We start from the raw sequence: 57,671 nt of genomic DNA, 5'->3' as shown, positions 1-57,671 counted from the left end.
GGACTGCCACAGCACCCAGCGCGCCACCGTCGGCCAGGTCAGTTCGGCGGCCTTGGAACCCACCACAAGACCGAAATGGCCTGCCCGCAGCAGATACTCGAAGACCTTGGCATCGGGTGCGGCACGGCGGATCCCCCGCACCGCCGCCGGCTGCCCGATGTCATCGACCTCGCCGACGAATGCCAGCACCGGGCAGGTGATGTCGGTGAGCGTGACCAGTTGCCCGTTGATGGCGAAACCACCGGTCATCATCCGGTTGTGGGCGATGAACTGCTTGAGCAGCTCGGAGATCGCCGGACCCGACCAGGCGATCCAGCCCTCGGACTCCAGGAAGCGCCGCTGCGCCTCACGGGGCAGCAGGGCCTCCCGGTCGTGCAGCTGGCGCAGGAAATCCATCCGGGCCTTCGCCGTCTTGAGCGGGTCCATCATCTGGAAGCCCAGGCGGGCCTGCCATCCCGAGATGTCCAGCCGGTTGAAGACGTGGTCGGCCATGAAACCGGCCACGCCGGAGGCCAGGTTGGGCGGTAGTCCCATCGGCAGTGCGGCCAGGGTGTCCACCGGCGAACCGAACGCGATGATGCTGGCGATGTTCTTCGAATGCCGGTATGCCCCGGTCTGATAGGCGAACATTCCGCCCTGGGAGTAGCCGGCCAGGTGCACGTCGCGTCCGGTGGTCTCGGCGACGGTGTCGATGGCCTGGCTCAGGCCGACGATGTGGTCGGCCAGGTTGCGGCGCATGCCGCCTTCGATCTGGTCCGGCGAGCCGAAGTCGATCACCCACGGATCCACCCCGGCGTCGTGCAGGATGCCGACCGCGCCCTCATCGAGGGTGACGTCCCACATGTTTGCCGACATCATCATCGGGTGCACCAGCAGCACCGGCGGTCCGGGCTGCGGCTGTCCCGGCCGGCTGTCCGGCGGGAAGTACCGCCGCAGCTTGTACATCGGGGTGCTCTCGACGATCTGGAACGGTGACGGCACGGTCCCGGTCTCCAGGCCGCCCCAGCGCAGCACCTCCAGGCCGTTCTGTGCGGTGGCCATCAGCCACTCGACCGGCCGGGTGATGGCCGACAAGTTCAGATCCACCGCTGCTCCCCTACTTCGCGCACGATCCCGGAATGACGTGCACATTCTGGCACATCAGGGCCATACGTCCGGCTGGTTCACCATTCGCCAAGGGGCAGGCAGTACCGTTCCAGCGGTGGCACACCTGCTCGGAGCCGAGGCTCTTCACCTGCGGTACGCCACCGGTGTGGTGTTGGACTCAGTCACGCTCGGGGTCAACGACGGCGCCCGGATCGGGATCGTCGGCCGCAACGGCGACGGCAAATCGTCGCTGCTGCGACTGCTGGCCGGCGCCGCGACCCCGGATTCGGGCCGCGTCACCCGGCGCAGCGGTTTGCGGGTCGGGCTGCTGGACCAGGCCGACACCCTCGACCCCGACAGCACGCTGGGGACGTCGCTGGTCGGTGATCAGGCCGACCATGAATGGGCGTCCAGCCCGCGAATCCGTGACGTGGTCGACGGCCTGGTCTCCGACATCGCCTGGGACGCAACCATCTCCGGGCTGTCGGGAGGTCAGCGCCGACGAGTGCAATTGGCGGCCTTGCTGATCGGCGAATGGGACGTGATCTGCCTCGACGAGCCGACCAACCACCTCGACGTGGAGGGCATCACCTGGCTGGCGCGGCACCTTCAGCAGCGCTGGGCCCGCAGTTCCGGCGGCCTGCTGGTGGTCACCCACGACCGGTGGTTCCTCGACGAGGTGGCCACCACCACCTGGGAGGTGCACGACCGGATCGTGGAGCCGTTCCAGGGCGGCTACGCGGCTTATGTGCTGCAGCGGGTGGAGCGCGACCGGATGGCCGCGGCCAGTGAGGCCAGGCGCCAGAACCTGTTGCGCAAAGAGCTGGCCTGGCTGCGCCGGGGAGCGCCGGCCCGCACCTCCAAACCGAAGTTCCGCATCGAGGCGGCCAATGCGCTGATCGCCGACGTCCCGCCGCTGCGCAACGACGTCGAGCTGATGAAGCTGGCGACCGCGCGGCTGGGCAAGGACGTCATCGACCTGCTCGATGTGTCGGTCTCGTTCGACGGCAAGCCGGTGCTGCGCGACGTGGAATGGCGGATCGGCCCCGGCGAGCGCACCGGAATCGTCGGCGCCAACGGTGCCGGGAAATCCACTCTGCTCGGTCTGATCGCCGGCACGGTGGTGCCCGACAGCGGCCGGGTTAAACGCGGCAAGACGGTGCGACTGGGCATGTTGGACCAGCAGTCGGCGGAGCTGGCGACGCTGGCCGAAGACCGGGTGGCCGACGTGCTGGGCCGGCTGCGCAACGACTACCAGGTCGACGGCAAGGAGATGACGCCCGCCCAGCTGTTGGAGCGACTCGGGTTCGGCAGCGCTCAGCTGTCGGCGCGGGTGGGCGAACTCTCCGGCGGCCAGCAGCGGCGATTGCAGTTGATGCTGACCCTGCTCGCCGAACCGAACGTGCTGGTGCTCGACGAGCCCACCAACGACGTCGACACCGACATGCTGACCGCCACCGAGGACCTGCTGGACTCCTGGCCGGGCACCTTGATCGTGGTCTCCCACGACCGGTATCTGCTGGAGCGGGTCACCGACAATCAATACGCGATTCTCGATGGGCAGCTGCGGCACCTGCCGGGCGGTGTCGACGAATATCTGCAGCTGGCCGCCGACGCGCGTCGGGCGCCGGCGTCGCGGCCCGCAGCTGCGGCCGCCGAGGGGCCGGGACCGCTGTCGGGAGCGGAACTGCGTGCGGCACAGAAGGATCTGGCCGCCGTCGATCGCCGGCTGGCGCGGCTGGCCGAGCAGATCGAGGCCAAGCATCATGAGCTGGCCGACTTCGACCAGTCCGATCATGTGGGCCTGGCCGGGCTCACCCGGGAGCTGAGGGCGCTGGAGGCCGAGGTGGCCGAGCAGGAGGGCCGTTGGTTGGAACTCTCGGAGCTCCTTGACTAACCCCGAATAGCCGTTTTCGGCGACAGGTGTGGCTTTCGTCGCGTCAGCGCCGCTCAAAGTGCTGGTAGTCCACCGGCGACTTCCAGTTGCCGCCCCAGCGCCACCCGGCGTCGGTGAAGGCGCGGACCGCGGCGTCACCGGCATGCAGCAGGCCCGGCTCGATCCGACGGCGATCCAGGTAGACCCCGGCGTTGCGCGGCTCGAACTTGCCGTGGTCGACCGACGGATTCAGCAGCGGGTTGACGTCGATGGCACGGCCGTAGGCGTGTAGCGCCCAGTTGCCCGAGCCCGGGATGCGCCGGCAGTTGAACGCCGAGGTGTTGTTGTCCTCCATCGACAGCTCGTCGTCGCCGCCCCGATAGTGGGCCACCGGTTGCATCCGCTCGATCGGGAACTCCAGCCGGTAGAGCCGGTCGAATACGGCGATGACCTGCGGAACCAACTCCTGGTTCACGATCAACTCACCGCGGTGCGGCCGGTCGTCGAAGCCGAGATAGGTCAGCGTGACGCGCCGCAGCTGCGCGGGGGTGACCGGGCAGTCGCGGTGCCAGGTCGGGCCGAGCTCGGCGGCCGTGACGGCTGCGACGCTGGCCGGCTCGGGCGCGGCATTGCGGGGCGAGGATGCCGCCGGCGCCGGGGTGGGTTCCGGCGGTGCGCCACCGGTGCACTGTGCCAGCAGCCCGCAGAGCGCGATCGCCGTCACCAGGCGCCCCGCGGTCGAGATGTTTCGGCTGCCGTTGATCCATTCACGCTAGCGCAGCGCCGGATCTGCTACTGTCGCGGCTTAGGTAAGGCATGCCTAATTTAAATCGACTCACTGGAGACCCCGTGGCACCCCTCCTCGACTCGTTACCCCTCGTCAGCACCCTGCGCGAGGCGCTGCTGCTGTCCGCAACCGTCGGCGAGATCGAACAGCTGACACCGACCATGCGCCGCATCCGGTTCACCGGTCCACGACTGCGAGGCCTGACCTGGACGCCGGGTCAGCATGTCCGCCTGCAGGTCGCCGGTCTGCTCGATTCGGTGCTGCGGCTGCATCCCCACGACGCCCTGCGCACCTATTCCATCTACGACGCGGATCCCGGCGCCGGAACGCTCGACATCGTGATGTGCCACCACGGTTACGACCGGGACGCCGTGACGCCGGCCCGGCGGTGGGCGACCGCCGCGTCGCTCGGGGACCACGTCGATTTCACCCGGCCGCAGGGCAACTTCGTCGTACGCCAGGACGCTGCCTACCACGTGTTCGCCGGCGATGAGACGGCATCGGTCGCCTTCGCCGCGATGCTGCGATCGCTGCAGCCCGACGCGAAGGTGTACGGCGTCATCGAGGCGGCGACCGAAGCCGATCACCTTCCGCTCCCGCGGCCCGTGACCCGCCTCGAGCGCGGTGACTCCTCGGCGGCGAACTCCCCCGTTCTCGCCGACGCCCTGCGCAACCTCGACCTTCCCGACCACCCCGGCATCGCCTACCTCGCCGGTGAGGCCCGCACCATCCAAACCCTGCGAAAGATTCTGATCACCGAACGCGGCTGGGATAGACGCCGCATCCGCACCAAACCGTTCTGGACTCCCGGCCGTACCGGCATGGAGTGAACCAGGGACCATGACCACACCCATCTGGATGGCCTTGCCCCCCGAGGTGCACTCCACCCTGCTCAGCAGCGGGGTGGGCGCCGGAACACTGCTGGCCGCTGCCGATGCTTGGGCGGCACTGAGCAGCGAATACACCACGGCTGCAGCCGAACTCACGACAATCTTGGGTACCGTGCAGGCCGGCGCGTGGGAGGGGCAAGCCGCGGCGCGCTACCTCGCCGCGCACGCGCCGTACCTGGCCTGGCTGATGCAGGCCGGGGCGAACAGCGCCAGCGCGGCCGCCCAGCTCCAGACCGCGGCCGGCTCCTATACCGCGGCGCTGGCCGCCATGCCGACCGTCGCCGAACTGGCCGCCAACCGCGCGACGCTGGGCATGTTGGTGGCGACGAACTTCTTCGGTATCAACGCGATCCCGATCGCGGTCACCGAGGCGGACTACATCCGGATGTGGCTGCAGGCCGCCTCCACCATGAGCATCTACCAGGCTGTCTCCGCGGTGACAGTGGCATCAACACCACAGACGGCGCCGGCGCCGCCTGTCCTCGAGCCGGGCGTCGGTGAGGCGGGGTCCGCCGCCTTCACCGACCCCATCGAGGAATGGCTGTCGTGGTCCGAGCACTTCAGCAGCATGTACCGCATGCTCAAACAGGTACTCGCCGATCCGCTCGGCACCCTGGTTCAGGTCATCACGGATTTTGCGGCCGACCCCGCGGCGGCCGTTGCCACCTGGATGCCGTTGTTCTACCTGTTCGCCTACGCGGCAACCTTCGCCGTCTTGGGAACGCCGATCTACGCCGCGATCATGGGGCCGGCAGCAGCGTCGTCGGCGATCCCGATCGCATTGGGATTGTCCGGGCTCGCCAATCTGGCCCAGGTGCCCGCCGCGGAGGTACCGCCCGTGGTCACGCCGCAGAATCTGCCGGCCGCGGTCGCGGTTCCGACTCCCCCGGCGTCCGCGCTGTCCAGCCCTCCCGCTCCTGCTCCGGCGCCCGCCAGCACGGCCCCCGCACCGGCAGCGCCGGTACCGAATCCGCCTCCGGCTACCGGCGCCCCGCCGCTGTATTACGCGGTTGCCGGCGGCGGCCCCGGCGTGGGCTTCGGCCCGCCCATGCAGCAGCGGGCCGCGGAAGCCTCACGTCGTCCCAGGAGCGCGAGTGAAGCCGCAGGCGCCGCGGCGGTGGCGGCGTCCGGCAGAAAGTCCAGGACGCGCAGACGCCGCGGAGCTGGCGTCAAGGAACGCGGCTACCGTTACGAATTCCTCACCGCCGACGACGAGGCGCCCGCTGCGCCGCACCCGGAACAACAGACCCGGGTCAGCGCGTCGGGCAGCGTCGCGCTCGGATCGACCGGCGCTGCGGCGCGGTCTGGGCTGGCGGACCCGGCCGGACTCACTACGCTGGCGGAAGACGCATTCGGCAACGGGGCCACCACCCCGATGATGCCGGGAAGCTGGACCACCGAGAGCACCCGCGAAGAAGGGAACGGATCACAGCATGCCGCTGAAGGCCCCGGTTGACCCCGATGCCGTCCGATCGTTGTCCACCGCCATGCGGGAGGGATCGCAAGCGGCGCACGACGCCGCCGAGGCCTCGCCGTTTGTGTCAGAACTGATGGGCGGCAAGGTCAACGAACAGGGCTACGTCGACTACCTGTTGCGGTTGCGGATGGTCTACGCCGCGCTGGAGGCCGCGATGCGGGCGAACCGCGAAGACGCACTGGTCGCATCGGTGTACGACCCTGCGCTCGAACGGCTGGCAGCGATCGAGGCCGACCTGGAGTTCTGGGCCGGCGGGCCCGTCGCGGAGGTCGATTCGCCTGCCGCCCAGGCGTACTGCGACCGGATCGCCGGCGCCTCGACCAGCGCCTTGCTGGCCCACCACTACACGCGCTACCTGGGGGACCTCTCCGGCGGGCAGGCGATCGGACGCGTATTGGACCGCACGTTCGAGCTCGGCGGTGCCGGCCTGTCGTTCTATGAGTTCCCGGTGCGCGCCAAGCCGTACAAGGACGCCTACCGCGCCCGCCTCGACGACCTCGGGCTGGAGCCCGACGAAATCGCTCGCGTGGTCGATGAGGTCAGGTTCGCGTTCGGACTGAACCAGGACTTGTTCGACGAACTGGCCCACAACCTGGCGTCGTACTACCGCTGATCTCCGGCGGTTCGACGGCGCGCCTGGCTGACGGCTTCGCGGATCGCGTCCAGCTGCTCGGCCACCCGCACCGGCGCGGTTCCGCCGCGGGCGTCACGGGATGCCACCGACCCCTCGACCGTCAGCACCTCACGCACCTGCGGGGTGAGGTCCGGGCCGATGGCCGCCAGCTCGGCGTCAGTCAGCTCGTCCAGGCCGACGCCGCGTTGCTCGGCGGCCTTCACCGCCGCACCGGCCGCCTCGTGGGCGATGCGGAACGGAACTCCTTGGCGCACCAGCCATTCGGCGATATCGGTGGCCAGGGTGTAGCCGGCCGGCGCCAGCGCGGCCATCCGCTCGGTGTCGAACCGCAGGGTGCCGACCAGGCCGGCCATTGCGGGCAACAGCAGCTCCAGCTGCGCCGCCGAGTCGAACACCGGCTCCTTGTCCTCCTGCAGGTCCCGGTTGTAGGCCAGCGGCTGAGCCTTGAGCGTCGCCAGCAGGCCGGTCAGGTTGCCGATCAACCGGCCGGACTTCCCGCGGGCCAGCTCGGCGATGTCGGGGTTCTTCTTCTGCGGCATGATCGAGCTGCCGGTCGACCAGGAGTCGTGCAGCACGGCGTAGCCGAATTCCGTTGAACTCCACAAGATGATGTCTTCGGCCAGCCGGGACAGGTCGACGGCGATCATCGCGAACACGAACGCGGCCTCAGCGGCGAAGTCGCGGGCGGCGGTGGCGTCGATCGAGTTGTCCGCGGCGGCGGCGAAGCCGAGTTCGGCGGCGATGGCGTCCGGGTTCAGGCCCAGCGACGAGCCGGCCAGTGCACCCGACCCGTACGGCGAGACCGCGGCGCGGGCGTCGAAGTCGATGATCCGGTCCACGTCGCGCAACAGCGGGTGGGCGTGCGCCAGCAGGTGGTGGGCCAACAGCACCGGCTGCGCCGACTGCAGGTGCGTCTTGCCGGGCATGATCGCACTCGGGTGGGCGCCCGCCTGGTGGGCCAGCGCCTCGACCACATCGAGCACCCCGGCGGCCACCCGGCGCACCGCGTCACGCAGCCACATCCGAAACAGCGTGGCCACCTGATCGTTTCGCGAGCGTCCGGCGCGCAGCCGGCCGCCCAGATCGGGCCCGACCCGGTCGATCAGGCCACGTTCCAGCGCGCCGTGCACGTCCTCATCGGTGACCAGCGGCCCGAAGCTGCCGTCGGCGACGTCTTCGCCGAGGCTGTCCAGGCCGGCCAGCAGGCCGTCACGCTGGTCGTCGGTGAGCAGCCCGGCGCCGTAGAGCACCTTCGCGTGCGCCTTGGACGCGGCCACGTCGTAGGGCGCCAGCACCCAGTCGAAGTGGGTGGATTTGCTCAGCGCCGCCAGCGCGTCGGACGGTCCTTCGGCGAACCGTCCGCCCCACAGCGATCCCTCGTTGGTGCTCACCGCTCACCCCCGCCGAGTGTGAATTCCACGACGCCGCACCGGCGTGTCGCGTCGTGAGATTCACACTCGCGGTGGGGTGACGCCGCGAGCGTCACGAGCCCAGGTCCCGGCGGGCGGAGATCTTCGAGCTCAACCCGTGGATCTGGACGAAGCCGCGCGCCGCGGTCTGGTCGAAGGTGTCGCCCTCGTCGTAGGTGGCCAGGTTGAAGTCGTACAGCGACTCCGCGCTGCGCCGGCCGTTGATGATGATGCTGCCGCCGTGTAGCACCAGGCGGATGTCACCGGAGACGTGCTGCTGGGTGTCCTCGACGAACACCTCCAGCGAGCGCTTGAGCGGGCTGAACCACAGGCCGTCGTAGGTGAGCTCGCCCCACTTGCGGTCCACGCCGCGCTTGTAGCGGCCCAGCTCGCGTTCCAGGGTGACGTGCTCGAGCTCGGTGTGCGCGGTGATCAGCACCATCGCACCGGGCGCCTCGTAGATCTCGCGGCTCTTGATGCCCACCAGCCGGTCCTCGACCACGTCGAGCCGTCCCACGCCCTGCGCACCGGCACGGGCGTTGAGCTCCTGGATGATCTCCAGCACGCTGAGCGGGCGACCGTCGATCGCCACCGGGCGGCCCTTGTCGAAGCTGATGATCAGCTCGTCGGGGGCGTTGAAGTTGACCGTCGGGTCCTCGGTGTAGTCGTAGACGTCCTTGGTCGGGGCGTTCCACAGGTCTTCGAGGAACCCGGTCTCCACCGCACGGCCCCACACGTTCTGGTCGACCGAGAACGGCGAGCGCTTGGTGACGTTGATCGGGATGGCGTTCTCCTCGGCGAACGCGATGGCCTTCTCCCGGGTCCAGGCGTAGTCGCGGACCGGGGCGATGACGTTCAGTTCGGGCGCCAGCGAGGCGAAGCCGACCTCGAAGCGAACCTGGTCGTTGCCCTTGCCGGTGCAGCCGTGCGCGACGATGGTGCCGCCGTGGCTACGCGCGGCATCCACCAGGTGCTTGACGATCAGCGGCCGGCTGATGGCCGAGACCAGCGGGTAGCGGTCCATGTAGAGCGCGTTGGCCTTGATGGTCGGCAGGCAGTACTCGTCGGCGAACTCGTTGCGGGCGTCGACCACGACGGCCTCCACCGCACCGCAGTCCAGGGCCCGCTGGCGCACCACTTCCATGTCCTCGCCGCCCTGGCCGAGGTCGATGGCGACGGCGACCACTTCGCGGCCGGTCTCCTTGCCGATCCAGCTGATCGCCACCGAAGTGTCCAGGCCGCCGGAATACGCCAGGATGACGCGTTCGGACATTCGAGTTCTCCTTGCTTTGTGTTGCTGTGCGCTTGTGGGTGTTACTGCAGGTCGTTGAGGGTGGCGGCGAGCTCGGCGCCGGTCATCGGCTCGCGGGCCGCCACGAAGATGGTGTCATCCCCGGCGATGGTGCCGACGACGTACGGTAGCGCGGCCCGATCTATGGCGCTGGCCAGGTAGTCCGCCGCTCCGGGCGGGGTGCGCAGCACGGCCAGATTTCCGGTGGCGTCGGTGGACACCAGCAGCTCCCCCAGCAGCCGGCATAACCGGTCGGTGCCGCCGGAGACGGCGCGCACCGGGCTGCCATCTTCGGGCACCACGTACACCCCGGCTCCCCCGTCGACACCGCGCAGTTTCACCGCACCCAGCTCTTCGAGATCGCGCGACAGGGTGGCCTGGGTGACCTCGATGCCGTCGGCGGCCAGGATGCTGGCCAGCTCGGTCTGGCTGCGCACCGCAGCAGAGGACAGCACCTCGACGATGCGGGCCTGGCGGCCCACCCGGGTGACGGTGCTGTCGGCTCGGCTCATCGTGACCGTTCCAGCAACCACACCAACAGCGCCTTCTGCGCGTGCAACCGGTTCTCGGCTTCGTCCCACACCGCGCTGCGCGGCCCGTCGATCACCGAGTCGGTGATCTCGTCGCCGCGGTGCGCCGGAAGGCAGTGCAGCACCGTGACTTCCGAATCCGCGAGGCCGACGAGTTCGTCGTTGATCTGGAACGGCCGAAACGGCGCCACCCGGTCCAGGCCGTCGTCCTCCTGGCCCATCGAGGTCCAGGTGTCGGTGACCAGGACGTCGGCGCCGGCGGCGGCCCTGGCCGCATCGGTGGTGAGCGTGACCGAGGCGCCGGTGTCGGCGCCGCGCTGCTTGGCGGCCGCAACGACGGCAGGGTCGGGGGTGAAGCCCTCCGGGGCGGCGACGGTGACGTGCACCCCGGCGGTCACCCCGCCGAGCATCAGCGAGTGCGCCATGTTGTTGGCGCCGTCGCCGAGATAGGTCAGCTTGAGCCCCTTGAGCGCACCCTTGCGTTCGGCGATGGTCTGCAGGTCGGCCATCACCTGGCAGGGGTGGAACTCATCGGAGAGCGCGTTGACGATCGGGACCGTGGCCGTGGAGGCCATCGCGGTCAGCCGGTTCTGGGCGAACGTGCGCCACACGATGGCGTCGACATAGCGAGACAGCACCTGCCCGGTGTCTTCCAAGGTCTCGTCGCGGCCCAGCTGGGTGGACCGGCCGTCGACGACGACGGCGTGCCCGCCGAGTTGGGCGATGCCCATCTCGAAGGAGAACCGGGTGCGGGTGGAGTTCTTGTCGAAGATCACCGCGACACCCCGCGGGCCCTCCAGCGGCCGGCGGCTGAACGGTTCGGCTTTGAGTTCGGCTGCCAGCGAAAGGATCTCGGCCTGCTCGGCCGGGGTGACGTCGTCGTCGCGCAGGAAGTGGCGGATCATGACGCAGCCTCCTGGGCGGTGTCGAGGATGCCCGGCAGGGTGGTGATGAAGCTGCCGATCTGCTCTTCGGTGACGATCAGCGGCGGCGCCAACCGGACCACGCCCGCCGCGGCGGCGTTGACCAGGAAACCGGCCTCGCGGGCGGCCAGTTCGACGGCCTTGGCCTTGGGCTCGGTGAGCACCACCCCCTGCAGCAGGCCCTTGCCCCGGACGTGGTCGACCAGCGGATGGCCCAGTTCCTCGATGCCGTGGCTCAGCGTCTTGCCCAACGTGGCGGCCCGGGCGATCAGGTCGCCGTCGGCCAGCGCCCGCAGCACCGCCAGCGCGGCCGCGGTGCACACCGGGTTGCCGCCGAAGGTGCTGCCGTGCAAGCCCGGGGTCAACAGGTCACCGGCCGCACCGACCGCCAGGCAGGCGCCGATCGGCAGCCCGCCGCCCAGGCCCTTGGCCAGCGTGATGATGTCCGGGGTGATGCCGTCGTGCTGGTGGGCGTAAAAGGCGCCGGTGCGCCCGATCCCGGTCTGCACTTCGTCGAGCACCAGCAGGGCGCCGTGGGCGGCGGTGATGCCGCGGGCCTCGGCCAGGTAGCCGGCCGGCGGGGTGACGACGCCGCCCTCCCCCATGATCGGCTCCAGGAACACCGCGGCGGTGGCCGAATCGACCGCCGCGGCCAGTGCCTTGGTGTCGCCGTAGGGCACGTGGGTGATCTCGCCGGGCAGCGGCTCGAACGGCGCCTGCTTGTCGGGCTGTCCGGTCAGCGCCAGCGACCCCATGGTCCGGCCGTGGAAGGCCCCTTGGGCGGCAACGATCTTGGTCTTGCCGGTTAGTCGGGTCATCTTGAACGCGACCTCGTTGGCCTCGGTCCCCGAGTTGCAGAAGAACACCCGCGCCGGCGCGCCGAGATGGTCGACCAGGCCCTCGGCCAACGCGATGCCCGGCTCGGTCGCATACAGGTTGGAGGTGTGGCCCAACGTGTTCAGCTGGGTGGTGACTGCCTCGATCACCGCCGGGTGGCGATGGCCGAGCACGTTGACCGCGATGCCGCCGAGCAGATCGACGTAGCTCTTACCGGCCTCGTCGGTCAGCACCGCGCCCTCGCCGCTGACCAGTGCCAGCGGCGGGGTGCCGTAGTTGTTCATCATCACCGCTTGCCAGCGGTCTTGGAGTGTCACGGGTTTACCACCTTGGTTCCGGTGCCGGCGTGAGTGAAAAGCTCGACCAGCACGCAATGTTCGACGCGGCCGTCGATGATGTGGGCGCTGGGAACCCCACCGCGGACGGCGCGCAGGCAGGCTTCGACTTTGGGGATCATGCCGGATTCCAGGCTCGGCAGCAGTTGCTCCAGGGTCGCGGTGTCGATCTCACTGACCAGCGAATCGCGGTTGGGCCAGTCGGTGTAGAGGCCGTCGACGTCGGTGAGCATCAACAGCTTCTCCGCCTGCAGCGCTTCGGCCAGGGCGGCCGCGGCGGTGTCGGCGTTGATGTTGTGCACCACCCCGTCGGGGTCGGGCGCCAGGGTGGAGACCACCGGAATCCGGCCTGCGGCAATCAGGTCCAGCACCGCGGCGGTGTTGACCTGGTCGACGTCGCCCACCAGCCCGATGTCGGTGGCGACCCCGTCGACGTTCACGCTGCGCCGCACCGCGGTGAACAGCGCGGCGTCCTCTCCGGTGATGCCTACCGCATACGGGCCGTGGGCGTTGATCAGGCCGACGAGTTCGCGACCGACCTGGCCGAACAGCACCATGCGCGCCACGTCGAGCACTTCGGGTGTGGTGACCCGGAATCCGCCCTTGAAGTCACCTTCGATGCCGAGCTTCTTCAGCATGGCGCTGATCTGCGGCCCACCGCCGTGCACCACCACCGGGTGGATGCCACAGTTGCGCAGGAAGGCCATGTCGGCGGCGAACGCGTGCTTGAGGGTGTCGTCGGTCATGGCGTTGCCGCCGTATTTGACGACGACGATCTTGGAGTGCAGCTGCTTGAGCCACGGCAAGGCTTCGGCCAATACCTGCGCTTTGACGGCGGTGGTGAGTTCGGTCATGAGCTGTACGCCGAGTTCTCTTCGACGTAGGCGTGCGACAGGTCGGTGGTCCGCACCATGGCCTGCCCGCTGCCGAGGTTGAGTTCCACCGTCACGTGGATGTCTGCTCCGGACAGGTCGACTTCCCGGGCACCGGGCATCGGCGTGCCGCCGGAGAACACCGGGGAGCCGTTGAACGACACCGTGATCCGGTCCGGGTCGATGGTGAACGGCACCATCCCCACGGCGGCCAGCACCCGGCCCCAGTTGGGGTCCGAGCCGAACAGCGCGGTCTTGACCAGGCTGTCGCGGGCCACGATCCGCGCGGCGATCAGGGCGTCGGCGTCGCTGCCTGCGCCGCTGACGGTGATCGACACCCGCTTGGTAACGCCCTCGGCGTCGGCCTGCAGCTGGGCGCACAGGTCGTCGCAGACCGCCAACACCGCGGCGTCGAGCTCGTCCTGGCTGGGTGTGATCTCGCTGGCTCCCGACGACAGCAGCAGCACCGTGTCGTTGGTGGAGCAGCTGCCGTCGATGTCGAGCCGGTCGAACGTCACCGCGGTGGCCCGGCGCAGGGCGCTGTCCAGCGCCGCCGCGTCGGCCTTGGCGTCGGTGGTCAGCACCACCAGCATGGTGGCCAGCGACGGCGCCAGCATGCCGGCACCCTTGGCCATGCCGCCCACGGTCCAGTCACCCTTATGGTGCAGCGCAACCTGTTTGGGGACCGTGTCGGTGGTCATGATGGCGCGGGCGGCTTCGTCTCCGCCGACCAGGCCGCCGGCCATGGCCTGCACCACATCGGTGACACCGGTCAGCAGTTTGTCCATCGGCAGCCGGTCACCGATCAGACCGGTGGAACAGACCGCCACCTCGGCCGCCCCGGTCTCGGTGCCCCACTCCGACAGTGCCGCCGCGACCGCTTCGGCGGTGGTGTGGGTGTCCTGGAACCCGCCCGGGCCGGTGCAGGCGTTGGCACCGCCGGAGTTCAGGATCACCGCCCGCAGCCGGCCGGCCTTGAGCACCTGCCGGCTCCACTGCACCGGCGCGGCCTTGACCTGGTTGCTGGTGAACACCCCGGCCGCGGCGTAGTCCGGGCCCTCGTTGAACACCAGCGCCAGGTCCGGATTTCCGGAAGCCTTGATGCCGGCAGCGATTCCGGCCGCCCGGAAGCCTCCGGGTGCGGTGACGCCCTGTTCGCGCACCAGCCGAACGTTGTCACTCACGGCGCCACTCCTACGACGGAAAGTCCTTCGGTCTCCGGCCAGCCCAGCGCCAGGTTCATCGCCTGTACAGCAGCGCCGCCGGTGCCCTTGACCAGGTTGTCGATCGCCGCGATCGCGATGAACGTCGAGGCGTCCTCGTCGACGGCGACCGCGAGGTGGGCGGCGTTGCTGCCTATCACCGATCCGGTCTTGGGCAGCTGGCCTTCGGGCAGCAGGTGCACGAACGGCTCGTCGTGGTAGGCCTTTTCGTAGACCGCCCGCAGTTCGGACAGCGACGCGGTGGTCTTGGCGGTGCAGGTGGCCAGGATGCCCCGGGATGTCGGGATCAGCACCGGGACGAATGCGACGCTGACGTCGCGATGGGTGACCGCGCGCAGCCCTTGGCTGATCTCCGGGGTGTGCCGGTGGGCGCCGCCGATGTTGTAGGCCCGCGCCGATCCGATGACCTCCGAGCCCAGCAGGTCGACCTTGGCGGCCTTGCCGGCACCGGAGGTGCCGCTGACGGCGACCACGGTGACGTCGGGTTCCACCAGTCCGGCGGCGACGGCCGGGAACAGCGCCAGCAGCGCCGCGGTCGGGTAGCAGCCCGGCACCGCGATCCGCCGGGCGTTGATGAGTTTGTCGCGGCCGCCGGGCAGCTCCGGCAGGCCGTAGGGCCAGGTGCCAGCGTGCGCCGAGCCGTAGAAGCGTGCCCAGTCGGTCGGGTCGCCCAGCCGGAAGTCCGCTCCGCAGTCGACCACCAGGGTGTCGTCGTCGAGCTGTTCGGCCAGTACCGCCGAATGTCCGTGCGGCAGACCGAGGAACACCACGTCGTGTCCGGACAGGGTGTCGACCTCGGTCGGTTCCAGGACGCGGTCGGCCAGTGGCACCAGATGCGGGTGTTGTTCGCCCAGGGTGCTGCCGGCGTTGCCGGCGGCGGTCAGCGCGCCGATGCTGAGCCGGCCGTCGGCGTAGGCGGGGTGCCCGAGCAGCAGCCGCAGGATCTCCCCGCCGGCGTAGCCGCTGGCACCGGCCACCGCCACTTTGATCGCTTTGGTCACTGGACGATTCTGCATGACTATGCGTGTAGATGCAAACTAATTACATCTGCTCCCGCGAGCGTGCGTGTTTGCCCCGCAACCTGCGGCGTGTCGCGTACAACTACGCACCGTCGCCGCCCGGCGATTGACGGTAGCCGACCGTCAGATCGACCCGGCATCGCGGTAGGCCTCCAACAGGCGCAGCCAGATCTCGCTGATCGTCGGGAAGCACGGCACGGCATGCCACAGCCGGCTGATCGGCACCCGGCCGGCGACGGCGATAGTGGCCGAATGCAGCAATTCGGCCACGCCGGGGCCGACGAACGCCACACCGAGCAGGACCAATTCGTCGGCGTCGACCACCATGCGTGCCCGCCCGCGGTAGCCGTCGGCATGCAGCTTGGCGCCCGTCACCGCGTCACCGATCTCCACGTCCACCACCTGCACCCGGTGGCCGGCCCGCTCGGCCTGCTGGGCGGTGAGCCCGACCGCGGCCGCTTCGGGGTCGGTGAAGAAGACCTGCGGCACCGCGTGGTGGTCGGCGGTGGCGGCGTGCACGCCCCACGGCGCGGTGTCCAGCGGTGTCCCGGCGGCCCGGGCTCCGATGGCGGCGCCGGCCACGCGCGCCTGATATTTGCCCTCATGGGTCAGCAACGCCCGGTGATTGGCGTCGCCGCACGCGTACAGCCATCCCTCGTCGACGGCGCGCACCCGCAGGGTGTCGTCGACCTCCAGCCAGTCGCCGGGGGTCAATCCCACGGTTTCCAGCCCGATGTCACCGGTGAGCGGGGTGCGCCCCGTCGCGAACAGCACCTCGTCGACCTCGAGCTCACTGCCGTCGGTCAGCTCCAAACGCACCGGACCGTCGCCCGCACGCGCCAGCTTGGCGACCGAGACACCCGTGCGCACATCGACACCCGCGTCGGCCAGCCCGCGAGCGACGTATTCGCCCACAAACGGCTCCATGCGTGGCAACAACCCCGAGCCGCGCACCAGCAGGGTCACCGCCGAGCCCAATCCCTGCCAGGCGGTGGCCATTTCGACACCCACGCCGCCGGCCCCGACCACGGCGAGGCGGCCGGGCACCGACGCGGCCTCGGTGGCTTCGCGATTGGTCCAGGGGCGGGCTTCGGCCATGCCGGGCAGATCCGGCAGGGCCGCGCGGGTTCCGGTGCAGACCACGACCGCGTGCCGGGCGGTCAGCATCACGTCGCCGCCGTCAGTAGCGACGACCACCCGTCGTGGCCCGTCCAGGCGGCCGTGGCCGCGTACCAGCGTCGCGCCGATCCCCTCGATCCAGTCGGCCTGCCCCGAGTCGTCCCAGTCCCCCACGTAGTAATTGCGGCGCCCGAAGACCGCGCCGGCGTCGATCGGCGAGCTGACGGCTTCGCGGGCGCCGTCGACCCGACGGGCGTCGTCTAGGGCGAGCACCGGCCGCAGCAGGGCCTTGCTGGGCACGCAGGCCCAATACGAACACTCACCGCCGGCCAGTTCGCGTTCCACGATCGCCACACTCAACCCGGCGGCGCGGACTCGGTCGGCGACGTTCTCCCCGACCGGTCCGGCGCCGAGGACGACGACGTCGTAGGTTTCGGGCTCGTGCATCGAGTCGACCCCCTCGAGGTTCATGCCTGCTGGCGCGTGGCGCCTCTCAGCATGCCCGAGCAGCGGCCGCTGTCAGCACAGATTCGAGCAGGATGTCCGCCGTGACGTGAGCGCGGTCAGGGGTTGTTGGCGCCGGCCGACCCGGCAGCACCAACGCTGCCGTCGAACCCGCCGTTGCCGCCGCGACCCCCGTTGCCGCCGATGCCGCCCACGCCGGTGCCATCCTCACCACCGGTGCCGCCGGCACCTCCGACGCCACCGACGCCGGTTCCGTTGGCACCGGGCGCGCCGCCGTCACCGCCGACACCGCCGTCACCGCCGCGCGAGACAGCGTCAGTGCTGGACCCCGTGTCCATCTCGACTTGGCCCAGACCTCCGGCGCCGCCGGCGCCACCAACCGCGGTGCCCACGCCTGGGGCGCCTGAATCACCACCATTTCCGCCGGTCGCACTGCCGCCGGTAATGGTGTAGAAGCTAGCCCCGTCGCCCTCGACCTTGCCGATTCCGCCGGCGCCACCGTGAGCTCCGCCGCTACCAGTCCCGCCGTTACCGCCGGTCGCGGTACCACTGCTGATATAGCCGGAGCCGGTGCCGAGTGCCTGTACCGCACCGGCGCCGCCGTCGCCACCCACGCTGCCGGCCCCGTTTGCGGCGCCCCCGTCGCCGCCGCTTCCGTCACCGCTGGTAGAGCAGTCGCAGTAAGTCGCCACCCCGCCAAGGCCGCCGTTCCCACCGTGGCCGCCGTTGCTGGCGGCCCCGCCGTTACCGCCGGTGCCGGTGCCGGTCGCGGAACCGGGCGCTTGGCTGACCTGGACCGTCCCCCCGCCCCCGTTGCCGCCGATGCTGCCGACGCCGGTGGCGGTGCCACCGTTGCCGCCGACAGAGTCACCAGTGGTGGTACCGCCCGTGGTCAGCAACGCCGCGTTCGCGGCCACGCCCCCGTCGCCGCCGGTGCCGCCGTCACTGCCCGCGCCGCCGTTACCGCCGGTCACCGTACCGCTGGCTGTGCCCGCGCTGTCGGCCAGCATGGCGGCCACGCCGCCGGCGCCGCCGACCCCGCTTCCGATGGCGGCACCGCCCGCCCCTCCGGTCGCAACGCTCAAGGCGCCGCCGGCGACACTGCCGGCTCCGTCAGCGGAAATCAGAGCCCAACCACCGTGTCCACCGGTGCCGCCGGCCGCGGTGGCCGACCCCGCACCGCCCACAGCGCCGTTCCCGCCGATCGCGGTACCACCGGCATTCCCTCCGCCGGTGCTGTAGATGGCGGCACCACCGCCACCGCCGCCACCACCCCCGCCGTAGCCGGGCCCGCCGGTGCCGCCGGCCTCGCCCGCACCACCGGCGCCTCCGACTCCGCCCTGCCCGGGGCCGCCGACGCCCGGCACCCCGTCGATGTACCTGGCGCCGTCACCGCCGGCCCCGCCGTCACCGCCGCCGCCGGCCACCCCGCCGGCCAGCATGCTCAGACCTCCGGTGCCACCGGTACCGCCGTTGCCACCGGTCTGTGCGGCCAGGAACTGGGCCAGCCCCAACGGCTCTTCGCGCAACCCGGCGCCGACGCCACCGTCGCCCCCGGCGCCGCCGGTGCCGCCGACCAGTCCGCTGCCGCCGGCACCGCCGTCGCCGCCGTCGCCGGCCAGGATGTAGGCACCGCTGACGCCCGCGCCGCCCTCGCCACCGTCACCGCCGTTGCCCAGAGTTCCGTCGCTGCCGCGACCGCCCTGCTGGCCCACCAGGCTGCCGGTACCGCCGGCGCCGCCGACGCCGACGCTGCTACCGGCGTTCCCGCCGTCGCCGCCGTTTCCGCCGCTGCCGCGGGTGGCGGCGTCACCGATCGCCCCACTGCCGCCACGGCCACCGTCACCGCTGTTGCCACCGGCACCGCCCCCGCCGCCGTTGGCAAACATTCCCGCGGCGTTGCCGCCCTGACCGCCCGCGCCGCCGGCCCCGCCGACCCCGCCGACCCCGCCGACACCGCCGCCCAGCGCCCACTGCCCCGCCGCGCCGGCCAGCCCGACACCACCGTCTCCACCGGCCCCGCCGACACCGCCCAGGCCGAACATCCAGCCGGGCGCGGCACCGCCGTCACCGCCCGCACCACCAGCCCCGCCGGCGATCCCAGCCCCGCCGTCACCGCCCGCACCTCCGGAACCGGCCACCAGGCCACCGGAGCCGCCGTCACCACCGGCCAAACCAGCCGCACCCGCACCGCCGGCCCCACCATTGCCGAACCAGCCCAGCGCATCACCGCCGTCGCCACCGGCCACACCCTGCCCGGTGCCGTCAAAACCCGCTCCGCCGTCGCCGAACCACAATCCGCCGGCCCCGCCGTCGGGATTCTCCAGCGTCCCGTCGACCCCGTTACCGATCAGGTACTGCCCGAACAGCTGGTTGACGAAATCGTCGACCTGGGTCCCGAACGGGCTGGCGATCCACTGCTGCAGACCGGCGTGCAACGGCTCATAGATCCACTGGTCGACGAACGCCGTCGCATTCCAGTCTCCGGCTGCCGCCGGTTCCGCCGATACCTCACCGAACCCGGACAGCACCCCAGCCCACGCCGAAGGTTCTATCGACCCGCCGACGTCCGCGGGCACATCTTGAATCCACGCTGCGGGATCGAACAGATCCTCGAATCCGAAGTCGGCCTGCGCCGCCGGCGCCGCACTCAACGGCATCGTCCCGAACGCCAGGAATGCTGCCACCGTGCTCGTGGCCCCCACCACCCGCTGCCGGTTGCCCCGGCCGTGACGCTGATCAACCATGGCGCACCCCCATCTCCCCAACGTCCGGTGACTCCGAACGTCTCAGGAAACAGTCAACGAAGTGCAAACGCAGCGCACATCATCCAAACGGATGATCTTCAGGTGAACGGCCTCCGCGTCGCGGTCGGCCGAAGGAGCCGCGACCCCACCTCGCTGATCGTCGGGGAGCACCGCACGGCGCAGAAAGCGCGCGGGACATTACCCCCGCAGTACCGCGCCGACGGCTTCGGCGGCACGCGCGACGGCGGCGTCGCGGGCCGAGCTGGCCTCGTCCTCGGTCAGCGTGCGATCGGCGGCCCGGAAGCGCAGCGCGAACGCCAGCGACTTGCGGCCCTCGCCGACCTGCGGGCCGGTGTAGACGTCGAACAGCGCGATGTCCTCCAGCAGTTCACCGGCACCCTCGCGCACCGCGTCGGCCACCGATTGGGCGGTCACCTTCTCATCTACCACCAAGGCCAGGTCCTGGAACACCGCCGGGAACGGCGACACCCGGGGGGCCGGCAGCGCCGTGGTTACCGGGATGGCGTCCAGGTTCAGCTCGACCGCACAGGTTCCCTTGGGCAGGCCGGCGCGTTCGATGACCGCCGGGTGCAGCTGGCCGGCATGGCCGATCGGGGTTTCCCCGACCAGCACCTCTGCGCAGCGGCCCGGATGCCACGGCAGGTAGGCCCCGGAACGCAGCGTGACCTCGACGCCACTGGCACGGGCGATCGCCCGTGCCGCCTCGATGGCGTCGGCGGCTTCGACGGGCCGGCCCGGGCCCCACGGTCCGCGGGGTTCGGCCAGGCCGGTCAGCGCGACCGCGATGTGCTGCGGCTGGCGCGGCAGGGCGGCGTCGATCCCGGCGATCTCGGCGTCGGTCGGGCGCCGGTCAGACGTGACGGCCGGGAACTCGGCCGGGCCGGCCGACTGCACCACCTGGGCGATCGCGAACAGTGCGACATCACCCATGCCCCGGGAAACATTGCGGCCCAAGGCTTCCAACAAGCTGGGCAGCAGAGTGCTGGCCAGCGCAGGCCGGTCGGCCTCCAGCGGGTTGAGCACCGACACCGTGGCTCGGCGCGGGTCGTCGTCGGCCAGACCCCAGGTGTCGAACACCCCGGCGGGCAAGAACGGCGTGGTGAGCACTTCGACGTAGCCGGCCAGGGCCAGCGACTTGCCGATCGCCCGGCGCCGGCGCTGGGTGGCGGTCAGGCCACGCCCGGCCGGTGCGGCGGGCAGCACCGACGGGATGGACTCCAACCCCTGAAGCCGCAGCACCTCCTCGACCAGGTCGGCAGGCTGGCGCAGGTCCGGGCGCCAGCTCGGTGGGGTGACGGTCAAGCGGGGACCGTCGACCGACACCTCGCAGCCGATCTGGGTCAGCCGCCGAACGGTTGTGCCCTCGGGGTAGTTCACCCCCGCGGTGCGATCCGGCAGGTCGGCGGCGATCTCGATGGGAGCCTGACTCCAGTCCTGCACGGGCGGGTCGCCGCGCCAGTCGGTGAGACCGGTACCGATGACTCCCCCGGCGATCTCGGCCAGCAGCGTCGCGCAGCGGTCCAACACGGCCACCGAGATGGCCGGGTCCACGGAGCGCTCGTAGCGCCGGGCGGCCTCGCTGGGCAGGTGCAGCCGCCGCGCGGTCCGCGACACCGCGGCGGGGTCCCAGATCGCGGCCTCCAGCAGCACATCGGTTGAGTCATCGCGCATTTCGGTGCTGCCCGAGCCCATCACGCCGCCGATCGCGGCGGTGGCGACGTCGTCGACGATGAGCACGTCGACCGGCTCGAGTTTGCGTTCGATGTCATCCAGCGTGGTGACGGTCTCGCCGGCCGCGGCGAAACGGACGCCGAATCCCCCGGTGATGCGGGCCCGGTCGTGGGCGTGCATCGGGTGGCCGAGTTCGACCATGACGTAGTTGGTGGCGTCGACGGCCGGGGAGATCGCCCGGATGCCGCACAGCGCCAGGCGACGTTGCAGCCACCAAGGCGATACCGCCGCCGGGTCGATGCCGGTGACGCTGCGCAGCGCGAAGCGGCGCACCCCGGTGCCCGGCTGCACGCTCAGCGGCCAGGCCTCGCCGTCGGCGGGCAGCGCGGGCACCGCTGCCGGGTCGGCGAAGTCCAGGTCCAGCGCGTTGGCGATGTCGCGTGCCAGCCCGCGCACCGACATGCAGTAACCGCGGTCGGGGGTGATGGCCAGCTCGTAGACCACGTCGTCGAGACCCAGCACCGCCGCGGCGTCCGCACCGGGTTCGGCGGTGCCTTCGGGCAGCACCATGATGCCGGAATGGTCGGTGCTCAAACGTATTTCGGACGCCGAGCAGATCATGCCGTCGGAAGTGCGGCCGTAGGTCTTGCGCGTGGCGATGGCGAAATCACCGGGCAGCACCGCGCCGGGCAGCGCCACGGCTACCAGGTCGCCGACGGCGAAATTACTGGCGCCGCAGACTATGTCGCGCGGCTCGGCTTCGCCGACGTCGACACGGCAGGCCCGGATCGGCTTCTTGAACTCGGTGAGTTCCTCGATCTCGACCACTCGGCCGACTTTGAACGGGCCGGTGACCGGCCCCAGGGTGTGCACGTCCTCGACCTCGTGGCCGACCCGCAGCAGCGCCTGTTCCATCTCCTGGGCTGTGATGTCGAAACCCGGCGCGCCGGCGATCAGGGTCTCACGCAACCAGCTGTAGGGAATACGCATCAGGCACCCACTCCGAACGGCAGGGAGAACCGGACGTCACCTTCGACCATGTCCCGCATGTCGGGGATTCCGTTGCGGAACTGCAGGGTTCGCTCCAATCCCATGCCGAACGCGAAGCCGGAGTACTCGTCCGGGTCGATGCCCACCGCGCGCAGCACGTTGGGATGCACCATTCCGCAGCCGCCCCACTCGACCCAGCCGGGACCGCCCTTCTTGCCCTCGAACCAGATGTCGACCTCGGCCGACGGCTCGGTGAATGGGAAGAAGTGCGGCCGGAACCGGGTGCGCGTGGCCGGCCCGAACTCGGATTGGGCGAACGCGTCCAGGGTGCCGCGCAGGTGCGCCATGGTCAGGCCGCGATCGACCGCCAGCCCCTCGACCTGGTGGAACACCGGCGTGTGGGTGGCGTCGAGCTCGTCGGTGCGGAAGGTGCGCCCGATCGAGACCACGTAGACGGGCAGTTCACGGGCCAGCAGTGCGCGGATCTGCACCGGGGAGGTGTGGGTGCGCAGCAGTTGCCGCGATCCCGGCGGGGCGATGTGGAAGGTGTCCTGGTCGCTGCGCGCGGGGTGATCGACCGGGAAGTTCAGCGCATCGAAGTTGAAGTGCTCGGCTTCGACCTCGGGTCCCTCGGCCAGTTCCCAACCCATCGCGACGAAGGTGTCGGCGACGTGTTCGGCCAGCATGGTGATGGGGTGACGCGCCCCGACGGGCTTGCGGGCCGACGGCAGGGTGACGTCGATGCTCTCGGCGGCCAGTACGGCGGCGTCACGTTCGGCACGCAGGGCCGCCAGGCGCTCGTCGTAGGCGCGCTGGGCATCGGTGCGGACGGCATTGACCCGACGGCCGGCGTCGGCGCGGTCGGCCTTGTCCAGCTTGGCCAGCGCCTGACGGGCCAACGCCAGGGGCGCCTTGTCACCGAGATGCTCGGTTTTGGCGTGGGCCAGCGCATCCAGGTCGGCGGCCGCGGTGAATGCGGCCTGCGCCGCCTGTAGCGCCGAGGTCAGGGTCGCGTCGGAGACGACGGACTGGGCCAACTGTTCAGCAGGCTGATTGCCCACGGACGAAACTCCCCCTACTGGCTGTGATTTTGGCTGAGACGCAAGCGTCGATCTTATCGACATGACGACGAAAGCCCCGCACGCGGTGTGCGGGGCTTTCATCGTGTGGGTTAGCTCCCGGACGCCGGGGACTTGGCCGGCGCGCCCGCACCACCGTCCGCACCCGTACCGCCGGTTGTGGTGGTGGGTGCAGTGGGCTTGACCGGGGTGGTGCCCTTGTCGGAGCCGGACGCGCCGCCGATGCCACCGGTACCGCCCGAGCCACCCTTGACGCTGCCGATGCCGTCACCGCCGTCACCGCCGTTGCCGCCCTTACCGCCGGCCTCGGTGGCGGCACTGTTGCCACCGTTACCGCCGTTGCCGCCGGCGCCGACGATGACGCCCTGGCCGTTGGTCGGAGCGGTGCCGCCGCTGATGAGCTCGCCGCCGTCGCCGCCGTTGCCGCCGATGCCGCCGGCCCCGCCGGTGCTGCTGCCTCCGGGGCCGCCGTTGCCGCCGTTGTGGGCCCGCCAGGTTGCGTCGCCGCTGTCGCCGCCGTTGCCGCCATTTCCGCCGTCACCGGTGGTGCCGGTGCCGCCGGCCCCGCCGTTACCGCCGTTGCCGCCGGAGCTGAACACGTTGCCGCCGCTCGTACCGAGAGCGCCCGTGCCGCCGTCACCGCCGTCGCCGCCGGTCTTGCCGTTGCCACCGGCGCCGCCGTTGCCGCCACTGCCGCCGAAGTTGAGAATCTGGCCCTTGCCGGCCAGGTTGCCGTTGACGTCGTTCCAGCCGGTACCGGTAGCACCGTCTTGGCCGTCGCCGCCGTCGCCGCCCTTGCCGCTGGTGCTGGCGCCGCCGGCACCGCCGCTGCCACCGGTGCCGCCGGTGATGGTGCCTTGGCCGGCCGTACCGCCGTCGCCGCCGGCACCGCCGTTACCGCTGTCGCCGGCGTCCTTGGCGGTGTCGGTTGCGGCGCCACCGGCGCCACCTGCGCCGCCGGCACCGCCCCAGATGACGTTGGCGTTGGTGCTGGGGTCGGTGATGGCGCCACCGGCACCGCCGGCACCGCCCGCACCGCCGTCGTAGTCGCCGCCGACGGACGCTCCACCGGCGCCGCCGGCACCACCGGCACCGGAGACACCCAAGATGGTGCCGGAGCCGAACTTGCCGCTGAAGCCGTCGATGCCCCAGGTGCCGTCGGACTTCCAGCCGGTCGCGACGGCGCCGTCACCACCGGCACCGCCGTCGCCGCCCTTGCCCAGACCGGTGACCGCGCCACCCTTGCCGCCGGCACCGCCAGCGCCGCCATATTGGGTACCGGTGGTGCCGTTGCCGCCGTCGCCACCCGAACCGCCATTGCCCTTGACCGCGCCGCCGCCGGCGCCACCGGCACCGCCGTTGCCGCCCTTGGTCAGGGTGTTGGGGTCAGTGCCGGCGGGCTTGTAGGCGTTGCCGCCATCACCACCGTTGCCGCCGCTGCCGGTCACGGTACCGCCGGCACCGCCATTGCCGCCCGCGCCGCCATTGCCACCGGTGGTCGGGTTATTGACGGTGGGGTCGCCGGGGTTGCCGCCGCCCGGAGGCTCGATGTAGCCGCCGCCGTCGCCGCCGTTGCCGCCGTTGCCGTTGTTGCCGCCGGTGCCGCCGTCGCCGCCGGCGCCGCCGTTCGGGTGGAGGTGGTCGATGGCGGCGGCACCGTCGCCGCCGTCGCCGCCGTGCACGCCGCTGTAGTCGGCGGCGACCCCTGCGCCGTCGGTGCCCTTGGTGCCGGCTGCGCCGCCGGTACCGCCGGTGCCGGCCGCGCCCGCGGCGCCGCCCTTACCGACCGCACCGGTGTTGCCGGCGTTGCCGCCCTTGCCGCCGGAGCCGTAGTCGTACTGGCCCTTCTTGTCCCAGTCACCGTCGGCGCCGTTGCCGCCGTTGCCACCCGCACCGCCGGCACCGCCGTCACCGCCGTTGCCGCCGTTGCCGTTGACGCCCTTGGTGCCGGACGTCGACGCGCCGCCGTTGCCGCCCGCGCCGCCCTTACCGCCGTCGAAGCCGGCCCCGCCGGTGCTGCCGTTGCCGCCGGCGCCGTTGTTGACACCGGCCGTGCCATCGCCGCCGTTGCCGCCGGTCACACCGTGGTCGCCATCACCGCCGTTGCCGCCGAGGCCGCCCTTACCGCCGTTGCCGGAGTTAGAGGCACCACCGTTGCCGCCGACGCCGCCGTTGCCGCCGACGCTCTGGGAGCCCTCGCCGCCGTTGCCGCCGTTGCCACCGTTGCCGCCGTTGCCGGTCGTTCCGGTGCCGCCGTTACCACCGGCACCGCCGTTGCCGACGTTGTGGCTGTCGCCACCATTGCCTCCGTTGCCCCCGGAGGTGTGGGTGGCGTCGGCGTTGGCGCCGTCGCCACCGGCGCCGCCAACGCTGGGTTCGGTGGGCCTGCCGCCCGCAGCGCCCTCGGCACCGTCATTGGCGCCGGCACCACCGGCCGCACCGCCCTGGCCACCCTTGCCGCCGGCGCCGTTGTCGCCGGCGTCGCCGCCGTTACCGCCGTTGCCCGTACCGCCGTTCGCCCAGGTACCCGCGGCACCCTTACCGCCATCGCCGCCCGCGCCGCCCGCACCCCCGGCGCCACCGGCCCCGCCGTTGCCGTACTTGCCCGCGACGCTGCCCGCGCCGCCGCCGGCAGCGCCGCCTACGCCACCCTTACCGCCCGTACCGCCGTTCAATCCGACGGTGCCGGGACCGCCTTTGCCGCCGTTACCGTCCGCGCCGTTCTCAAAGCTGCCGGCCGCGCCGTCGTTGCCTGCGGCACCCTCGTGCCCGGCGCCGCCGGCCCCGCCGACCCCGCCGTTGCCGCCGTTGCCCGCCGTGGTGCCACCGGCACCGCCGGCGCCACCGATACCGCCGGTGCCGCCCTCGGCGTCGTCGTAGGCACCGCTGAGTCCACCGGCACCACCGATGCCGCCCGAGCCGCCGTTGCCGATCTTGCCGCCGTCCCCACCGGTGCCGCCGGCGCCGCCAGTGCCGGCTTCATACGTCTCGTCGAACCCGGCACCTCCGGCGCCGCCGGTACCGCCGGCACCACCATTGCCGGTGTCGCCGGCGTCAGCGCCGGTGCCGCCCTTGCCGCCCTCGCCTGCCTCGTGGGTGGCGTCGGCGTCCGCGCCGGCACCGCCGGTACCGCCCTTGCCGCCGTCGCCAAGGATCGCGCTGTTGTCGGCACCGGCCGCGGCCTTGCCGCCGAACGCCCCGCCCGTGCCGGCGTCGCCGCCCTTGCCGCCCATTCCGGCCGCGCCACCGTTGCCGCCGTCGCCGCCGTTGAGGTGCGTGGCGTCGCCCGCTGCGCCGGTACCGCCCTGACCACCCGCTCCGCCGATACCACCGGCACCGCCCGCGCCGGCGCCGCCGAGCAGGGAACTGGCGCTGCCGCCCTTGCCGCCATTGCCGCCGGTACCGCCGACGCCGCCGACACCACCGGTGCCATTCGTAGCCCAATCGCCGGTCGTCCCGGTCTCACCCACCTGGCCAGCACCACCGGCACCGCCTGCACCACCAATGCCGAACATCCAGCCGTTGGCGGCGCCGCCGTCACCGCCGTCACCGCCCAGACCGCCGACGCCGCCCGCGCCGCCGATGCCCATGATCGAGCCGCCCAGGCCGCCCGCGCCGCCGTCGCCGCCCAAACCGCCGACGCCACCGGCGCCGCCGTTGCCGAACCAGCCCGCGTTACCCCCGACGCCGCCACCGATGGCCGCGTCCGCGTCCTCGTCGGCGCCCGCGGAGTAGCCGGCGCCGCCGTCACCGAACCAGAGGCCGCCGTTGCCGCCGTTGACGCTCTCCGCAGTGCCGTCCGCACCATTGCAGATCAGGCCGCAGTAATCCGGATTCGTGTTCAGCGAGTTGACCATGTCGATGAACCAGGCGTTAGCCGAGTTGTCGATAAAGGACTCCATGGAGGTGTGGAGCGGCTGGTAGACCAGCGCGTTCCACAGCAGCGACATGCTGAACTCCGGGGTCGTGTCAGCGGCGGAACCCGGGTCTGCCGACGCGTTGAACCACGATCCGATGTCCCAGGCGTTGCTGTCCCAACCGCTGCCCGAGTCTGAGACCGGGGTGAACAGGTCAGTCAGCCAGTCGAAGTCCCAGTCGGCGCGAGCCGTGGGAGCCGCCGCTAGCGGGGCCATGCCGAACGCCAGGAACGCCGCCGCAGTACCGCCGGCACCTACCAGCCGATTCGTCTTACGGCGGTTGTTCCGACGCTGCTGCCGACCTGACATGATTCCCCGCTTCTGCGTTAAGGCGACCTGTGTAAACCGGCCAAATAGTTATGTTGCTCACCGCAGGGTATTCCAAGGAACGGGGTTCATCCACTCGTGCGCGGCAATCTGACCGGCCCACAAGGAAGTTAATGACGTGCAATCAGTCGGGGTCTGAGGAGCTCTGGCGAACTGCCTTCAGGCGGTACATCGTCAGATCCGCCGGGACGCCGCTGGTCTTGGCCGCGAGCACCTGACGGCGCGCCCGCTTGGCAACCACACCCAGCTCATCGAGGGCGGCCGGATCGATGCGTTCCAATGTCGGCCCGGAGATCACGATGCCGCCCTTGGTGGCACGCTCCATGACCCGGGCGGCGATATTGACGTCCACGCCGAGCCAGTCGTCGGCCAGCCGCTGCGGCCGGCCGGTGTGGATGCCGACCCGCATCCGCGGTGTGTGCCCGTTGACCTCGACCTCACGGATGGCCTCTTGTGCCTCCAGGACAGCGGCCACCGCCACCAGCGGGTCCCGGAACACGGCCATCAGGCCGTCACCCATCCGTTTGACGATGCGGCCACCGGCGTCCAGCACCGGCGGCTCGATCGCGCGCGACACCCGTCGCAACAGAGTGAGGGTGGCGTCGTCGCCGGACCGTAGCGACCACGTCGAGAAGCCGACCAGGTCGGTGAAGACCAGCGTCGCCTCGGCGCTGCCCGGCGCCCGCGACATCCGTTGGGTCAGGGCCTGCCAGACCTGCAGGGCGCCCAGGCTGACTTCGCGGGAGGCCGCCGAGCGATCTCCCATCAGGCGGTCGGCCGCCCGCGCAGCGGTCTGCGGTCCGCCATCCCCGGCGGTCGACAGCGGGTCGCCGAACTCCGGGTCGCCGGGCAGCACCCGCCGCACGCGCCGGACCAGATCCACGATCCGGACGTCGTTGGTGGTGCGGTTCAGCCAGGCTGCGGCCTCATCGAGGGAGAACGACGGGCGGCGGTCGGGGCTGGGCTGGTCGGGCATCGCCACCGCCTCCCCGAGCCCATCAGCCTGCCGAGGGGCCGGCTCGAGGTCCATGAGACTCAGGGTAGGTGGCGCCCGCCGACACCGGCAACGACCGCCACAGTGGCACACGCCACGGTCGGCGATTTTGGCGCGACGCGCCACACCTAATGTAGACAACGATCGTTGTCACAATTATCGTAGTTTCAGGTTCCCAGACAGGAGACGTGATGACCGTTACGCCGACCGCGTCCGTTGAGCAGGCCCCGGCGCCCGCCGACGAAAACACCCCGAGCGCTGCCACAACCGCTCCCAAACCCGCTGCCGCGGTGGAGCCGTTGAACTCCGATTCCTTGACGTGGAAGTACTTCGGCGACCTGCGCACCGGAATCATGGGCGTGTGGATCGGCGCCATCGAGAACATGTACCCCGGTCTGGGCGCAGGCGTGACCGAGCACTCCAGCATCTTGAGCGAGCCGATGCAGCGTGTGACGCGGTCGGTGTACCCGATCATGGGCGTGGTCTATGACGGCATCCGGGCCCAGCACACCGGCGCCTCGATCCGCGACTACCACCGCGACATCAAGGGCGTTGACGAGAAGGGCCGGCGCTATCACGCGCTGGACCCCGACACCTTCTATTGGGCGCACGCCACGTTCTTCATGCTGATCATCAAACTCGCCGAATACTTCGACGGCGGGCTGACTCTGGCCGAGAAGCACCAGCTCTTCGACGAGCACGTGCGGTGGTACCAGATGTACGGCATGAGCATGCGCCCGGTGCCGAAGTCCTGGGAAGAGTTCTGCGAGTACTGGAACCGGGTGTGCGAGGACGAGCTGGAGCTGACGCCGGCCGCCATCGACATCTTGAACATCCGCATCCCCAAGCCGTGGTTCGTCCCGATGCCCGACGCGGTGTGGCACCAGATGTTCAAGCCGGCGCTGGCCGCCCAACGCTGGGTGGCGGCCGGACTGTTCGAGCCGGTGGTGCGGGAGAAAGCCGGTCTGCGCTGGTCAGAAGGCGACGAGGTGCTGCTGCGGCTGCTGGGCAAGGTCAGCCACGTGGCATTCAGCTTCGTGCCCGACGAGATTCGGCTGCATCCGCGCGCGCTGGCCGGATACCGACGCGAGCAGGGCAAGATCCCCAGCGACACGCCGCCGATCGAAGCCCCGTGGTTCAGCGGACCGCCAAAAGACCGGCGGCGCAGCGGGATGCACTACGTCCCGCCGGTGAGCCAGGGCATGAAGCTGGTCGAGCGGGCCGGGGCGCTGATGCACAGCACCTTCTCGCTGGCCGCCGGCAGCGGCCTGACCCCGCGACCGCCGCGCCGCAAGCCCAAGGCCGCCTAAGCGCGGCGCTGGGCGCGCGCGCTCTGGTAGAGGCAGATCGCTGCTGCCGCAGCAACATTGAGACTCTCGGCGCCGCCTGCCATCGGGATGTGCACCCGGTGATCAGCGGCGGCCGCCGCCTCGGCCGGCAACCCCTGGGCCTCCGGACCGAACAACCACGCGGTGGGCGCGACCAGCACCGGATCGGCGTCGTCGAGGCTCAGTTCGCCGTCCAGGGCCGTCGCCAGCACCTGCAGGCCGGCCTGTCCCAATGCGGTGAGCACGGCGTCGGTGTCGGCGGCCACCACGACCGGGATGTTGAAGATGCTGCCCGCGGACGAGCGCAGGCACTTGCCGTTGTAGGGATCGACGCTGTTGCCGGTCAGCACCACCAGATCGGCGCCAGTGGCGTCGGCGATGCGGATCAGGGTGCCGGCGTTACCGGGCTCGCCGACGCCTACGGCCACCGCCACCAGTCGCGGAGCCTCGGCCAGCAATGTGGCCAGGTGCGCCTCGGCATGCGCGCACACCGCGACCAATCCGGCCGGGGTGACGGTGTCCGACAAGGCTTTTGCGGCGCGGTCGGTGACCAGTTGGACCGGTACCTGTGCGCGGGCCAGCAGATCGTGATGACGTTGCGCCGCCGATTCGGTGGCGAAGACCTCCAGGACCAGGCCGCGAGCGATCGCGGCCTCGATCAGATTGGGCCCCTCGGCCAGGAAGCGCTGTTCGCGCTTCCTGGCCACGTGCCGATGCAGTTTGACCGCCGCGACCACCCGGGCCGAACGTTCGGTCAGCATCGGCTCGGTTCGGGTCAGGCAGCCTCGCCGGACGGCGCGTTGACATCCTCGGGCAGCGCGGCCCGGGCGACCTCGACCAGCGCGGTGAACGCGGCCGCGTCGCTGACGGCGATCTCGGCGAGGTTCTTGCGGTCCACCTCGACACCAGCGGCCTTGAGGCCCTGGATCAGCCGGTTGTAGGTGATGTCGTTGGCGCGGGCCGCCGCGTTGATGCGCGAGATCCACAGCTTGCGGAACTCACCCTTGCGGGCGCGACGGTCCCGGTAGGCGTAGGTCATTGAGTGCAGCTGCTGCTCTTTGGCCTTGCGGTACAGCCGCGACCGCTGGCCACGGTAACCCTTCGAAGCCTTCAGGACTGTACGGCGCTTCTTCTGGGCGTTGACTGCGCGCTTCACGCGTGCCATGGGGTGTTCCTACTCTCGTTGGGCGTAAGGGGATTGCAGTGCGGAAAGCGGCTGTTAGCCGTTCAGCATCGCGTTGACGCGCTTGGTGTCGCTGGCAGCCACCTCGGTGCGACCGGCCAGCCGGCGCATGCGCTTGCTCGGCTTGTGCTCGAGCAGGTGGCGGGCGTTGGCCTTCTGCCGCACGATCTTGCCGGTTCCGGTGCGACGGAACCGCTTCGAAGCGCCGCTGTGGGTTTTCGCCTTAGGCATGTTTCCTCAGTTCTGGTGTCGGGTTTTTCAGTTCTCGGGCTGCGGCTCTGCCGCGTCCGCCGCGGGGGCGGGTGCGGGGGCTGGCTGAACCGAGCCTCCGCCGGCATCCTCTGCTGCCTTGGCACGGGTTTTCGCGCCGCGGTGCGGTGCCAGCACCATCGTCATGTTGCGTCCGTCCTGCTTGGCGGAGGTCTCGACGAAGCCGTACTCGGCGACGTCGGCACCCAGCCGCTGCAGCAGGCGGTAGCCGAGTTCGGGCCGAGACTGCTCACGGCCGCGGAACATGATGGTCACCTTGACCTTCGCCCCGGCTTCGAGGAAGCGGACCACGTGGCCCTTCTTCGTCGCATAGTCGTGGTCGTCGATCTTGGGACGCAGCTTCTGTTCCTTGACGACGGTCTGCTGCTGGTTCTTGCGAGACTCGCGCTCCTTCTGAGCCGCCTCGTACTTGTACTTGCCGTAGTCCATGATCTTGCAGACCGGCGGTTTGGCGGTCGGTGCGACTTCGACAAGGTCGAGATCGGCATCCGCGGCGACGCGAAGCGCATCCTCGATGCGCACAATGCCTACCTGCTCCCCGCCCGGGCCGATCAAACGAACCTCAGGTACACGAATGCGCTCGTTGACGCGGATCTCAGTGCTGATGGGACCTCCTTGGGTAGTCTTCGGTCGCGGCCGCCGCAGTGTTCGTCCGGACGCAGCGGCGCTGACCCCACCCACCAGCAAAAAAGCCCTGCACGAAGCAGGGCCCATACCGACCGATCACGGCCTGAATAACATCAAGCCGCCTGCGCACCGCGCAGAGCAGGCGGTTCACACCGCCTGCGACCGGACCACTGAGCCTGTAAGGATTGCTCCTCGGCTAGTGGTGGGAGGGAACTCCACTTGCTGTCCTGGCGTACGCCGGGACGGTCGCGTTAGGGAGTCTAGCAGCTGTACAGCGCTGCTTCCTCCCGGCGATCGCGCACACCGGCGATTCCTCACATACATTTCGAGGTTTTCCTGCTTATTCTCGCGCCTTATGACATTGACTGTGCCGCCCGGGCCGCGCTCGCGTAGCCGCGCGACCACCCGGTTCCACTGGGTGCCCGCGGCGGCCGCCTGGGCCGTCGGTATCGCCGCCACCTTGTCGCTGCTGGCGAGCATGTCACCGGTGATCCGGTGGGCGATCCGGGTGCCGCGCGAATTCATCGACAAGTACCTGTTCAATTTCCCCGACACCAGCCTGGCCTGGGCATTCGTCCTGGCGCTGCTGGCCGCCGCCCTCAGCGCGCACAAACGCATCGCCTGGTGGCTGCTGATCGCCAACCTTGTGGTCGCCGGCGGCTGGAACGTCAGCCGGCTGGTGTCGGACACCTCCGACCGGTTCCAGGTCATCAGCGGCCTCGCGGGTCTGGTGCTGCACGTGGTCGCGATCGTGGTGCTGGTGGCCGCCCGCGGTGAGTTCTGGGCCAAGGTGCGGCGCGGAGCGCTGCTCAAATCCGCCGCGACGCTGGTCGCGGGCTGGGCGGTGGCGATCCTGCTGTGCTGGGGGCTCATCGAGCTGTTCCCGGGGACGGTGACACGCCCGCTGCGACTGCCCTACGTGGTGAACCGGGTGGTCGGCTTCGGCCTGCTCGAACCGGACTTCTTCCCCGGCAAGCCGGACTTCGGGCTCAAGGCCCTGTGCGGTCTGCTCGGGGCGCTGGCCCTGATCATCGCGGCCATCGTGCTGTTTCTGTCCCAGCGCTCCGACAATGCCCTCACCGGGCAGGACGAGTCGGCCATCCGCGGGCTGCTCGAGCAGTACGGCAAGAACGATTCGCTGGGCTACTTCGCCACCCGCCGCGACAAGTCGGTAGTGTTCGCCCCCAACGGGCGCGCCGCCATCACCTACCGGGTCGAGGTGGGCGTCTGTCTGGCCAGCGGTGATCCGGTGGGCGACCCGCGGGCATGGCCGCAGGCCATCGCCACCTGGCTGCGGGTCTGCAAGGACTACGGCTGGGCGCCCGGAGTGATGGGCGCCAGCTTCGCCGGCGCGCAGGCCTTCCGCGACGCCGGCCTGAGCGCCCTGGAACTGGGCGACGAGGCGATCTTGCGGCCCTCGGAGTTCAAACTGTCCGGACCGGACATGCGTGGAGTGCGCCAAGCGGTCACCCGGGCCCGCCGCTCGGGCCTGACGGTGCGGATGCGCCGGCACGGCGAGATCGGTGCCGAGGAGATGACGCGAGTCATCGAACACGCCGACGAGTGGCGCGACACCGAATCCGAGCGCGGGTTCTCCATGGCGTTGGGCCGCCTCGGCGATCCGGCCGACGCCGACTGCCTGCTGGTGGAGGCCGTACGCGGCGATCCGCGCACCGGTGAAGTAGTGGCGATGCTGTCACTGGTGCCGTGGGGGCACAGCGGGGTGTCGCTGGATCTGATGCGCCGCTCCCCGCAATCCCCCAACGGCACCATCGAACTGATGGTCAGCGAGTTGGCACTGCAGGCCGCGACCATCGGCGTCAGCCGGATCTCGCTGAACTTCGCGATGTTCCGCGCCGCCTTCGAGCAGGGTGCGCAGCTGGGCGCCGGTCCGGTGCTGCGCCTGTGGCGCCGGCTGCTGATGTTCTTCTCCCGCTGGTGGCAGCTGGAGACGCTGTACCGCTCGAACATGAAGTATCGGCCGGATTGGGTGCCGCGCTACGCCTGCTACGAGGACGCCCGGCTGATCCCCCGCGTCGGGGTGGCCTCGGTGATCGCCGAAGGCTTTCTGGTGCTGCCGTTTTCGCGGCGCAACGAGCAGCACACCGGACACCACTCCGCCGTGCCGGCGACGATGGCCGCATCCGGGCGGCTGCACAGCGACGGGACGGCGCCCGACGACGTCGCCGGCGGTACTGCCGGCGAGTCCACCGAAGCCGCCGGGATGCTCCCCCGGCTGCCCGAACAGGTCCGCGTCCGGATGGCCAAGCTGAAGTCGCTGCAGGACAACGGCGTCGAGGCCTACCCGGTGGGGACCCCGCCCAGCCACAGCGTGAGCCAAGCCCTGGCCTGCGGCACCGAGGAGACCGTGTCGGTGGCCGGGCGGGTGTTGCGGATACGCGACTACGGCGGCGTGCTCTTCGCCCAGCTACGTGACTGGTCGGGTGAGGTGCAGCTGCTGCTGGACGACTCGGTGCTCGCACAGGCCGGCGGCGATGCGCGCGCCGCGGACTTCAGCGCGGGTATCGACCTCGGCGACCTGGTCGAGGCGACCGGCCGGATGGGTCACAGCCGCAACGGGACACCGTCACTGCTGGTGCAGAACTGGCGGCTGGTCGGCAAATGCCTGCGCCCGCTGCCCGACAAATGGAAGGGCCTGACCGACCCCGAGGCCCGGGTGCGGACCCGCTATGTGGACCTGGCGATCAACACCGAGGCGCGCGAGCTGATCGCAGCCCGCAGCAAGGTACTGCACTCCATCCGAGACACCTTGTTCGGCAAGGGATTCCTGGAGGTCGAGACCCCGATCCTGCAGCAGCTGCACGGCGGGGCCAACGCGCGGCCGTTCGTCACCCACATCAACGCCTACGACCTGGACCTGTATCTGCGGATCGCCCCGGAGCTGTACCTCAAGCGGCTGTGCGTGGGCGGGGTGGAGCGAGTGTTCGAGCTGGGACGGGCATTTCGCAACGAGGGCGTCGATTACAGCCACAACCCGGAGTTCACCCTGCTGGAGGCCTACCAGGCGCACGGCGACTACCTGGCCTGGATCGACGGGGCACGCGAGCTGATCCAGAACGCCGCGGTGGCGGCCAACGGCGCGCCCGTGGTGATGCGCCCCGGAGCCGGCGGCGCGCTGGAAGCGGTCGACATCTCCGGGCAGTGGCCGGTGCGCAGCGTGCACGACGCGGTGTCCGACGCGCTCGGCGAACAAATCGACGCCGGCACCGACCTGGCCACGCTGCGCCGGTTGTGCGACCGCGCCGGCGTCCACTACCTGCGGCAGTGGGATGCCGGGGCGGTGGTGCTCGAACTCTACGAGCACCTGGTCGAGGCCCGCACCGAACAGCCCACGTTCTACACCGACTTCCCCACCTCGGTCTCGCCGCTGACCCGGCCGCACCGCAGTAAGCCGGGTGTTGCCGAGCGGTGGGACCTGGTGGCGTGGGGCGTGGAGCTGGGCACCGCCTACAGCGAGCTCACCGATCCGGTGGAGCAGCGCCGCCGACTGCACCAGCAGTCGCTGCTGGCCGCCGGCGGCGACCCGGAAGCCATGGAGCTCGACGAGGACTTCCTGGCGGCCATGGAGTACGCGATGCCGCCCACCGGCGGTCTGGGCATGGGCGTGGACCGCGTCGTCATGCTCATCACCGGCCACAGCATCCGCGACACGCTGCCCTTTCCCCTGGCCAAGCCGCGCTGACCGGCATTCCGGTTCATCATGGAAGGGTGATCTTGGCGAGTGGCGAACACACCTCGCTGATGCACGGCTGGATTCCGGTCACGGTGCAGGCGGCGGCGGTGCTGTCGCTGATCCTGGCCGTGGGCTGGCGGTCGCGCCGCTGGCTGTTGCGGCTCCCGCTGATCGGCGGCCTGGGCCTGGCGGCGGCGGGGTTCGCGTACTGGTTCGTCACCGACGACGGCCTGTCCGGCCAGCCGCCACCAGTCACCCTGTGGGTGTGGATCGCGCTGACCGGCGCCGCCGCGGCATTGCTGGTCTTGGGCTGGCGCGGCGCGGCCTGGTGGCGCCGCGGCATCTCCCTGCTGGCGGTGCCGCTGTGTCTGCTCAGCGCGGGATTGACGCTTAACGCCTGGGTCGGCTACTTCCCGACCGTCCAGAGTGCCTGGGGCAACCTGACTTCCGGGCCGCTACCCGACCAGAGCGACATCGCCGCGGTAACCGCGCTGGCCGGGGCGGGCACACTGCCCACGCACGGCCATGTGTTGCAGGTGTCGATTCCCGCCGACGCCTCACATTTCAAGCACCGCGGCGAACTGGTGTACCTGCCGCCGGCGTGGTTCACCCAAAGTCCACCGCCGGCACTGCCGGCCGTGATGATGATCGGCGGCGAGTTCAACACGCCCGCCGACTGGCTGCGCTCCGGCGGCGCCATCAAGACCGTCGACGACTTCGCGGCCGCCCACCACGGCAATGCCCCGGTCCTGGTGTTCGTCGACTCGGGCGGTTCCTTCAACAACGACACCGAATGCGTCAACGGGCCCCGCGGTAACGCCGCCGACCATCTGACCGAGGACGTGCTGCCGTATGTGATCTCGCACTTCGGCGTCAGCGCCGAACCGTCGCACTGGGGTGTGGTGGGCTGGTCCATGGGGGGCACCTGTGCCATCGACCTGACCACGATGCACCCGGACAAGTTCAGCGCTTTCGTGGACATCGCCGGCGATCTTCGCCCCAACGCGGGAACCCGCTCCCAGACCGTCAGCCGGCTCTTCGGCGGCAGCGCCGACGCCTGGGCGGCGTTCGACCCGGCGACGGTGATGGCCAAGCACGGCCGGTATTCCGGGGTTTCGGGATGGTTCGCGGTCAACGGCAGTGCCGCGGCGAACGATGTCGGCGGTCAACTCGCCGCCGCGCGGTCACTGTGCGCGCTGGGCCAGGCCAACGGCATCGACTGCGCCGTGATCACCGAACCGGGCCAGCATGACTGGCCGTTCGCCGGGCGGGCCTTCGCCAACGCCCTGCCCTGGCTGGCCGGCAACCTGCATACTCCTGGCGTGCAATCGGTTCGGCTTCCCGTGGTGGCGACCCGAGACGCTGCCGAGCCGGCACCTGTCCCCCACGTCCATCCCGCGAGTCGGTGAGCCGCGCGATGCTCGGCGAGGAGCGGTGCATCACCGCCCGACCGCGCAATGCCGCCCTGCTGGCGAATCTGGCCGGCAGCGTCGCGACCGCGTCCGCGCTGCGCAGCGCCCGCCGCCGGTAACGTGTCCACCATGGGTGACGATCCGAATAACCCGCAGCCCGACACCGGATACGACGACGCCGGCGTGCCGACGTTCGACTCGGTGCGCGAGAAGATCGAGCGCCGCTATGAGACCTCGATCGGCGCCCAGGAGCTGGATTCTGAGACACCCGAGGGCCGCACCGTCGAGAAGGAGTTCGAAGACCGCCAGCGCGCGGCGGCCGACCGGCTGGAGCAGATCCGCAAGTCGATGCACGAGGGTGAGCACTGACCGGTGCGGACCTTCACGATCGCCGAACGGCGAAACCGTTTGGCACGCCGGCATTTTCTTGCCCCCGACGCCGCTGGTGAGCCGATAGACCGGATCGCGGCCACCTTGGTCGGGCTGCACGCCACCGATCCTGCGACCCCGTACCTGTCGCTGTGGGCGCGACGCTCGGAGTTCGCCGTGGCGGACTTGAACGACGCACTGTATGAAAAGCGCTCACTGGTCAAGCATCTGGCGATGCGCCGCACCCTGTGGGTGTTCGATCCCGCCGATCTGCCCGCCGTGCAGGCCGCGGCTAGCGACCGGGTGGCCGACACCGAGCGGCGCCGGCTGATCGCCGATGTGGCCAAAGCGGGTGTGGCCGCTGACGGCGAGAAGTGGCTGACCCAGGCCGCCGCCGCGGTGCTACGCCACCTCGAGGAGAACGGCCCAGCCAACAGCGCCGCGTTGCGTGCGGCCCTGCCCGAACTGGCCGGCACCTACGATCCCGCGCCCGGTAAGTCCTACGGCGGCCAGACCCATCTGGCGCCGCGCGCGCTGACCGTGCTCGGCGCGCAGGGCCACATCGTGCGGGGCCCCAACGACGGAGGCTGGACCTCGTCGCGGCCGCAGTGGACGACCGCTGCGAGCTGGCTCGGTGATCTCGGTGCCCCGCTGACCACCGAGCCGGCGCAGACCCAACTGATCCGAACCTGGTTGTGGGCGTTCGGCCCGGCCACCGCCGAGGACATCAAGTGGTGGTTCGGCACCACCAAGACGGCGGTCCGCAGGGCGCTGAGTGAGATCGGCGCCGTCGATGTCGACCTACACGGCACGCCCGGCTATGCGCTGGCCGACGACCTGGAGCCCGAACCCGAGGTCGAGCCGTGGGGTGCGCTGTTGCCGGGGCTCGATGTCACCACGATGGGCTGGTATCAGCGCGACTGGTATCTGGGCGAGCATCGCGGCCAACTCTTCGACAACAACGGCAACGCCGGGCCCACGGTGTGGTGGAACGGCCGGATCGTCGGCGGCTGGTATCAGAATGCGGCCGCCGAGGTGCAGCTGCAGCTGCTCGAAGACCCGGGCGCCGACGCCCGCGAGGCGCTGGCGCGCCGGGCGCGCGAGCTCACCGCGTGGCTGGACGGGGTGCGGGTTCCGCCGCGGTTCCCGTCGCCGCTGGTGAAGGCGGCACAGCGCTGAGGGCGTCGTCTCGCGAAGCGATGAACTGCTTCTTGAGCATCGCGTACCCCCAGGCCAGCACCAGCCAGGGCGCGATCAACCACGGGCTGTTCAGCAGAATGAACTTCAGGCCCAGATCCATGAAGCTGGCCGTGTTGATCGACGGGAAGCCGGCGAGGATCTCGGTGCCGTAGTAATACCAGGTCAGGACTGTGTGCGTGACCGCCGTCGACATCACCAGCAGGGTTCCCCGGTAGTCGGTGAACTTGGACCGGAACAGCAGGACGAGTCCGGTGACGCCCACGCAGGCATTGATCACCGACAGCACCTCGATCATCAGGAAGTTGGGTTCGGCGTCCAGGTAGCGCAGGTCACCACCGTCGATGTAGTTCCACCAGGGATACGCCCACGCCGCATCGCGGGCGCCGGCGATGGCCTTGTGCAGGATCAGCCAGCCGAGCTCCCAGCTCAGATGCGTGACGTAGGAGCAGATCACGAACGGCAGAACCACCGCCTGGAGGCGCTGAAATCGGGTCCACGTCCGAAGCGACGGTAGCGGCAGGAACGCCGCAAAAATGCCCAGGAAGTAGGCAGCGGTCGCCTGCACGACCATGGCGTCGGCGATGAGGGGACGGTCGAGACCGCTGTGAAATGCCAAGTAGCTGTACACCGGAAACGCCAGGGCCAGCGAGCCGAAAGCCACCAGCCAGACGATGCGCAGTCCGCGCGACCGCGGAAGTGTCGCCGAAATCTGCGGTGAGTTGTCCCGGCTCAGCTCTGCGGTCGCCATCAGCGCACCTCTCCTGTCTCGATCGGCAGTAATCATGATTCTGTTACCCAGAATCATGATTACTGTGGCACCGTAGCACCTCGTGAACACTGGGCCAACGGTCGATCGAGAGCAGGGGGTGGCCATGGGAACGAACCGATCCACGCCGCCGGTCGCCGACATGGCCGACGCACGCAGGGCCATGTATCACCAGCAGATCGTGGCCGCGGCCGAGTACGAGTTCAGTCGCACCGGCTTCGCCGACGCACGGGTGAGCGACATCGCCAAGACCGCCGGGGTGTCACTGGCGACGGTCTACAAGTACTTCGGCGGCAAGGACGAGATCTGGGACGCCCTCAACGCCGCGCGCATGCAGGAGTTCGTCGCCGCCGTGCGCGCACGCACCGACGAAATCGGCTCCCCGCTTGAGGCGATCCTGGTCGGAGCGCGTGCCGAGGTTGAATTCTTCGCAGCACACCCCCATTTTCTGCAGCTGCACATCAATGAGGGCCTCAGCTGGGCATCGGCTTCAACCGAATTGGGCCGCGGTGGTCAGCGGGCAGCGTGGCGAACGGGTATGGACATGATCACCCGAGCGGCCGAGGTCGCGGCGGATGCAGGTCAGATCACCCACCTGCCTCCGCGAATCGCTGCGGCACTGGTCATCTCGGCCTTGCAGATTTGGCTCACCGACTGGGTCGCTGCGGGCAAGACGGAGCCGATAGCGGAGGTGGCCGACGCTGTCGTGCGGCACTTGCGAGTCACCCTCGGCGCCCCGCCGGCCTAGTCGAGCACGGGCCCTAGGCGCTGGCCTTGCGCCGCCGTTTGACGGCCTCGGCGGGTTTGGCTGGTGCGCCGAGGATTTCGGCGAGAAACTTGCCGGTGTAGCTCTCCGGCACGGCCACCACGTCCTCGGGTGTGCCGGTGGCCACAACCGTCCCGCCCCCGGCGCCGCCTTCGGGACCCATGTCGACGATCCAGTCCGCGGTCTTGATCACGTCCAGGTTGTGTTCGATGACGATCACCGTGTTGCCCTTGTCGACCAGACCGTTGATGACCACCAACAGTTTGGCGATGTCCTCGAAATGCAGTCCGGTAGTGGGCTCGTCGAGGATGTAGACCGTCCGACCGGTGGAACGCTTCTGCAGTTCCGAGGCCAGCTTCACCCGCTGCGCCTCTCCCCCGGACAGCGTCGGCGCGGGCTGGCCCAGCCGCACGTAGCCCAGCCCGACGTCGACCAGGGTGCGCAGGTAGCGGTGGATCGAGGAGATCGGCTCGAAGAACTCCGCCGCCTCCTCGATCGACATGTCCAGCACCTCGGCAATGGTCTTGCCCTTGTAGTGCACCTCCAGGGTCTCCCGGTTGTAGCGGGCCCCGTGGCAGACCTCGCAGGGCACATAGACGTCCGGCAGGAAGTTCATCTCGATCTTGATGGTGCCGTCGCCGGTACACGCCTCGCAGCGGCCGCCCTTGACGTTGAACGAGAACCGGCCGGGCTGATAGCCGCGCACCTTGGCTTCGGTGGTGGCGGCGAACAGGGTGCGGATCTTGTCGAACACCCCGGTGTAGGTGGCCGGGTTGGACCGCGGCGTGCGCCCGATCGGTGACTGGTCGACCCGCACCAGCTTGTCCAGGTGATCGAGGCCGGTGATCCGGGTATGCCGGCCGGGGACCAGCCGGGCGCCGTTGAGCTTGTTGGCCAGCACCGTCGCCAGAATGTCGTTGACCAGGGTCGACTTGCCCGAGCCGGACACCCCGGTGACCGCGGTGAGCACGCCGAGCGGAAACGCCACGTCGACACCGGACAGGTTGTGCTCGCGCGCACCGACGACCCCGAGTTGGCGCTTGGCATCCACCCGCCGGCGATTCTCGGGAACCGCAATGCTTTTCGCGCCGGACAGGTAGGCGCCGGTGATCGAGTCGGTGTTGGCCAGCAGGTCGCTGTAGGGACCGCTGTGCACGATCTTGCCGCCGTGCTCACCGGCCGCCGGGCCGATGTCGACGATCCAGTCGGCGTGCGCGATGGTGTCCAAGTCGTGCTCGACGACGATCAGGGTGTTGCCCAGATCGCGCAACCGCACCAGGGTTTCGATCAGCCGCCGGTTGTCGCGCTGATGCAGCCCGATCGACGGCTCATCGAGCACGTAGAGCACCCCGACCAGACCCGAGCCGATCTGGGTGGCCAGCCGAATGCGTTGCGCCTCACCACCGGAGAGCGTTCCAGCGGCCCGGGACAACGTCAGATACTCCAGGCCGACGTCGAGCAGAAAACTCAGCCGGGACTGGATCTCCTTGAGCACCTGCCCGGCGATGGCCTGCTCGCGCGGGCCCAGGGTCAGGGCGTTGAGGAAGTCCGCGCAGTCCGCGATCGACAGCTCACTGACCTGCGCAATGGACTTGCTGCCATAGTCGCCCGCGGCCATCGTCACCGCCAGGATCTCCGGCTTCAGCCGGGTGCCGGCACATTCCGGGCACGGCACGTCACGCATGAATCCGGCGTAGCGTTCCTTCATCTGCTCGGATTCGGTCTGCTCCATCTTGCGCTGCAGGAACGCCATCACACCTTCGAAATCGGTGTAGTACGAGCGCGTCCGGCCATACCGGTTGCGGTAGCGCACGTGCACCTGCTCGTCGGAGCCCTCCAGGATCGCCTTGCGGGCCTTGGCCGGCAGTTTGCGCCACGGGGTGTCGACGTCGAAGCCCATCGCCTCACCGAGGCTGGCCATCATCCGGGTGAAGTACTCACTGGTGGGGCCCATCGACCACGGCACCACCGCGCCCTCGGCCAGGGTGCGATCCGGGTCGGGCACCACCAGGTCGGCGTCGACCTCCTTGCGGATGCCCAGGCCCACGCACTCCGGGCAGGCCCCGTAGGGCGAGTTGAACGAGAACGACCGCGGCTCCAGGTCGTCGACGGACAGGGCGTGTCCGTTGGGGCAGGCCAGCTTCTCGGAGAACCGCTGCTCGCGGTGCGGGTGATCGTCGTCCCGGTCGACGAACTCCAGCACCACGATGCCGTCGGCCAGCCCCAGCGCAGTCTCCACCGAATCGGTGAGCCGCTGCTTGGCCGACTCCTTGACCGTCAGGCGGTCGACGACCACCTCGATGTCGTGCTTCTCCTGCTTCTTGAGCTTGGGCGGATCGGTCAGCGAGTGCACCACGCCGTCCACCCGCACCCGGCTGTAGCCCTGGGTGTTGAGCTTCTCGAAGAGATCGGCGAACTCCCCCTTGCGGGTGCGCACCACCGGCGCCAGCACCTGGAACCGCAGGCCCTCGTCCATGGCCAGCACCTGGTCGACGATCTGCTGCGGGGTCTGGCGGGCGATCCGCTCGCCACAGACCGGGCAGTGTGGGGTCCCGGCGCGGGCGTAGAGCAGCCGCAGGTAGTCATAGACCTCGGTGATGGTGCCGACCGTCGAGCGCGGGTTGCGGTTGGTGGACTTCTGGTCGATGGACACCGCCGGCGACAGTCCCTCGATGAAGTCGACGTCGGGCTTGTCCATCTGGCCAAGGAACTGGCGGGCGTAGGCCGACAGGGATTCGACGTAGCGACGCTGGCCCTCGGCGAAGATGGTGTCGAAGGCCAGCGACGATTTACCCGATCCGGACAGCCCGGTGAACACGATCAGCGCGTCACGCGGCAGGTCCAGATCCACACTGCGCAGATTGTGTTCCCGCGCACCCTTGACGATCAGCCGGTCAGCCACGGGTCCATGCTAGGTGGCCCTACCGACAACCAGCTCAGGGCCAGTACCGTGACGGGCATGACCTCCCAGATCGCGGTGGACGACAACTACACCGGACACGTCGAACCCGGAACCGCGGCCAGGCGCACCCTGCCCGGGGCCACCATCATCAAGACCTCGGTGGGCCCGATGGACAACAACGCCTACCTGGTGACCTGCACCAACACCGGCAAGACGCTGCTGATCGACGCGGCCAACGACGCCGAGAACCTGGTGGCGCTGGTGCGCGAGCACGCCCCGGACGTAGCACTGATCGTCACCAGCCACCAGCACTTCGACCACTGGCAGGCGCTGACCGCGCTGGCCGAGGCCACGGGGGCTCCGACTGCCGCGCACGCCCTGGACGCCGAGCCGCTGCCGGTCACCCCGGACCGCACCCTGGCCGACGGCGACACCGTGACCGTCGGCGACCTGACCTTCGACGTGATCCACCTGCAGGGCCACACCGAGGGATCGGTGGCGCTGGCCCTGGACGGCGCGGCCACCGGTGGTGTGACGCAACTGTTCACCGGCGATTGCCTGTTTCCGGGCGGCGTTGGAAAGACTTGGCAGCCCGGGGATTTCGAGCGTCTGCTGGGTGACGTCAGCCGCAAGGTGTTCGACCGTTTCGGTGACGACACCGTCGTCTATCCCGGGCACGGCGATGACACCGTTCTGGGGGTCGAGCGCCCGCACCTGGCGGAGTGGCGCGAGCGGGGTTGGTGAACCCGCCGGCTAGCCGGTGGTGTGAACGATCAGCACGTCGATCTTGGAGCGCCGCGACACGTTGGCCGGAACCGAACCGAGCAGCCGCCCGGCGATGGTGCTCAGGCCGACGTTGCCGACCACCAGCAGGTCGGCGTTGACCGACTCCGCCAGCTCCACCAGCGCGTCGACCGGAGCGCCCACGATGGCCTTCTCCTCGACCTCGTAGGCGCCGGCATTGATGGCCCGCTCCTTGGCCTCCTTGAGGATGGCGTAGATCGGGGCATTGCCCGACGCCTTGTAGCCCTCGTCCTTCAGAGCGTCCGCCGCGCGGGGGTCGTCGGCGTGCGGCAGGTAGGCGGTGGCGATGACGACCTTCGCGCCTTCACCGGACGCCAGATGGGCCGCGCGGTCGACGGCGCGCAGCGACGAGTCCGAGCCGTCCGTACCGACCACCACGGTCTTGTAGCCGCTCATTCGTAACCCTCCCGGTGCATTTGTCGCCTGTTCGCAAATTGAGCCATGGCGACATTAACGCGTCGACGGCCCCGATGGGGGCGATTGGCGTCACATGTCATTTGCGGCGCGGCGCGCACAACCCTCTGACCGGCCAGGAAACCCCGCGTATCGGCCCTCGTGACGTAGCTGACATGCCGTGTCGAACGGTAGCGTGGAATGTCATCACCGTCACCGCGACCGACAGCGCACGCCGTTGAGCCAGGTTCTGAACCCGGCACCGGTGCGGATCGATGCGGGCCCGCCACCGTGTCCGCCACGCACGCCGCGCTCACCGGATGCGACCGTAATCGCCGTCGCGGCAACGCTGATCAGCGCCATCGGCGCGAGCCGGCCGTCGCTGTGGTTCGACGAAGCGGCCACCATCTCGGCGGCGACGCACCGTTCACTACCGGAGCTGTGGCGAATGCTGACCCACATCGACGCGGTGCACGGGCTGTACTACCTGGTGATGCACGGCTGGTTCGCGGTCTTCCCCGCGACCGAGTTCTGGGCGCGGGTGCCGAGCAGTCTGGCGGTCGGAGCCGGCGCCGCCGGTGTGGTCGTACTGTCACGCGGGTTCACCGGACGGCAGGTATCGGTGTGCGCCGGTGCGCTTTACGCGATATTGCCGCGGATGACATGGGCGGGCGTCGAGGCGCGCCCGTACGCGTTCTCCGCGATGGCCGCGGTCTGGCTCACCGTGCTGTGGGTGGCCGCGGCCCGGCGCAACACCGTGCGCCTGTGGGTGGGCTACGGCGTAGCGGTCGTGGCGGCGACGCTGCTGAACACCTTCACCGTCTTGTTGATCGCGGTCCACGCAGTGGCGCTGCGTGAGGTGGGCGGCGAGGGTTCGGCGAGACGGAGATGGGCTGCGGCGGCAGGTATCGCGCTGGCCACGCTGGCCCCGTTCCTGTGGTTCGGCCAGGGGCAGATCCGGCAGGTGGCCTGGATCCGGCCGCTGAATCCACGCACCGTCATCGAGATCGTCCAGCAGCAGTACTTCGACAACAGTGTGCCGTTCGCCATCCTGGCGTGGCTGGTGCTGGTCGGCGCCGTCGTCGCCGTTCGGAACGGCACCCGACAGGCTCCCGAGGCCGACACGCGTCGACTGGCGGTGCTGTGCGTGACCTGGATGGTGATCCCGACGGTGGCCACGCTGGCCTATTCGGTGCTGGTGAAACCTGTTTATTACCCGCGGTATTTGATCGGCACGGCTCCGGCGATGGCGATCGCGCTGGCGATCGCGGTCACCACGATCGCCGGCTCGCGCCGCGTCGTCATCGGCGTCGTCGCACTGCTGGCGATCGCGGCGGCGCCCAATTACGTTGCCAATCAACGCGATCGCTACACCAAAGAAAAGGGCTGGGACTACAGCGCGGTGGCCGACGTGATCGTCGCGCACGCCCAGCCGGGAGACTGCCTGCTGATCGACAACACCACCAGGTGGCTACCCGGCCCGATCCGGGCGCTGACCGCCGCGCGTCCCGAGGCGTTCGCGAAACTGACCGACCCCGGCCTGGGGCCGCATCGCCAAACCCTGGGGCGGCTGTGGGACGGCCACCTCGCGGTGTGGGCACTCAAAGACCAGTTCGACCGATGCCCGGCGATCTGGGCGATCACCGATCACGACCGCAGTCTGCCGGCCCACCAAGCGGCCGTCGCGCTGCCGGTGGGCGCCCGATTCGCCCGTACCCCCGACGGCCGGATGCTGCGCGCGCTGGGCTTCTACGTCGTGGAACGCTGGCAGTTCACCTTCGCCCAGGTGATCAAGGCCAGCCGCTGAACACCCCTCTAGGTACAGCAGTTGGGGTCCAGGGCCGCGCACAAAGCCTGTAAGGCATCCGGACGCACCCGGTGGAACATGTTCATCCCCCGCCGGTCCGACACCACGAAACCGGCCTTACGCAGCTGCGTCAGGTGGTGGCTGACGGTGGATTCACTCAAGCCCAAAACCGCGGCCAGGTCGCCGGACTTCTGCTCTCCGGCCGTCGAGCTGAACAGATACGACACGATCTTGACCCGAACCGGATCCGCTAACGCCTTGAGCCGCAACGCGATCTGCAAGGCGTCAGCGTCAGTCATGGGCCCCGCGGCGACCGGGGCGCAACACACCGGCGAGGTGGTGTCGATCACCGGCAGCGCTTTGGGCATGCATCCATCATGACACAGTTCATTGACATATATCGAAAAGGTGGGAATGCTGACCCCAGGATCACTAGTTCGACATATGTCTCACAACCGGAGGTGGTTGCCATGTCCCGCTTACAACTCGCACTCAACGTCGATGACCTCGATGCCGCGATCGCGTTCTACTCCCGGCTGTTCGATACCGAGCCGGCCAAGGTCAAGCCCGGCTACGCCAATTTCGCGATCGCCGACCCGCCGCTGAAGCTGGTCCTGCTGGAAAGCCCAGGTCACGGCGGGACGCTGAACCACCTCGGCGTCGAGGTGGCCTCGAGCGAGATCGTCCACCAGGAGATCGCCCGCCTGGGCGAAGCCGGCCTGTTGACGGAGACGGAAATGGGCACCACCTGCTGCTACGCCGTCCAGGACAAGGTCTGGGTGAGCGGCCCAGACCGCGAACGCTGGGAGGTCTACACCAAGATCGCCGATGCCGAGTCCGCCGCAACCCCGGGCTCGTGCTGCTGATGGGCGACCACGCAACCTCTACAAGACTGTCCACCCTGGACCGATTGCTGCCGGTCTGGATCGGACTGGCCATGGTCGCCGGCCTGGCCCTGGGGCGGATGATCCCAGGTCTGGGTGACAGCCTCAGCGCGGTGCAGGTCGACGGGATCTCGCTGCCGATCGCCGCCGGACTGCTGATCATGATGTATCCGGTGCTGGCCAAGGTCCGCTACGACCGGCTCGACGCCGTCACCTCCGATGCGCGGCTGCTGCTCAGCTCGCTGCTACTGAACTGGGTTGTCGGTCCGGCGGTGATGTTCGCCCTGGCCTGGCTGCTCCTCGCCGATCTGCCCGAATACCGCACCGGGCTCATCGTGGTCGGCCTGGCCCGCTGCATCGCCATGGTCATCATCTGGAACGACCTGGCCTGCGGTGACCGCGAAGCCGCCGCCGTCCTCGTCGCGCTCAACTCGGTCTTTCAGGTCGTCATGTTCGCGGTGCTGGGCTGGTTCTACCTTGCCGTGCTCCCCGGCTGGCTGGGACTGCCGCAGACCAGCATCGAGGTCTCGCCGTGGCAGATCGCCAGATCCGTGGCGATCTTCCTCGGCATACCGCTGGCGGCCGGATATCTGACCCGCCGTTTGGCCGAACGCGCCAAGGGCCGCAGCTGGTACGAGAGCCGGTTCTTACCGCGAATCGGGCCCTGGGCGCTGTACGGACTGCTCTTCACGATCGTCATCCTGTTCGCGCTGCAAGGCGATCAGATCACCCACCAGCCCCTCGACGTGGTCCGCATCGCGCTCCCGCTGCTGGCCTATTTCGCGATCATGTGGGGCGGCGGCTACGCCGTCGGGGCGGCGCTCGGCCTGGGTTATGCACGCACCACCACCTTGGCGTTCACCGCCGCCGGCAACAATTTCGAACTCGCCATCGCGGTGGCGATCGCCACCTGGGGCGCCGCCAGCGGGCAAGCCCTGGCCGGGGTGGTCGGGCCCCTCATCGAGGTCCCCGTCCTGGTCGGCCTGGTCTACGCCTCGCTGGCCCTGCGGAACCGTTTCGCCGCACCCACCAGACCCAGCGTGCTGTTCGTCTGCGTGCACAACGCCGGTCGCTCGCAAATGGCCGCCGCACTGCTGCGCCACCTCGCCGGTGACCGCATCGAGGTCCGTTCCGCCGGCACCGAACCCGCCGACCAGGTCAACCCCTCGACACCGTCCGCGCCATCCGCGACGACATAGCCGCCCACGTCAACGGACTCATTGCCGAGCTCTTGCCGGGGGACCTACCGCCTCAGTCGGCGCCGCCGACGAGTGCACCGGCACCTCGGCTGGCCCGATAGGAGACCACGAATCCCAGGGCGGCGAGCACGGCGAAGATCGCGAACAGCCAGCGGGCCGCGGGCTGTCCGGCGCTCATCGCGGTGTTGACCACCAGGCCGGCAATGCCCGCGCCGAACGCCCCGCCGATCAGCGTGACGGTGTTGACGGCGGCGGCGGCGGTACCGCCCTCGGCGGGATCGTCGACGCAGCTCATCGCCCACGCCGACAGGTGCGGCCAGCCGGCGCCGACGCCGATGCCGACCACCAGCAGTGCCAGCGCCCAGATCGCGCCGACCGCGGTCGGGTTGTAGTGGCTCATCCGGGCGAACGCGACCACCGCCAGACCCGCCGACATCACCAGCGGCGCGGTGATCACCAGGGCGACGACCACCCGCACCTTGCTCACCGACGCGCTGGCGATCTCGCTGAACGTCCAACCGGTCGACAACGCTGCGCCCAGGAAGCCGGCCATCACCGGCGGCAGGTGAGCCAGCCGCTGCCCCAGCAGCGGGATGTACAGGTTGGCCTTCGTGGTGGCCATCAGCAGGCCCAAGGTCAGGTAGATCCACTTCTCCCGGCCCGGGTGGAACGCGCTGGACGGCAGCACCGCCGACGACGAGCGCCGGTCCACGACCAGGAAGACGGCCAGCAGGATCCCGCCGACCAGCAGCAGCCCCATCGCGCCGAGCAGGCTACGCGGCAACTGCGCGACGCTGACCGCCAGCGCGGCGCCGCCCAACAGCAACAGCGACCGCACCGGGAACTTCACCGGCTCGCCGCGGTGCCCGCTGCTCCCGGCCGGCAGCACCACGCTGACCGCCACGCCCATCGCCACGGTCAGTATCGCCATGAGGCCGAACGCCCACCGCCAGATTCCGAACTGGGCGAACAGGCCGCCGGCGGCCGGGCCGACCAGGGTACCGACTCCCCACATGGCCGACACCAGCCCCGACGCCCGGGTCCACAGCCAGCTGGGCAGGACTGCGTTGATCAGCGCCCACCCCAGCCCGGCCAACAGGCCGCCGCCCATGCCCTGCAGGGTGCGGCCGATCAGCAGGACTTCCATCTGGGGCGCCAGCGCACAGAGCACCGTGCCCAGGCCGAACGACGCCAGTCCCATCAGGTAGGCCGAGCGGGACCCCACGCGGACCAGCACCGCGTTGGCCGCGGCCGCGGCCAGCACCGATCCGACCAGGTACAGGGTGGTCACCCAGGCGTAGAACCGCTCACCGCCGATGTCCTTGATGGTGTTGGGCAGCAGGCTGATCGTCAGGAACTCGTTCGTCGCGTACAACGCGACACCGCCGGCCAGCACGGCTGCGGTACCTAGATAGCGCCTACCGAGCAGCTCACGCCAGCTGCCAGCGCTAACAGCGGATTCATGCATCACCGCTTCAGTCAGTTCCACCACCGCTTGCAGTCAATCACGGATCACCATGACACGCGAAAATGGATCGCCTGCCTGGCGCGTCACTTGATGCCGGCCGCGTCCATACCCCGCAATTCCTTCTTGAGGTCGGCGATCTCGTCACGAATCCGGGCCGCCAGCTCAAACTGCAGATCACGCGCCGCGTTCATCATCTGCTCGGTGAGGTCCTTGACCAGGTCGGCCAGTTCGGCCCGGGGCATGTTGCTGGTGTCGCGGCCTTCGATGACCCCGGCGCTGACGGCGCGGCCGGGCTCGCCCTGAGCACGCCGCCCGCGCGAGGAGTTGCGGCCCGACCCGGCGACCTCGATGGATTCGGTGTCCTCCACCTCCCGGTACACCTGGTCGAGGATGTCGGCGATCTTCTTGCGCAGCGGCTGCGGGTCGATGCCGTTCGCCTCGTTGTAGGCGACCTGCTTGGCCCGGCGTCGCTCGGTTTCGTCGATGGCCTCCCGCATGGAGTCGGTGATCTTGTCGGCGTACATGTGCACTTCACCGGAGACGTTGCGGGCGGCGCGGCCGATGGTCTGGATCAGACTGCGGGTGGAACGCAGGAAGCCCTCCTTGTCGGCGTCGAGGATCGACACCAGCGACACCTCCGGCAGGTCCAGGCCCTCCCGCAGCAGGTTGATGCCGATCAGCACGTCGTAGTCGCCGAGCCGCAGTTGCCGCAGCAGCTCCACCCGGCGCAGCGTGTCGACCTCGGAGTGCAGGTAGCGCACCCGGATCCCCATCTCCAGCAGGTAGTCGGTGAGGTCTTCGGACATCTTCTTGGTCAGCGTGGTCACCAGCACCCGCTCGTCGGCCGCGGTGCGCTGGCGGATCTCGGCGATCAGGTCGTCGATCTGGCCCTTGGTGGGCTTGACCACGACCTTGGGGTCCACCAGGCCGGTCGGGCGGATCACCTGCTCGACGAACTCGCCGCCGGCCTGGCTGAGCTCATAGGGGCCCGGGGTGGCCGACATGTAGACCGTCTGACCGATCCGATCGGCGAATTCCTCCCAGGTCAACGGCCGGTTGTCGCATGCCGAGGGCAACCGGAAGCCGAACTCCACCAGATTGCGCTTGCGCGACATGTCGCCCTCGTACATGGCGCCGATCTGCGGCACCGTGACGTGCGACTCGTCGATGATGAGCAGGAAGTCCTCCGGGAAGTAGTCGATCAGCGTGGCCGGCGCCGTGCCGGCGCCCCGACCGTCGATGTGCCGCGAATAGTTCTCGATACCCGAGCAGAAGCCGACCTGGCGCATCATCTCGATGTCGTAGTTGGTACGCATCCGCAGCCGCTGGGCCTCCAGCAGTTTGCCGTGGTTCTCCAAGTCTTCGAGCCGGGCGGCCAGCTCCTCCTCGATGGTGGAGATGGCCTGCGACATCCGTTCCGGGCCGGCGACGTAGTGGGTGGCCGGGAAGATGCGCAGCGAGTCCACCTTGCGCACCACGTCCCCGGTGAGCGGGTGCAGGTAGTACAGCGCCTCGATCTCGTCGCCGAAGTACTCGATGCGGACCGCCAGCTCCTCGTAGGACGGGATGATCTCGACAGTGTCGCCCCGCACCCGGAACGAGCCGCGGGTGAACGCCATGTCATTGCGGGTGTACTGCACATCGACCAGCAGCCGCAGCAGGGCGTCGCGCGGCACCTCCGCGCCGACCTGCAGCTCGACGGAGCGGTCCAGGTAGGACTGCGGCGTGCCCAGGCCGTAGATGCAGGACACCGAGGCGACCACCACCACGTCACGCCGGGACAGCAGGCTGGAGGTCGCCGAGTGGCGCAGCCGCTCAACGTCGTCGTTGATCGAGCTGTCCTTCTCGATGTAGGTGTCGGTCTGCGCGATATAGGCTTCCGGCTGGTAGTAGTCGTAGTACGAGACGAAGTACTCGACGGCGTTGTGCGGCAACATCTCTCGCAGCTCGTTGGCCAGCTGCGCGGCCAGCGTCTTGTTAGGCGCCATCACCAGGGTGGGGCGCTGCAGCCGTTCGATCAGCCAGGCTGCGGTGGCCGATTTGCCGGTGCCGGTGGCGCCCAGCAGCACCACGTCCTTCTCCCCCGAGGTGATGCGGCGTTCCAGGTCGGCGATGGCGGCCGGCTGGTCGCCGGCCGGCTGGTACTCGCTGACGACGTCGAACCGGCCGCCGGCACGGACGATGCCCTCGACGGCGTCACCGGCGGGCCGGTACTCCGAATGCGCGACGATAGGGTGTTCGGTTGCGAAGGCCACGGAAACCAGAGTAGGCCCGGCCTCCGACAGCGAGAGGCGGCCAGCGGTGCATCCACCCAAGGAAGAGACCTTCGACCTGCGCGGCTACACCAACACCGACCCCAAAGGGGTGGTGCGCGCCGTCGACGTCTACTCGGTGCATCCGTGGGGTCTGTACCTGGCGCGCCCCACCCCGGGCCGGGCCCAGTTCCACTACCTGGAGTCCTGGCTGCTGCCGTCGCTGGGTCTGCGCGCGACCGTCTTCCACTTCAGCCCGGGCTATGAGCGCGACCAGGACTTTTACCTCGACGTCGGCGAGTACACCGCGGGACCGCAGCGCTGGCACTCCCGGGACCACTACCTGGACCTGGTGGTCCGCACCGCGTCCGGCGTCGAGCTCGCCGACACCGACGAGCTGATGGCCGCCGTCGCCGAGGGCCTGCTGAGTCAGCACGACGCCGAGCAGGCGGTGCTACACACGGTGGCCGCCGTCGACGGGCTGGCCCGCAACGGCTACGACCTGCACCGGTGGCTGGCCGGCCAGGGCATGCCGGTGACCTGGCCGGTCAGCGATGGGCTCAGGGGGTCGCCACCGGGATCTCGGTAGTCACCGGGTCGTCGGCCGCGGGTTCGGCCCCGCCGTCGACCACGGCCGGCCGGTTGCGGGTGAGCGACGAGGTGGGCAGCACCTTGATCGGCCACCAGAACCAGCGGCCCAGCAGCGCCGCGATCGACGGCGTCATGAACGCCCGGATGATGAAGGTGTCGAACAGCAGACCCAGGCAGATCGCGGTTCCGGACTGACCGATCGAGACCAGGTCACTGCTGATCATCGCCCCCATGGTGAACGCGAACACCAGCCCCGCCTGGGTGGCCACGCTGCCCGAACCCCCGACGCCGCGGATGATCGCCGTATTCATCCCGGCGCCGAGTTCTTCCTTGAATCGGGACACCAGTAGCAGGTTGTAGTCCGATCCCACCGCCAACAGGATGATCACGGTGAACGGCAGCACGAACCAGTGCAGTTGCAGGCCGAGGATGTGCTGCCAGATCAGCACCGACAACCCGAACGACGAGCCCAGCGAGACCGCGATCGTTCCGACGATCACCGCGGCCGCCACGAGGCTGCGGGTCAGCACCAGCATGATGATCATGATCAGGCACAGCGACGCCATCACCGCGAGCATCATGTCGTATCGCAGGAACTCGCCGATGTCGTGATAGGTCGGCGCCGTTCCGCCGATGTAGACCCGGGCGCCCTGGAGCGGGGTGCCCTTGATCGCCGCCTTGGCCGCGGTCAGCTCCTCCTCGGTCTTGGACAGCGCCGCGTTGCCGGCCGGGTCACCCTCGTGGGTGACGATGATCTGCGCGGACTTACCGTCCGGCGAGACCATCAACTTGAGGCCCTTCTGGAAGTCGGCGTTGTCGAAGGCCTCCGGCGGCAGATAGAAGAAGTCGTCGTTCTTCGCGGCGTCGAAGGCCTGCCCCATGACGGTCGCGGTGTCGGTCATCCGCGCCATCTGGTTGATCATCCCGTTGAACGTGCTGTACATCGTCAGCATCGTTTCGCGGATGTCCTTGGAAATGGCGATCATCGGCGGCAGCTGCGCCACCATCTGCGGCATCAGGGTGTCCATGTGCTCCAGGTCGCCCAGCATCGCCGTCATCTTGTCGCTGAGGTTGTCGACCCCGTCGAGCCCATCGAAGATCGACCGCAACGACCAGCACATCGGGATGCCAGAGCAGTGCGGCTCCCAGTAGAAGTAGTTGCGCATCGGACGCCAGAAGTCGTCGAAATCAGCCATGTGGTCCCGCATTTCATCGGTGACCTGCTTCATCTCGGTGGTGTGGCCCACCATGTCGTGGGTGACACCGGCCTGCTCCGACATCAGGGCGTGCATGCGCTCCATGATCTCGATCATCGAACCGAGCTGGTCGGTCATGTGCAGCATGTCGGCCATCCGGCCCTTGAGGTAGTCCAGGTTCTCGGTGATGGGCACCGACTGCATGCTGAGCTGGAACGGCACCGAGCTGTGGTCGATCGGCGCTCCCAGCGGCCGAGTGATGCTCTGTACCTTGTCGATTCCGTCCAGGCGGAAGATGTTCTTGGCGATCCGATCCAGCACCAGCATGTTGCCCGGCGTCCGCAGATCCTGATCGGTCTCGACGAGCACGATGTCGGGGTTCATCCGGGCCTTGGAGAAGTGCCGATACGACGCCTCATAGCCCTGAATCGACGGCAGGCTTTTGGGGATGTAGTACTGGTCGTTGTAGTTCACCGAGTACGACGGCAGCACGCCGATGCCGATCAGGGCGACGATCATGGTCACCACGAAGATCGGCCCGGGCCACCGCACGATCGCGGTCCCGATCCGGCGCCAGCCCCGCGCCGAGAGTTTCCGCTTGGACTCCAGCAGGCCGAATCGAGTGCCCAGCAGCAGCACCGCCGGGGTGATCGTCATGGCCGCGGCGACCACGACCAGCATGCCCACCGCGCACGGCACACCCATGGACGCGAAGTACGGCAGCCGGGTGAACTTCAGGCAGAACGTGGCGCCGGCGATGGTCAGACCCGAACCCAGCACCACGTGCGAAACACTGTGGTACGTAGTGAAATACGCCGTGATGCGGTCTTGTCCCGCCGCCCTGGCCTCCTGATAGCGACCGATGAAGAAGATCGCGTAGTCGGTACCGGCGGCGATCGCCAGCGAGGTCAGCAGGCTCACCGCGAACGTGGACAGCCCCATGATCTCGAAGTGGCCCAGAACGGCCACGATCCCGCGCGCCGCGCCCAGTTCGACGAAGACGGTGAACAAGATCAGCAGCACCGTCGCGATCGAGCGGTAGATCAGCAGCAGCATGACCGTGATCACCACGAAGGTGATCGCCGTCATCTTGAGCATGCTCTCGTCGCCGGCGTCGTTCATGTCCATGGTCAGTGCGGCCTGACCGGTCACGTAGACATGCAGCCCGGGCGGCGGCGCGCTGCCGTCGACGATGTCGCGCACCGACTGCACCGATTCCTTGCCGGTGGTGGTGCCCTGGTCGCCGACCAGGTTCAGCTGCACATAGGCGGCCTTGTCGTCCATGCTCTGAGCGCCACCGGCGGTGATCCGGTCGCCCCAGAAGTCCTGCACGTACTCGACGTGCTCGGTGTCGGCCCGCAGCTTCTCCACCAAGCCGTGGTAGTAGGTGCGCGCCTGATCGCCGAGCGGCTCGTCGCCCTCCAGCAGGACCATCACCATGCTGTCGGAGTCGAACTGCTCGAAGTTGGCGCCCTGCTTCTTGATCGCCGTGTAGGACTGGGCGTCCTTGGCCGCCAACGACACCGAGTGCGCCTTGCCGACCTCTTCGAGCTGCGGCACAACGACGTTGACGACGACGGTCAGCGCCAGCCACGCCACCACGACCAGCAGCGGGACGCGGTGAATGAACCGCGCGACCCGGGAATGGGTGGTCTGGGCGTTTTCGGCTTTGGTAGTCACGTCGCTCATGCGGATTTCACCAGGCAGAAGACTTGGGCGTTATGGGTGTCGACGGTCTGCTCGTCGCGGACCTCGCCGTTGACGGTGATGCGGCAGCCGATCGAGCTGCTGTCGCCCTGGGCGACCACGTTGGCGAAGATGGACGTCAGCTTGGTCGAGATGGTGAACGACCACGGCAGGTTCGTGAAATCGGCACGCTGCGGCTGCGAGTTCTCGTCAAGGTAGTTCACCTGGCCGGCCGTCCCCTCGGGTCCGAACACTTCGTAGATGACGTCTTTGGGAATGACGGGTCTGGATTCGTCGATGAAGGCGGTCGACGCGGGTTTGGGCGCCATCACCGCGTGGATGCGAAAACCCGCAAACCCCGCCAGCGTCGCCACCAGCACCACGACCATAGGAATCCAGGCACGCTTCACGAAGTCAAAAATGTTCTTACCCTCTCGCTTTCGCGGTTCTTAGCGGCACTGCAGGGGTTCGAGCAGGCTCACACAGCGCCGGACTTCGTCCGACAACGAACCGGCACCCGGATCCCGCGACCAGCGCTGGATGCCGGTGTTCGCCGTCGCCATCACCGCGCTGGCGATGACCTCGACGCGCCGATCGTCGCTGGGCAGCCGCAGACGCTGGGCGATCAGCTCGGCCAGCTGCGTTTCCAGCTCGGCCAGTTCGGCGGTGTGCAGCCGGAGCAGCTCCGGGATCTCGCAGATCATCCGCAGCAGCGTCGTGAGGCCGACCGAATTCTCGGTATGGACCTCGATGTGGTTGATGACCAGTTCGACCACGTCGGCCATCAGACGATCTGCGCCCGGCCCACCCCGCACCACGGCACTGAGCTCCGGGTCGAACGGCGGGAACGGCAGCACCACCGACGTTTCCTTGTTGGGGAAATAGTTGAAGAAGGTGCGCACACAGACGCCGGCCCGCTCGCTGATCATCGGCACCGTCACCGCGTCGTAACCCTGCTCGGCGATCAATTCGACCGCCGCACGATGGATGGCCGCTTCGGTTTCGCGCCGCCGGCGTTCTCTCAGCGAGCTGACCTGCGGCGCATCCACTCGCAAATCATTGCACACAATGCAAACTTTGCGCGCCATGCAATTTTTGTGATTCCGGTCGCTCGGGGGCGCCGACTGTGACGCGTGCTATGCCGGGGCCTTCGGCGTGACCGCGCTAAACTGCGCTGATATGAACGCCAAACTGCGAATCGGTGTCGCCGTTGCCACCACCGCAGCCGTGCTCGGGTGCGGTCAGCTGATCCCGGCGCCGGCGGGGGCCGATGACAACGACAACACCACCGAGCTGCACAACGTGACCTACATCGCGAAGGTCGACGCCTGGTCCAGCGGCAACGTGGTCACCTTCATGCGCAACGACTACGAGACCTCCAGCGCGGACCTCGACGCATTCGGCACCCCGTTCGAGGCGAACACCGTGATGACCGACCCCAGCAAGGCCGGCATGGTGATCCGGCTGCGCTTCCCGACCACCGCGACCGTGCATTGCGAGATCAAGGTCGACGACGTCACCACGGTCAAGAGCGAGCGCTTCATCAACACCTGGGGCAACACCAACGACCCCCACACCGGCGCGATGCTGTGCGGCGCGCTGATCAGCAGCATGGCTTAGAGCGGCCGGTAAGCCTTTCTAAGGACGCCACCCGGTGTCGTCGGCCCAGGCCCACGCGCGGCGATAGGCGGTGTCGAACCAGGGTTCCTTGACGTCGGCGTAGGCGTCGATGCCGCCGTCGACGCCCGCGCGTTCGGCGTCGCGTTTGACCGCCAGGTACTCGGCCCGAGCCTCGGAGTCCGCGGACAACCAGGCCGGAAACAGTAGGGCGAACTGCTGATTGGGCCGGCCCTGGACCCGGATGTGCACGTTGGTGGCCCGCCCAGGGTCGGCGGAGGCGTGAAACCGCTTCTGCCACAACGCCGGGTCATCGGTGTGATCGAATTCGGCGACGGTGCTGCGGGCATCGGGCTTGCCGCTGTCGGCGGTGATCGCCTCTTTGCGCGGATACCCGGCGCTCAAGAGAGACTCGGCGAGTTCGTCGGCCATCGCCAAGGATTCGACCGTGACCTGCACGTCGATAACGTCTTTGGCGTCCAGGCCGGCCACCGCGGTGGACCCGATGTGATCAACGCGGATCGCCCGGTGACCACAAGTGGTGCGCAGCCGGGCCAGAATGCGCTGCGCCTGATCGGGCCAGGTCGGATCCGCCGGCATCAGCTGCGTCGGGGACGGCACTGTTTGGCCGGTGGCGAGGTTGTGCGCGAATGGCAGGATCCGCTGATGCCACAGCTCGAGCGCCTGCTTCGCCAACTCCTCCGGGTCACCGGAATTGTCCAGCCAGACGTCGGCGAC

46 protein-coding genes and 1 pseudogene (2 of these 47 cut by a window edge) are annotated in these 57,671 nt (G+C 69.4%); 17 read left to right on the top strand and 30 right to left on the bottom strand.

What is annotated here, in order from left to right; genetic code table 11:
• Positions 1 to 1,086: the beginning of an acyl-CoA synthetase gene (locus ACJH5R_RS19875; RefSeq protein ID WP_406782655.1), read on the bottom strand. The gene continues 1,899 nt to the left of window position 1, outside the view; only the first 1,086 of its 2,985 coding nucleotides appear in the window; the start codon lies at positions 1,084 to 1,086; its stop codon lies off the left edge, out of view.
• Positions 1,087 to 1,201: 115 nt separating this feature from the next.
• Between ACJH5R_RS19875 and ACJH5R_RS19870 the strand changes: the two genes are divergently transcribed.
• On the top strand, positions 1,202 to 2,983 hold the full coding sequence (locus ACJH5R_RS19870; RefSeq protein WP_406782654.1) for an ABC-F family ATP-binding cassette domain-containing protein: 1,782 nt from the start codon (positions 1,202 to 1,204) through the stop codon (positions 2,981 to 2,983).
• A gap of 43 nt (positions 2,984 to 3,026) precedes the next feature.
• Here ACJH5R_RS19870 and ACJH5R_RS19865 read toward each other — a convergent pair whose 3' ends face one another.
• Entirely contained in the window at positions 3,027 to 3,686 is a 660-nt protein-coding gene (locus ACJH5R_RS19865) for a M15 family metallopeptidase (RefSeq protein WP_406759945.1), read from the bottom strand.
• A 125-nt stretch (positions 3,687 to 3,811) separates the two neighbouring features.
• Between ACJH5R_RS19865 and ACJH5R_RS19860 the strand changes: the two genes are divergently transcribed.
• The 3 genes from ACJH5R_RS19860 to ACJH5R_RS19850 are packed head-to-tail and all read left to right on the top strand — an operon-like array spanning position 3,812 to position 6,729.
• Entirely contained in the window at positions 3,812 to 4,579 is a 768-nt protein-coding gene (locus tag ACJH5R_RS19860; protein WP_406782653.1) for a siderophore-interacting protein, read from the top strand.
• 10 nt (positions 4,580 to 4,589) lie between these two features.
• Positions 4,590 to 6,095, top strand: a complete 1,506-nt coding sequence (locus tag ACJH5R_RS19855) for a PPE family protein (protein WP_406782652.1) — start codon at positions 4,590 to 4,592, stop codon at positions 6,093 to 6,095.
• Positions 6,073 to 6,729 (top strand): heme oxygenase (biliverdin-producing), encoded by a 657-nt coding sequence (locus ACJH5R_RS19850; protein WP_406782651.1) that lies wholly within the window; start codon positions 6,073 to 6,075, stop codon positions 6,727 to 6,729. Before ACJH5R_RS19855 ends, ACJH5R_RS19850 begins: the two co-directional genes overlap by 23 nt.
• Here ACJH5R_RS19850 and argH read toward each other — a convergent pair.
• The 14 genes from argH to ACJH5R_RS19780 form a co-directional block, all read right to left on the bottom strand.
• Positions 6,720 to 8,141 carry an argininosuccinate lyase gene (gene argH / locus ACJH5R_RS19845; protein WP_406782650.1) on the bottom strand — a complete coding sequence of 474 codons (1,422 nt, stop codon included), beginning with the start codon at positions 8,139 to 8,141 and terminating at the stop codon, positions 6,720 to 6,722. The two genes, ACJH5R_RS19850 and argH, sit on opposite strands and share 10 nt — an antisense overlap.
• A gap of 91 nt (positions 8,142 to 8,232) precedes the next feature.
• Positions 8,233 to 9,432, bottom strand: coding sequence for an argininosuccinate synthase (locus ACJH5R_RS19840; RefSeq protein ID WP_406782649.1), 1,200 nt, complete (start codon positions 9,430 to 9,432; stop codon positions 8,233 to 8,235).
• Between the two features lie 41 nt (positions 9,433 to 9,473).
• Positions 9,474 to 9,962 carry an arginine repressor gene (locus ACJH5R_RS19835; protein ID WP_406782667.1) on the bottom strand — a complete coding sequence of 163 codons (489 nt, stop codon included), beginning with the start codon at positions 9,960 to 9,962 and terminating at the stop codon, positions 9,474 to 9,476.
• Positions 9,959 to 10,885, bottom strand: coding sequence for an ornithine carbamoyltransferase (gene argF, locus ACJH5R_RS19830; protein WP_406782648.1), 927 nt, complete (start codon positions 10,883 to 10,885; stop codon positions 9,959 to 9,961). Before argF ends, ACJH5R_RS19835 begins: the two co-directional genes overlap by 4 nt.
• On the bottom strand, positions 10,882 to 12,057 hold the full coding sequence (locus ACJH5R_RS19825; protein WP_406782647.1) for an acetylornithine transaminase: 1,176 nt from the start codon (positions 12,055 to 12,057) through the stop codon (positions 10,882 to 10,884). Before ACJH5R_RS19825 ends, argF begins: the two co-directional genes overlap by 4 nt.
• On the bottom strand, positions 12,054 to 12,929 hold the full coding sequence (argB, locus tag ACJH5R_RS19820; RefSeq protein WP_406759938.1) for an acetylglutamate kinase: 876 nt from the start codon (positions 12,927 to 12,929) through the stop codon (positions 12,054 to 12,056). Before argB ends, ACJH5R_RS19825 begins: the two co-directional genes overlap by 4 nt.
• Positions 12,926 to 14,131 carry a bifunctional glutamate N-acetyltransferase/amino-acid acetyltransferase ArgJ gene (argJ, locus tag ACJH5R_RS19815; RefSeq protein WP_406782646.1) on the bottom strand — a complete coding sequence of 402 codons (1,206 nt, stop codon included), beginning with the start codon at positions 14,129 to 14,131 and terminating at the stop codon, positions 12,926 to 12,928. Before argJ ends, argB begins: the two co-directional genes overlap by 4 nt.
• A complete protein-coding gene (gene argC, locus ACJH5R_RS19810; protein WP_406782645.1) occupies positions 14,128 to 15,186 on the bottom strand; it encodes an N-acetyl-gamma-glutamyl-phosphate reductase in 1,059 nt (352 codons plus the stop codon). Before argC ends, argJ begins: the two co-directional genes overlap by 4 nt.
• A gap of 126 nt (positions 15,187 to 15,312) precedes the next feature.
• Positions 15,313 to 16,779: a dihydrolipoyl dehydrogenase family protein gene (locus tag ACJH5R_RS19805; RefSeq protein WP_406782644.1), complete on the bottom strand. Its 1,467-nt coding sequence runs from the start codon at positions 16,777 to 16,779 to the stop codon at positions 15,313 to 15,315.
• 92 nt (positions 16,780 to 16,871) lie between these two features.
• Entirely contained in the window at positions 16,872 to 19,520 is a 2,649-nt protein-coding gene (locus ACJH5R_RS19800) for a PGRS repeat-containing protein (protein ID WP_406782643.1), read from the bottom strand.
• 198 nt (positions 19,521 to 19,718) lie between these two features.
• On the bottom strand, positions 19,719 to 22,202 hold the full coding sequence (gene pheT / locus ACJH5R_RS19795) for a phenylalanine--tRNA ligase subunit beta (RefSeq protein WP_406782642.1): 2,484 nt from the start codon (positions 22,200 to 22,202) through the stop codon (positions 19,719 to 19,721).
• Entirely contained in the window at positions 22,202 to 23,239 is a 1,038-nt protein-coding gene (pheS, locus tag ACJH5R_RS19790; RefSeq protein WP_406782666.1) for a phenylalanine--tRNA ligase subunit alpha, read from the bottom strand. The genes pheT and pheS overlap by 1 nt, the downstream gene beginning before the upstream one ends.
• A 134-nt stretch (positions 23,240 to 23,373) precedes the next feature.
• Positions 23,374 to 27,507 carry a PE family protein gene (locus tag ACJH5R_RS19785; RefSeq protein ID WP_406782641.1) on the bottom strand — a complete coding sequence of 1,378 codons (4,134 nt, stop codon included), beginning with the start codon at positions 27,505 to 27,507 and terminating at the stop codon, positions 23,374 to 23,376.
• A gap of 142 nt (positions 27,508 to 27,649) precedes the next feature.
• Positions 27,650 to 28,555: an adenylate/guanylate cyclase domain-containing protein gene (locus ACJH5R_RS19780; protein WP_406759932.1), complete on the bottom strand. Its 906-nt coding sequence runs from the start codon at positions 28,553 to 28,555 to the stop codon at positions 27,650 to 27,652.
• 155 nt (positions 28,556 to 28,710) lie between these two features.
• Here ACJH5R_RS19780 and ACJH5R_RS19775 point away from each other — a divergent pair, with 155 nt between their 5' ends.
• Complete coding sequence (locus tag ACJH5R_RS19775) at positions 28,711 to 29,829, top strand: oxygenase MpaB family protein (RefSeq protein ID WP_406782640.1); 1,119 nt, start codon at positions 28,711 to 28,713, stop codon at positions 29,827 to 29,829.
• Here the strand turns inward: ACJH5R_RS19775 and ACJH5R_RS19770 are convergent.
• The 4 genes from ACJH5R_RS19770 to infC are packed head-to-tail and all read right to left on the bottom strand — an operon-like array spanning position 29,826 to position 31,906.
• Positions 29,826 to 30,608 carry a TrmH family RNA methyltransferase gene (locus ACJH5R_RS19770; protein WP_406759930.1) on the bottom strand — a complete coding sequence of 261 codons (783 nt, stop codon included), beginning with the start codon at positions 30,606 to 30,608 and terminating at the stop codon, positions 29,826 to 29,828. The two genes, ACJH5R_RS19775 and ACJH5R_RS19770, sit on opposite strands and share 4 nt — an antisense overlap.
• Positions 30,609 to 30,622: 14 nt before the next feature.
• Positions 30,623 to 31,012, bottom strand: coding sequence for a 50S ribosomal protein L20 (rplT, locus tag ACJH5R_RS19765; RefSeq protein WP_024442881.1), 390 nt, complete (start codon positions 31,010 to 31,012; stop codon positions 30,623 to 30,625).
• Between the two features lie 54 nt (positions 31,013 to 31,066).
• The gene (gene rpmI, locus ACJH5R_RS19760; protein ID WP_046188963.1) at positions 31,067 to 31,261 is read right to left on the bottom strand and encodes a 50S ribosomal protein L35; all 195 of its coding nucleotides are present in this window, start codon (positions 31,259 to 31,261) and stop codon (positions 31,067 to 31,069) included.
• 27 nt (positions 31,262 to 31,288) lie between these two features.
• A complete protein-coding gene (gene infC, locus ACJH5R_RS19755) occupies positions 31,289 to 31,906 on the bottom strand; it encodes a translation initiation factor IF-3 (protein ID WP_406759959.1) in 618 nt (205 codons plus the stop codon).
• A gap of 376 nt (positions 31,907 to 32,282) precedes the next feature.
• Here infC and lysX point away from each other — a divergent pair, with 376 nt between their 5' ends.
• From lysX to ACJH5R_RS19730, 5 genes are read left to right on the top strand one after another with little or no spacing between them, the layout of a single operon-like run.
• Positions 32,283 to 35,630, top strand: a complete 3,348-nt coding sequence (gene lysX / locus ACJH5R_RS19750; protein WP_406782639.1) for a bifunctional lysylphosphatidylglycerol synthetase/lysine--tRNA ligase LysX — start codon at positions 32,283 to 32,285, stop codon at positions 35,628 to 35,630.
• 59 nt (positions 35,631 to 35,689) lie between these two features.
• Complete coding sequence (locus ACJH5R_RS19745) at positions 35,690 to 37,030, top strand: alpha/beta hydrolase (protein ID WP_406782665.1); 1,341 nt, start codon at positions 35,690 to 35,692, stop codon at positions 37,028 to 37,030.
• Entirely contained in the window at positions 37,027 to 37,152 is a 126-nt protein-coding gene (locus tag ACJH5R_RS19740; RefSeq protein WP_406759928.1) for a hypothetical protein, read from the top strand. The genes ACJH5R_RS19745 and ACJH5R_RS19740 overlap by 4 nt, the downstream gene beginning before the upstream one ends.
• A 10-nt stretch (positions 37,153 to 37,162) precedes the next feature.
• Positions 37,163 to 37,402, top strand: a complete 240-nt coding sequence (locus ACJH5R_RS19735; RefSeq protein WP_406759927.1) for a PspA/IM30 family protein — start codon at positions 37,163 to 37,165, stop codon at positions 37,400 to 37,402.
• Between the two features lie 3 nt (positions 37,403 to 37,405).
• A complete protein-coding gene (locus ACJH5R_RS19730; protein ID WP_406782638.1) occupies positions 37,406 to 38,581 on the top strand; it encodes a winged helix DNA-binding domain-containing protein in 1,176 nt (391 codons plus the stop codon).
• Here ACJH5R_RS19730 and ACJH5R_RS19725 read toward each other — a convergent pair.
• Positions 38,508 to 39,350, bottom strand: coding sequence for a hypothetical protein (locus ACJH5R_RS19725; RefSeq protein WP_406782637.1), 843 nt, complete (start codon positions 39,348 to 39,350; stop codon positions 38,508 to 38,510). The two genes, ACJH5R_RS19730 and ACJH5R_RS19725, sit on opposite strands and share 74 nt — an antisense overlap.
• Positions 39,351 to 39,474: 124 nt before the next feature.
• On the opposite strand from ACJH5R_RS19725, the gene ACJH5R_RS19720 reads away from it, so the two are divergent.
• On the top strand, positions 39,475 to 40,116 hold the full coding sequence (locus tag ACJH5R_RS19720) for a TetR/AcrR family transcriptional regulator (RefSeq protein WP_406782636.1): 642 nt from the start codon (positions 39,475 to 39,477) through the stop codon (positions 40,114 to 40,116).
• A gap of 13 nt (positions 40,117 to 40,129) precedes the next feature.
• On the opposite strand, the gene uvrA is transcribed toward ACJH5R_RS19720, so the two are convergent.
• Positions 40,130 to 43,036, bottom strand: a complete 2,907-nt coding sequence (gene uvrA, locus ACJH5R_RS19715) for an excinuclease ABC subunit UvrA (RefSeq protein ID WP_406782635.1) — start codon at positions 43,034 to 43,036, stop codon at positions 40,130 to 40,132.
• A 57-nt stretch (positions 43,037 to 43,093) separates the two neighbouring features.
• Between uvrA and ACJH5R_RS19710 the strand changes: the two genes are divergently transcribed.
• Entirely contained in the window at positions 43,094 to 43,780 is a 687-nt protein-coding gene (locus ACJH5R_RS19710) for an MBL fold metallo-hydrolase (RefSeq protein ID WP_406782634.1), read from the top strand.
• A gap of 9 nt (positions 43,781 to 43,789) precedes the next feature.
• Here the strand turns inward: ACJH5R_RS19710 and ACJH5R_RS19705 are convergent, their stop codons facing one another.
• Complete coding sequence (locus tag ACJH5R_RS19705; RefSeq protein WP_406759921.1) at positions 43,790 to 44,236, bottom strand: universal stress protein; 447 nt, start codon at positions 44,234 to 44,236, stop codon at positions 43,790 to 43,792.
• Positions 44,237 to 44,414: 178 nt separating this feature from the next.
• On the opposite strand from ACJH5R_RS19705, the gene ACJH5R_RS19700 reads away from it, so the two are divergent.
• Positions 44,415 to 46,040 (top strand): glycosyltransferase family 39 protein, encoded by a 1,626-nt coding sequence (locus ACJH5R_RS19700; protein ID WP_406782633.1) that lies wholly within the window; start codon positions 44,415 to 44,417, stop codon positions 46,038 to 46,040.
• An 8-nt stretch (positions 46,041 to 46,048) separates the two neighbouring features.
• Here ACJH5R_RS19700 and ACJH5R_RS19695 read toward each other — a convergent pair whose 3' ends face one another.
• Entirely contained in the window at positions 46,049 to 46,408 is a 360-nt protein-coding gene (locus ACJH5R_RS19695) for an Rv2640c family ArsR-like transcriptional regulator (protein ID WP_406759919.1), read from the bottom strand.
• Positions 46,409 to 46,510: 102 nt separating this feature from the next.
• Between ACJH5R_RS19695 and ACJH5R_RS19690 the strand changes: the two genes are divergently transcribed.
• A complete protein-coding gene (locus ACJH5R_RS19690) occupies positions 46,511 to 46,906 on the top strand; it encodes an ArsI/CadI family heavy metal resistance metalloenzyme (RefSeq protein WP_406782632.1) in 396 nt (131 codons plus the stop codon).
• Positions 46,906 to 48,105, top strand: a pseudogene (gene arsB, locus ACJH5R_RS19685) (ACR3 family arsenite efflux transporter); the annotation flags it as partial. The gene ACJH5R_RS19690 and the pseudogene arsB, both read left to right, overlap by 1 nt.
• 70 nt (positions 48,106 to 48,175) lie before the next feature.
• Here the strand turns inward: arsB and ACJH5R_RS19680 are convergent.
• Together ACJH5R_RS19680 and uvrB are read right to left on the bottom strand one after the other, a co-directional pair.
• Positions 48,176 to 49,591 (bottom strand): MFS transporter, encoded by a 1,416-nt coding sequence (locus tag ACJH5R_RS19680; protein ID WP_406759957.1) that lies wholly within the window; start codon positions 49,589 to 49,591, stop codon positions 48,176 to 48,178.
• A gap of 83 nt (positions 49,592 to 49,674) precedes the next feature.
• Entirely contained in the window at positions 49,675 to 51,846 is a 2,172-nt protein-coding gene (gene uvrB, locus ACJH5R_RS19675; protein WP_406759916.1) for an excinuclease ABC subunit UvrB, read from the bottom strand.
• 46 nt (positions 51,847 to 51,892) lie between these two features.
• On the opposite strand from uvrB, the gene ACJH5R_RS19670 reads away from it, so the two are divergent.
• A complete protein-coding gene (locus ACJH5R_RS19670) occupies positions 51,893 to 52,432 on the top strand; it encodes a DUF402 domain-containing protein (RefSeq protein ID WP_406782631.1) in 540 nt (179 codons plus the stop codon).
• On the opposite strand, the gene ACJH5R_RS19665 is transcribed toward ACJH5R_RS19670, so the two are convergent.
• From ACJH5R_RS19665 to ACJH5R_RS19655, 3 genes are read right to left on the bottom strand one after another with little or no spacing between them, the layout of a single operon-like run.
• Positions 52,404 to 55,319, bottom strand: coding sequence for an RND family transporter (locus ACJH5R_RS19665; protein WP_406782630.1), 2,916 nt, complete (start codon positions 55,317 to 55,319; stop codon positions 52,404 to 52,406). The two genes, ACJH5R_RS19670 and ACJH5R_RS19665, sit on opposite strands and share 29 nt — an antisense overlap.
• Positions 55,316 to 55,705 (bottom strand): MmpS family transport accessory protein, encoded by a 390-nt coding sequence (locus ACJH5R_RS19660; protein ID WP_406759956.1) that lies wholly within the window; start codon positions 55,703 to 55,705, stop codon positions 55,316 to 55,318. Before ACJH5R_RS19660 ends, ACJH5R_RS19665 begins: the two co-directional genes overlap by 4 nt.
• Before the next feature lie 60 nt (positions 55,706 to 55,765).
• Positions 55,766 to 56,365, bottom strand: a complete 600-nt coding sequence (locus ACJH5R_RS19655) for a TetR family transcriptional regulator (RefSeq protein WP_406759913.1) — start codon at positions 56,363 to 56,365, stop codon at positions 55,766 to 55,768.
• 130 nt (positions 56,366 to 56,495) lie between these two features.
• Here ACJH5R_RS19655 and ACJH5R_RS19650 point away from each other — a divergent pair, with 130 nt between their 5' ends.
• Positions 56,496 to 56,936 (top strand): hypothetical protein, encoded by a 441-nt coding sequence (locus ACJH5R_RS19650; protein ID WP_406759912.1) that lies wholly within the window; start codon positions 56,496 to 56,498, stop codon positions 56,934 to 56,936.
• 18 nt (positions 56,937 to 56,954) lie between these two features.
• On the opposite strand, the gene coaE is transcribed toward ACJH5R_RS19650, so the two are convergent.
• Positions 56,955 to 57,671: the 3' portion of a dephospho-CoA kinase gene (coaE, locus tag ACJH5R_RS19645; RefSeq protein ID WP_406782629.1), read on the bottom strand. Its footprint extends 501 nt past the window's final position; only the last 717 of its 1,218 coding nucleotides appear in the window; the start codon falls outside the window, past its right edge; its stop codon occupies positions 56,955 to 56,957.

Source organism: Mycobacterium sp. SMC-19, from assembly GCF_045310815.1.
GTDB lineage: Bacteria > Actinomycetota > Actinomycetes > Mycobacteriales > Mycobacteriaceae > Mycobacterium.
The sequence above is the reverse complement of the archived record's forward strand: the minus strand, read 5'-3'. Positions and strand labels throughout refer to the sequence as shown.

Bases quoted from the DNA above. Each gene is read 5' to 3' on its own strand.
- ACJH5R_RS19710 (WP_406782634.1), top strand. From the start codon at position 43,094: ATGACCTCCCAGATCGCGGTGGACGACAACTACACCGGACACGTCGAA.
- rplT (WP_024442881.1), bottom strand. From the start codon at position 31,012: ATGGCACGCGTGAAGCGCGCAGTCAACGCCCAGAAGAAGCGCCGTACA.
- ACJH5R_RS19660 (WP_406759956.1), bottom strand. From the start codon at position 55,705: ATGGTCGTGGTGCTGGTGGCGACGCTGGCGGGGTTTGCGGGTTTTCGC.
- ACJH5R_RS19835 (WP_406782667.1), bottom strand. From the start codon at position 9,962: ATGAGCCGAGCCGACAGCACCGTCACCCGGGTGGGCCGCCAGGCCCGC.
- ACJH5R_RS19680 (WP_406759957.1), bottom strand. From the start codon at position 49,591: ATGCATGAATCCGCTGTTAGCGCTGGCAGCTGGCGTGAGCTGCTCGGT.
- ACJH5R_RS19650 (WP_406759912.1), top strand. From the start codon at position 56,496: ATGAACGCCAAACTGCGAATCGGTGTCGCCGTTGCCACCACCGCAGCC.
- ACJH5R_RS19780 (WP_406759932.1), bottom strand. From the start codon at position 28,555: ATGGACCTCGAGCCGGCCCCTCGGCAGGCTGATGGGCTCGGGGAGGCG.
- ACJH5R_RS19840 (WP_406782649.1), bottom strand. From the start codon at position 9,432: ATGTCCGAACGCGTCATCCTGGCGTATTCCGGCGGCCTGGACACTTCG.
- ACJH5R_RS19770 (WP_406759930.1), bottom strand. From the start codon at position 30,608: ATGCTGACCGAACGTTCGGCCCGGGTGGTCGCGGCGGTCAAACTGCAT.
- argB (WP_406759938.1), bottom strand. From the start codon at position 12,929: ATGACCGAACTCACCACCGCCGTCAAAGCGCAGGTATTGGCCGAAGCC.
- rpmI (WP_046188963.1), bottom strand. From the start codon at position 31,261: ATGCCTAAGGCGAAAACCCACAGCGGCGCTTCGAAGCGGTTCCGTCGC.
- ACJH5R_RS19665 (WP_406782630.1), bottom strand. From the start codon at position 55,319: ATGAGCGACGTGACTACCAAAGCCGAAAACGCCCAGACCACCCATTCC.
- ACJH5R_RS19775 (WP_406782640.1), top strand. From the start codon at position 28,711: ATGACCGTTACGCCGACCGCGTCCGTTGAGCAGGCCCCGGCGCCCGCC.
- ACJH5R_RS19735 (WP_406759927.1), top strand. From the start codon at position 37,163: ATGGGTGACGATCCGAATAACCCGCAGCCCGACACCGGATACGACGAC.
- argC (WP_406782645.1), bottom strand. From the start codon at position 15,186: ATGCAGAATCGTCCAGTGACCAAAGCGATCAAAGTGGCGGTGGCCGGT.
- ACJH5R_RS19745 (WP_406782665.1), top strand. From the start codon at position 35,690: ATGCACGGCTGGATTCCGGTCACGGTGCAGGCGGCGGCGGTGCTGTCG.
- ACJH5R_RS19785 (WP_406782641.1), bottom strand. From the start codon at position 27,507: ATGTCAGGTCGGCAGCAGCGTCGGAACAACCGCCGTAAGACGAATCGG.
- ACJH5R_RS19850 (WP_406782651.1), top strand. From the start codon at position 6,073: ATGCCGCTGAAGGCCCCGGTTGACCCCGATGCCGTCCGATCGTTGTCC.
- ACJH5R_RS19705 (WP_406759921.1), bottom strand. From the start codon at position 44,236: ATGAGCGGCTACAAGACCGTGGTGGTCGGTACGGACGGCTCGGACTCG.
- ACJH5R_RS19725 (WP_406782637.1), bottom strand. From the start codon at position 39,350: ATGGCGACCGCAGAGCTGAGCCGGGACAACTCACCGCAGATTTCGGCG.
- ACJH5R_RS19800 (WP_406782643.1), bottom strand. From the start codon at position 19,520: ATGGTTGATCAGCGTCACGGCCGGGGCAACCGGCAGCGGGTGGTGGGG.
- pheT (WP_406782642.1), bottom strand. From the start codon at position 22,202: ATGCGTATTCCCTACAGCTGGTTGCGTGAGACCCTGATCGCCGGCGCG.
- lysX (WP_406782639.1), top strand. From the start codon at position 32,283: ATGACATTGACTGTGCCGCCCGGGCCGCGCTCGCGTAGCCGCGCGACC.
- ACJH5R_RS19690 (WP_406782632.1), top strand. From the start codon at position 46,511: ATGTCCCGCTTACAACTCGCACTCAACGTCGATGACCTCGATGCCGCG.
- argF (WP_406782648.1), bottom strand. From the start codon at position 10,885: ATGATCCGCCACTTCCTGCGCGACGACGACGTCACCCCGGCCGAGCAG.
- ACJH5R_RS19805 (WP_406782644.1), bottom strand. From the start codon at position 16,779: ATGAACCTCGAGGGGGTCGACTCGATGCACGAGCCCGAAACCTACGAC.
- ACJH5R_RS19695 (WP_406759919.1), bottom strand. From the start codon at position 46,408: ATGCCCAAAGCGCTGCCGGTGATCGACACCACCTCGCCGGTGTGTTGC.
- ACJH5R_RS19720 (WP_406782636.1), top strand. From the start codon at position 39,475: ATGGGAACGAACCGATCCACGCCGCCGGTCGCCGACATGGCCGACGCA.
- ACJH5R_RS19855 (WP_406782652.1), top strand. From the start codon at position 4,590: ATGACCACACCCATCTGGATGGCCTTGCCCCCCGAGGTGCACTCCACC.